At 48.5% G+C, this 57,671-nt stretch carries 44 protein-coding genes (1 of these 44 only partly in view); 20 read left to right on the top strand and 24 right to left on the bottom strand.

Translation table 11 applies throughout. The annotated features are described in order from the left end of the window. From HMPREF9431_RS04050 to folD, 6 genes are all read left to right on the top strand, one after another. Positions 1–841 carry the 3' portion of a M64 family metallopeptidase gene (locus HMPREF9431_RS04050; protein ID WP_004379857.1) on the top strand. It extends 431 nt beyond the left edge of the window, so 841 of the gene's 1,272 nt are visible here — the last part of the coding sequence; the start codon falls outside the window, past its left edge; the stop codon is at positions 839–841. Between the two features lie 167 nt (positions 842–1,008). Further along, positions 1,009–1,356 carry a hypothetical protein gene (locus HMPREF9431_RS04045; RefSeq protein ID WP_040560821.1) on the top strand — a complete coding sequence of 116 codons (348 nt, stop codon included), beginning with the start codon at positions 1,009–1,011 and terminating at the stop codon, positions 1,354–1,356. Between the two features lie 198 nt (positions 1,357–1,554). Beyond that, positions 1,555–2,637 (top strand): bifunctional 3-deoxy-7-phosphoheptulonate synthase/chorismate mutase type II, encoded by a 1,083-nt coding sequence (locus HMPREF9431_RS04040; protein WP_004379855.1) that lies wholly within the window; start codon positions 1,555–1,557, stop codon positions 2,635–2,637. Between the two features lie 11 nt (positions 2,638–2,648). Then, a complete protein-coding gene (locus HMPREF9431_RS04035) occupies positions 2,649–3,605 on the top strand; it encodes an endonuclease/exonuclease/phosphatase family protein (protein ID WP_004379854.1) in 957 nt (318 codons plus the stop codon). Positions 3,606–3,778: 173 nt separating this feature from the next. Next, positions 3,779–5,125 carry a signal recognition particle protein gene (gene ffh / locus HMPREF9431_RS04030; RefSeq protein WP_004379853.1) on the top strand — a complete coding sequence of 449 codons (1,347 nt, stop codon included), beginning with the start codon at positions 3,779–3,781 and terminating at the stop codon, positions 5,123–5,125. 54 nt (positions 5,126–5,179) lie between these two features. Further along, positions 5,180–6,058 (top strand): bifunctional methylenetetrahydrofolate dehydrogenase/methenyltetrahydrofolate cyclohydrolase FolD, encoded by an 879-nt coding sequence (gene folD, locus HMPREF9431_RS04025; protein WP_004379852.1) that lies wholly within the window; start codon positions 5,180–5,182, stop codon positions 6,056–6,058. Positions 6,059–6,312: 254 nt separating this feature from the next. On the opposite strand, the gene gmd is transcribed toward folD, so the two are convergent. The 4 genes from gmd to HMPREF9431_RS04005 form a co-directional block, all read right to left on the bottom strand. Continuing rightward, positions 6,313–7,407: a GDP-mannose 4,6-dehydratase gene (gene gmd / locus HMPREF9431_RS04020; protein ID WP_004379851.1), complete on the bottom strand. Its 1,095-nt coding sequence runs from the start codon at positions 7,405–7,407 to the stop codon at positions 6,313–6,315. A 10-nt stretch (positions 7,408–7,417) separates the two neighbouring features. Further along, positions 7,418–8,485, bottom strand: a complete 1,068-nt coding sequence (locus tag HMPREF9431_RS04015; protein ID WP_004379850.1) for a mannose-1-phosphate guanylyltransferase — start codon at positions 8,483–8,485, stop codon at positions 7,418–7,420. A 114-nt stretch (positions 8,486–8,599) separates the two neighbouring features. After that, positions 8,600–8,893: a hypothetical protein gene (locus HMPREF9431_RS12800; protein WP_004379849.1), complete on the bottom strand. Its 294-nt coding sequence runs from the start codon at positions 8,891–8,893 to the stop codon at positions 8,600–8,602. Between the two features lie 302 nt (positions 8,894–9,195). Further along, on the bottom strand, positions 9,196–9,654 hold the full coding sequence (locus HMPREF9431_RS04005) for a hypothetical protein (protein ID WP_004379848.1): 459 nt from the start codon (positions 9,652–9,654) through the stop codon (positions 9,196–9,198). A 361-nt stretch (positions 9,655–10,015) separates the two neighbouring features. Between HMPREF9431_RS04005 and HMPREF9431_RS04000 the strand changes: the two genes are divergently transcribed. After that, positions 10,016–11,263, top strand: coding sequence for a hypothetical protein (locus HMPREF9431_RS04000; RefSeq protein ID WP_004379847.1), 1,248 nt, complete (start codon positions 10,016–10,018; stop codon positions 11,261–11,263). A gap of 110 nt (positions 11,264–11,373) precedes the next feature. Here the strand turns inward: HMPREF9431_RS04000 and HMPREF9431_RS03995 are convergent, their stop codons facing one another. From HMPREF9431_RS03995 to HMPREF9431_RS03975, 5 genes are all read right to left on the bottom strand, one after another. After that, complete coding sequence (locus HMPREF9431_RS03995) at positions 11,374–12,069, bottom strand: HAD family hydrolase (RefSeq protein ID WP_004379846.1); 696 nt, start codon at positions 12,067–12,069, stop codon at positions 11,374–11,376. A gap of 7 nt (positions 12,070–12,076) precedes the next feature. Next, positions 12,077–13,330: a CobW family GTP-binding protein gene (locus HMPREF9431_RS03990; RefSeq protein WP_004379845.1), complete on the bottom strand. Its 1,254-nt coding sequence runs from the start codon at positions 13,328–13,330 to the stop codon at positions 12,077–12,079. An 87-nt stretch (positions 13,331–13,417) separates the two neighbouring features. Further along, complete coding sequence (locus tag HMPREF9431_RS03985; RefSeq protein ID WP_004379844.1) at positions 13,418–14,944, bottom strand: ComEC/Rec2 family competence protein; 1,527 nt, start codon at positions 14,942–14,944, stop codon at positions 13,418–13,420. Then, complete coding sequence (locus HMPREF9431_RS03980; protein ID WP_004379843.1) at positions 14,944–16,545, bottom strand: RagB/SusD family nutrient uptake outer membrane protein; 1,602 nt, start codon at positions 16,543–16,545, stop codon at positions 14,944–14,946. The genes HMPREF9431_RS03985 and HMPREF9431_RS03980 overlap by 1 nt, the downstream gene beginning before the upstream one ends. Before the next feature lie 5 nt (positions 16,546–16,550). Next, on the bottom strand, positions 16,551–19,286 hold the full coding sequence (locus HMPREF9431_RS03975) for a SusC/RagA family TonB-linked outer membrane protein (protein WP_155812932.1): 2,736 nt from the start codon (positions 19,284–19,286) through the stop codon (positions 16,551–16,553). 181 nt (positions 19,287–19,467) lie between these two features. Between HMPREF9431_RS03975 and HMPREF9431_RS03965 the strand changes: the two genes are divergently transcribed. Then, positions 19,468–19,779 (top strand): hypothetical protein, encoded by a 312-nt coding sequence (locus HMPREF9431_RS03965; protein ID WP_040560819.1) that lies wholly within the window; start codon positions 19,468–19,470, stop codon positions 19,777–19,779. On the opposite strand, the gene HMPREF9431_RS03960 is transcribed toward HMPREF9431_RS03965, so the two are convergent. Continuing rightward, positions 19,753–20,160, bottom strand: coding sequence for an FMN-binding protein (locus HMPREF9431_RS03960; protein ID WP_040561108.1), 408 nt, complete (start codon positions 20,158–20,160; stop codon positions 19,753–19,755). The two genes, HMPREF9431_RS03965 and HMPREF9431_RS03960, sit on opposite strands and share 27 nt — an antisense overlap. Before the next feature lie 207 nt (positions 20,161–20,367). Here HMPREF9431_RS03960 and ruvA point away from each other — a divergent pair, with 207 nt between their 5' ends. The 8 genes from ruvA to HMPREF9431_RS12205 all read left to right on the top strand — a co-directional run bounded on the left by ruvA (position 20,368) and on the right by HMPREF9431_RS12205 (position 30,590). After that, entirely contained in the window at positions 20,368–20,985 is a 618-nt protein-coding gene (ruvA, locus tag HMPREF9431_RS03955; protein WP_004379840.1) for a Holliday junction branch migration protein RuvA, read from the top strand. A 55-nt stretch (positions 20,986–21,040) separates the two neighbouring features. Beyond that, complete coding sequence (sov, locus tag HMPREF9431_RS03950; protein WP_050795614.1) at positions 21,041–28,474, top strand: T9SS outer membrane translocon Sov/SprA; 7,434 nt, start codon at positions 21,041–21,043, stop codon at positions 28,472–28,474. A 12-nt stretch (positions 28,475–28,486) separates the two neighbouring features. Then, complete coding sequence (locus HMPREF9431_RS03945; protein ID WP_004379838.1) at positions 28,487–29,065, top strand: GNAT family N-acetyltransferase; 579 nt, start codon at positions 28,487–28,489, stop codon at positions 29,063–29,065. A 226-nt stretch (positions 29,066–29,291) separates the two neighbouring features. Continuing rightward, positions 29,292–29,447 carry a hypothetical protein gene (locus HMPREF9431_RS12795; RefSeq protein ID WP_155812931.1) on the top strand — a complete coding sequence of 52 codons (156 nt, stop codon included), beginning with the start codon at positions 29,292–29,294 and terminating at the stop codon, positions 29,445–29,447. A 180-nt stretch (positions 29,448–29,627) separates the two neighbouring features. Further along, positions 29,628–29,783, top strand: a complete 156-nt coding sequence (locus tag HMPREF9431_RS12790) for a hypothetical protein (protein ID WP_155812930.1) — start codon at positions 29,628–29,630, stop codon at positions 29,781–29,783. 256 nt (positions 29,784–30,039) lie between these two features. After that, the gene (locus HMPREF9431_RS13175; protein WP_196794554.1) at positions 30,040–30,285 is read left to right on the top strand and encodes a hypothetical protein; all 246 of its coding nucleotides are present in this window, start codon (positions 30,040–30,042) and stop codon (positions 30,283–30,285) included. After that, the gene (locus HMPREF9431_RS13625) at positions 30,282–30,410 is read left to right on the top strand and encodes a hypothetical protein (RefSeq protein ID WP_262502397.1); all 129 of its coding nucleotides are present in this window, start codon (positions 30,282–30,284) and stop codon (positions 30,408–30,410) included. Before HMPREF9431_RS13175 ends, HMPREF9431_RS13625 begins: the two co-directional genes overlap by 4 nt. Positions 30,411–30,428: 18 nt before the next feature. Beyond that, positions 30,429–30,590: a hypothetical protein gene (locus HMPREF9431_RS12205; protein ID WP_196794553.1), complete on the top strand. Its 162-nt coding sequence runs from the start codon at positions 30,429–30,431 to the stop codon at positions 30,588–30,590. Here HMPREF9431_RS12205 and mutY read toward each other — a convergent pair. Then, a complete protein-coding gene (gene mutY, locus HMPREF9431_RS03940) occupies positions 30,587–31,591 on the bottom strand; it encodes an A/G-specific adenine glycosylase (RefSeq protein WP_004379836.1) in 1,005 nt (334 codons plus the stop codon). The two genes, HMPREF9431_RS12205 and mutY, sit on opposite strands and share 4 nt — an antisense overlap. A 92-nt stretch (positions 31,592–31,683) precedes the next feature. Between mutY and HMPREF9431_RS03935 the strand changes: the two genes are divergently transcribed. Both HMPREF9431_RS03935 and HMPREF9431_RS03930 read left to right on the top strand, forming a co-directional pair. Then, on the top strand, positions 31,684–33,879 hold the full coding sequence (locus tag HMPREF9431_RS03935) for a helix-turn-helix domain-containing protein (RefSeq protein WP_004379835.1): 2,196 nt from the start codon (positions 31,684–31,686) through the stop codon (positions 33,877–33,879). Between the two features lie 11 nt (positions 33,880–33,890). After that, complete coding sequence (locus HMPREF9431_RS03930) at positions 33,891–34,292, top strand: hypothetical protein (RefSeq protein ID WP_004379834.1); 402 nt, start codon at positions 33,891–33,893, stop codon at positions 34,290–34,292. Here the strand turns inward: HMPREF9431_RS03930 and dacB are convergent. The 3 genes from dacB to HMPREF9431_RS03915 form a co-directional block, all read right to left on the bottom strand. After that, entirely contained in the window at positions 34,285–35,547 is a 1,263-nt protein-coding gene (gene dacB, locus HMPREF9431_RS03925; RefSeq protein ID WP_004379832.1) for a D-alanyl-D-alanine carboxypeptidase/D-alanyl-D-alanine endopeptidase, read from the bottom strand. The two genes, HMPREF9431_RS03930 and dacB, sit on opposite strands and share 8 nt — an antisense overlap. Continuing rightward, positions 35,544–35,933 (bottom strand): PH domain-containing protein, encoded by a 390-nt coding sequence (locus tag HMPREF9431_RS03920; RefSeq protein WP_004379827.1) that lies wholly within the window; start codon positions 35,931–35,933, stop codon positions 35,544–35,546. Before HMPREF9431_RS03920 ends, dacB begins: the two co-directional genes overlap by 4 nt. Positions 35,934–36,015: 82 nt before the next feature. Next, a complete protein-coding gene (locus HMPREF9431_RS03915; RefSeq protein WP_004379826.1) occupies positions 36,016–37,809 on the bottom strand; it encodes an aminopeptidase P family protein in 1,794 nt (597 codons plus the stop codon). 159 nt (positions 37,810–37,968) lie between these two features. On the opposite strand from HMPREF9431_RS03915, the gene HMPREF9431_RS03910 reads away from it, so the two are divergent. Further along, complete coding sequence (locus HMPREF9431_RS03910; protein ID WP_004379825.1) at positions 37,969–38,961, top strand: malate dehydrogenase; 993 nt, start codon at positions 37,969–37,971, stop codon at positions 38,959–38,961. A 198-nt stretch (positions 38,962–39,159) separates the two neighbouring features. On the opposite strand, the gene HMPREF9431_RS03905 is transcribed toward HMPREF9431_RS03910, so the two are convergent. Beyond that, positions 39,160–40,188 carry a threonine aldolase family protein gene (locus HMPREF9431_RS03905; RefSeq protein ID WP_004379824.1) on the bottom strand — a complete coding sequence of 343 codons (1,029 nt, stop codon included), beginning with the start codon at positions 40,186–40,188 and terminating at the stop codon, positions 39,160–39,162. Between the two features lie 364 nt (positions 40,189–40,552). Here HMPREF9431_RS03905 and HMPREF9431_RS03900 point away from each other — a divergent pair, with 364 nt between their 5' ends. Next, positions 40,553–41,152 (top strand): hypothetical protein, encoded by a 600-nt coding sequence (locus HMPREF9431_RS03900; RefSeq protein WP_155812929.1) that lies wholly within the window; start codon positions 40,553–40,555, stop codon positions 41,150–41,152. Positions 41,153–42,012: 860 nt separating this feature from the next. Here the strand turns inward: HMPREF9431_RS03900 and murQ are convergent. From murQ to HMPREF9431_RS03855, 9 genes are all read right to left on the bottom strand, one after another. Next, positions 42,013–42,837 (bottom strand): N-acetylmuramic acid 6-phosphate etherase, encoded by an 825-nt coding sequence (gene murQ, locus HMPREF9431_RS03895; protein WP_004379822.1) that lies wholly within the window; start codon positions 42,835–42,837, stop codon positions 42,013–42,015. Between the two features lie 5 nt (positions 42,838–42,842). Beyond that, the gene (locus HMPREF9431_RS03890; protein ID WP_004379821.1) at positions 42,843–43,688 is read right to left on the bottom strand and encodes a BadF/BadG/BcrA/BcrD ATPase family protein; all 846 of its coding nucleotides are present in this window, start codon (positions 43,686–43,688) and stop codon (positions 42,843–42,845) included. After that, a complete protein-coding gene (locus HMPREF9431_RS03885; protein WP_004379820.1) occupies positions 43,685–44,836 on the bottom strand; it encodes an acyltransferase family protein in 1,152 nt (383 codons plus the stop codon). The genes HMPREF9431_RS03890 and HMPREF9431_RS03885 overlap by 4 nt, the downstream gene beginning before the upstream one ends. Before the next feature lie 5 nt (positions 44,837–44,841). Next, positions 44,842–46,065, bottom strand: a complete 1,224-nt coding sequence (locus HMPREF9431_RS03880) for an exo-beta-N-acetylmuramidase NamZ family protein (protein ID WP_004379819.1) — start codon at positions 46,063–46,065, stop codon at positions 44,842–44,844. Continuing rightward, positions 46,066–47,406 (bottom strand): MFS transporter, encoded by a 1,341-nt coding sequence (locus HMPREF9431_RS03875; RefSeq protein WP_040560810.1) that lies wholly within the window; start codon positions 47,404–47,406, stop codon positions 46,066–46,068. An 89-nt stretch (positions 47,407–47,495) separates the two neighbouring features. After that, positions 47,496–48,980, bottom strand: a complete 1,485-nt coding sequence (locus HMPREF9431_RS03870) for a glycosyltransferase family 2 protein (protein WP_004379817.1) — start codon at positions 48,978–48,980, stop codon at positions 47,496–47,498. 246 nt (positions 48,981–49,226) lie between these two features. Then, entirely contained in the window at positions 49,227–52,292 is a 3,066-nt protein-coding gene (locus tag HMPREF9431_RS03865) for a golvesin C-terminal-like domain-containing protein (protein WP_040560805.1), read from the bottom strand. A 99-nt stretch (positions 52,293–52,391) separates the two neighbouring features. Continuing rightward, on the bottom strand, positions 52,392–54,113 hold the full coding sequence (locus tag HMPREF9431_RS03860) for a RagB/SusD family nutrient uptake outer membrane protein (protein WP_004379814.1): 1,722 nt from the start codon (positions 54,111–54,113) through the stop codon (positions 52,392–52,394). Positions 54,114–54,137: 24 nt separating this feature from the next. Continuing rightward, a complete protein-coding gene (locus tag HMPREF9431_RS03855) occupies positions 54,138–57,506 on the bottom strand; it encodes a SusC/RagA family TonB-linked outer membrane protein (protein ID WP_004379813.1) in 3,369 nt (1,122 codons plus the stop codon). Between the last annotated feature and the right edge of the window lie 165 nt (positions 57,507–57,671).

Genomic DNA, 57,671 nt, shown 5'->3' with positions numbered 1-57,671 from the left:
GTCGCCCAAGGATATACTGATTCGGCGCATTGGCGAGCAACACCGCACCCCTTTTGTGCAGTTGTTAGCGCCCAAGGACACATCTCGTTGCATTCATATTGCATTTATTGCCGAGGGCTATCAGCCCAGCGAGATGTCTACTTTCATAGCCGATGCGACGCTTTCCATGGATGCTATCTTCGCCCATGAGCCCTTCAAAAGTCTCAAAGACCGGTTCTCAATAGTGGCCGTGCAAGCACCATCCGTTGATAGCGGAACCAGCATACCCTCAAAAGGCATTTGGAAGCGAACGGCTTTGAGCAGCCATTTTGACACATTTTATAGTGAACGTTATCTCACCACACTCAATTTGAAAGATTTACACGATCAACTCGCCGGAATCCCTTATGAACACATCATTGTCTTAGTCAATACACCCCATTATGGCGGTGGCGGCATCCTCAATTCCTATAATTTGTCCATGGCGCATCATCGGCTCACGCGACCGGTGGTGGTGCACGAGTTTGGGCACAGCTTTGCAGGTTTGGCCGATGAATATGGCTATGCCAACGAGCAAATTCCGATGTATCCGCACGATGTTGAACCTTGGGAACCCAATCTCACAACTCTGGTGCATTTCGACGAGAAGTGGAAGGACATGCTCCCCGCTCATACGCCTATTCCTACGCCTCAGGTTACAAAAAATCAACAGAAGGTGGGCGTCTACGAAGGAGGAGGCTATGCTTTGCACGGCGTCTATCGTCCCATGATTGATTGCCGCATGCGCACCAACGAAAATCCTGAGTTTTGTCCGGTTTGCCAACGTGCCATTCGCCGGCTCATTCAATTTTATACCGAATAATAGGAAACTGTGGCTGCACAAATGTGGAGTCATTGAAAAGTTATAAAGTTCCTTGTTTATAAAATTCTGTTTGAAACCATTCTGCGTCGTTCCGAATCTGATACGAACCCCAACCGGACGTAAACTCCCTCTTCGGGGGATGACAATCGCTTGTTTTTGGTAAAAACATGCGAGATGCCGGGGGAGTTTCGACTGTTTTTGGTAAAAACATGCGAGATGCCGGGGGAGTTTCGACTGTTTTTGGTAAAAACATGCGAGATGCCGGGGGAGTTTCGACTGTTTTTGATAAAAACATGCGAGATACCGGGGGAGTTTCAACTGTTTTTGATAAAAACACGCGAGATGCTGGGGGTGTTTCGACTGTTTTTGATAAAAACGCACGAGATACCGGGGGAGTTTCGATTGTTTTTGGTAAAAACGCACGAGATGCCAGGGGAGTTTCGATTGTTTTTGCTCAGCCGAAGTGGGGAAGTGCTGGCATAACCTTATGCCCGTGCGTGGACATGTGGAGTTGATAGGATAAAATAAGGTGTAGAGAAGCGGGTAGGGAAAGCGGTCGCAGGTTTGGTTGAACCCCAGAAAATGTATAATTTTGCAACGACAAAACGCTTGCAATGGCCACAGAAGGTTGCGAAGTGTAGCCGTAATAGGCAGGGCTTCGCCATTCGGTTTTAGTTTCGAGATGCAAAGAGCGTTTTTTAATCAATGAAATGATGACAGAACTACATTTAACTCCCCTTCATTTGCCCAGCGGCGGCCAGCAGTCTGCGTGCGTGATAGCAGGTCCCTGTTCGGCCGAAACCGAGCAGCAAGTGCTCACCACAGCTCGTGATTTGGCAGCATGTGGTTGCCGCATTTTTAGAGCAGGTGTTTGGAAACCACGCACCAAACCCGGGGGCTTTGAAGGCGTGGGTGAGGTGGCGCTGCCGTGGTTGCAGCAGGTGAAAGCGCAGACGGGCATGCTCACGGCCACCGAAGTGGCAACGCCCGAGCATGTGGCACTGTGCCTGGAGCATGGCATCGATGTGTTGTGGGTGGGTGCACGCACCGTGGCCAATCCCTTTGCCATGCAGGCCTTGGCTGACAGTTTGCGTGGCGTGGATGTACCTGTGTTGGTGAAAAATCCTGTTAATCCCGACTTAGAATTGTGGATTGGTGCCTTGCAACGACTCAATCGTGCGGGCATCACGCGCCTGGGTGCCATCCTGCGTGGTTTCTCGAGCTATGGAAAGAAAGCATATCGCAATCTGCCCATGTGGCAAATCGCAATCGAGTTGCGCCGCCGCATTCCCCAGTTGCCCCTCATTTGCGATCCCAGCCACATTGGTGGGCGCCGCGACTTCATTGCGCCGTTGAGCCAGCAGGCTTTGGATTTGGGCTTCGACGGCTTGATTGTTGAGAGCCATTGCCATCCGCAGGAGGCATGGAGCGATGCGCAACAGCAGGTGACGCCCGCCATGCTGCACCAGATTTTGCAAACCTTGGTGGTGCGCAGCACGCGCGCTGTGGATGAGGGTTTGCGACCGCTGCGCGCGCAGATTGACGACATCGACAATCAGCTCATGATGCTCTTGGCACAGCGCATGCAGGTTTGCCGGCAGATTGGGATGTATAAAAAGGAGCAGAATTTGGCAGTGTTGCAAACCAATCGCTACAACGAAATCTTGGAAAAGCGCGGCGAGCAGGCTCGTCTGTGTGGCATGAGCGCGCAATTTGCGGCCGAAGTGTTTGAGCATATTCATGAAGAGAGTGTGCGTCAACAACTGCAAGTTATTAATGGCGAAGTGAAACCTTAGGGCCAACAGCAATGGGTATGCTCAACTTTATTTCCATCCTTTTAAGTCTTTTCACGGTGGTGGAATGGAACTGTGAAAACCTTTTCGACACGCAGCATCAGCCGCCCAAGCGCGATACCGAGTTTTTGCCTGACGGCGCGTACCATTGGACCACTGCACGCTATTGGAAAAAGCTGCGGCATGTGGGGCAAACCCTAATGGCTTGTGGTGGCGAGGAAAAGGCGTGGCAGTTGCCCGATATCATTGCGTTGTGTGAAGTTGAAAACGATTCGGTGATGCGTGATTTAACGAAGCGTTCGCCCTTCCGTCAGGCGCATTACAACTATCTCATCACACAATCGCCCGATGAGCGAGGCATCAATGTGGCACTGCTCTATTCGCCCTATTCGTTTCGTTTGTTGAGGTGGCATGCGGTGCGTGTGAACCCCATTCGGGGCATGCGTCCCACGCGCGATTTGCTTTATGCCGCCGGTGAATTGTTGTCGGGCGACACGCTGCATCTCTTGGTTGTTCATGCCCCGAGTCGCAGTGGAGGCGAACGTATCACGCGTCCCAATCGTCGGGCAGTGGCACAACAAATCGTTGCAGTGGTTGACTCTATCCGTCTTCATTCCGCCACGAATAAAATTCTCGTGTTAGGCGATTTCAACGATTATGCGCAGGATGAAAATCTTCAGTATCTTTTGCGTCACCAGTTGGTTGATGTCTCTGCCGATGCAAAAGGAACGCATGGTGCGAAAGGCACCTATAAGTATAAAGGCGTTTGGGACAGCTTAGACCATATCTTGTGCAGCGAAACCTTGAAACCTTATTTCCGTCAATGCCAAGTGATGGATGCCCCTTTCCTGTTGACTGCCGATGATATTTATGGAGGCGTGCGACCTTTCCGCACCTATTATGGGCGGCGTTATTCGGCAGGGTTTAGCGACCATTTGCCCTTAGTCGCACGCTTTTGGCTTCCCGATTAGAGCCATCTTATTTGGGGTAATTCAAGTAACCTTAATTTTTTTAAATAACAAAATGCACCTTCGCTAATCTCCACCTTATTATGTATTTTTGCAACAACTATAGCCGAATTAGCTTTTTAATGCGTGATAGAGCGAATTCAGTACAAAGAGAATTATAAAAAAGATTAAAAGATATGTTTGAGAATTTAAGCGATAGATTAGAGCGCTCATTCAAAATATTGAAAGGTGAGGGGCAAATTACCGAGATTAATGTTGCCTCTACGTTGAAGGATGTGCGGAGAGCCTTGCTCGATGCCGACGTAAACTTTAAAGTCGCTAAAAACTTCACCGACAAAGTAAAAGAAAAGGCGTTGGGTATGAATGTGCTCACGGCCGTGAAGCCTGGCCAACTGATGGTGAAGATTGTCCATGATGAGCTGGCCGACTTGATGGGAGGTGAGGCTGTTGATATAAACTTAGAAGGCCATCCTGCCATTATTCTCATGAGTGGTTTGCAAGGTTCTGGTAAAACAACCTTCAGCGGAAAGCTGGCAAACTTGCTTAAGTTAAAACGAAATAAGAAACCATTGTTGGTGGCTTGTGACGTTTATCGTCCGGCGGCCATTGAACAGTTGAAGGTGGTTGGTGAACAGATTCAAGTCCCGGTCTACGCCGAACCCGAAAATAAAGATGTTGTGGCCATCGCCCAGCATGCCATTCAAGAGGCAAAAGCAAAAGGAAACGATGTGGTGATTGTCGACACGGCGGGGCGTTTGGCTGTCGATGAAGAGATGATGAACGAGATTGCTTCCTTGAAAGAAGCGTTGCATCCTTCGGAAACGCTATTCGTGGTGGATGCCATGACGGGACAAGATGCTGTCAACACCGCAAAAGAATTTAACGACCGCTTAGATTTCGACGGCGTGATTCTAACGAAATTAGATGGCGACACACGTGGCGGTGCGGCACTTTCTATCCGCACAATCGTTACCAAGCCCATCAAGTTTGTCGGAACAGGTGAGAAGATGGAAGCTTTGGATGTGTTCCACCCTAACCGTATGGCCGACCGCATCTTGGGCATGGGTGACATTGTCTCGCTTGTAGAGCGTGCGCAAGAGCAATTCGACGAGGAGGAAGCTAAACGGCTGCAACGCAAGATACAGAAAAACAAGTTCGATTTTAATGACTTCTTGGGGCAGATAGAACAAATCAAGAAGATGGGTAATTTGAAAGATTTGGCCAGCATGATTCCCGGTGTTGGCAAGGCTATCAAGGATGTGGATATTGACGACAACGCTTTTGTGAGCATTGAAGCCATCATCCGAAGCATGACGCCCAAGGAGCGCACCAATCCCGAAATTCTTAATACCAGTCGTCGCCAGCGCATAGCTAAGGGATCGGGAACCAACATCCAAGAGGTGAATAAGCTTATCAAGCAATTTGATCAGACACGAAAAATGATGAAGATGGTGACGGGAAACCAAATGGCAGGGATGATGAGCCGCATGAAAGGGATGAAGATTCCGGGAATGCCTAAATGATTGTGTCACAAGGTTTCTGGAAGCAGAGTAATAATCAAGTAATAGAGAAAGCGGATGCAGATTATTGATGGAAAGGTAACGGCAGCCGAAATCAAGGCTGAGATAGCAGCTGAAGTCCAAAACATTGTTGCGCAAGGTCGCAAGCGCCCCCATTTGGTTGCCATTCTTGTTGGTCACGATGGCGGCTCCGAAACGTATGTGCGCAACAAAGTCCAGGCTTGCGAGCAATGCGGTTTCCTGTCGACCCTCATTCGCTACGAGGCTGATGTGACCGAAGCCGAGTTGCTTCGTTGTATTGAAAAACTCAATCATGATGTTACTGTCGACGGCTTTATAGTGCAGTTGCCATTGCCGCCGCATATTGATGAGCAAAAGATTATCATGGCCATCGACTACCGTAAAGACGTAGATGGTTTCCACCCCATTAATGTTGGTCGGATGGCGATTGGTCTGCCTTGCTTCGTTTCTGCTACGCCATTGGGCATCATGACGTTGCTGCGTCGTTATCAAATCAAAACAAGCGGAAAGAAATGTGTGGTGCTGGGACGTAGCAACATTGTGGGTAAACCGATGGCACAACTGATGGCTCAGAAGGCTTATGGCGATGCTACGGTCACCATTTGTCACAGCCACACGCAAGACATTGCAGCCGAGTGTCGCCAGGCCGATGTGATTATTGCAGCCATTGGTCAGCCGGGTTTTGTGACGGGCGACATGGTGAAGGAGGGTGCTGTGGTGATTGATGTAGGCACTACGCGTGTAGCTGATGCTACGCGCAAAAGTGGTTTCCGTCTCTCGGGCGATGTCTGTTTCGATGCTGTAGCCCCCAAATGTTCTTACATCACGCCCGTTCCGGGTGGGGTTGGCCCCATGACGATATGTTCTTTAATGAAGAACACATTGGCCGCAAGTAAAAATGAATATTACAAATAACGATATTGCATAAACGAATTTTTTTTATAACTCTCTAATTTTTGAAGGGGACTGGATAGCAGTGATGCAAGCCGTCCCCTGTTTTTTTGTGATGAATGATGGGAGCGGCTAACAATAGTTCTGCATGGTGCGCATAAAGAAAACAAAAACTTTGCAAGCCATAAGAAAAGCCCACCGAAAAGCCTGATTGAAATCTCTCTTCGGTGGATATTTGCACTTGTATAGATGCGGTGGGCAGCCCTCAAACGCAGGTGCTACTTCACGATACCTTTCTCTAAATACTCGGCTAAATTGGTTCTCACCTTTTCGGCCGCCCCTTCGGAAGCCACTTTGGCCATATCGCTGTCGACCATGAGGCGTACTAACTCTTCAAACGACGTTTTGGCAGGATTCCAACCCAATTTTGCCTTCGCCTTTGTAGGGTCGCCCCAAAGGTTGACCACATCGGTGGGGCGATAGAAGTCGGGGCTCACTTCAATGAGCACTTTCCCTGTGGCTTTGTCGATGCCCTTCTCGTCGAGTCCTTCGCCTTGGAATTCGAGTTCAATGCCAACGTGTTTAAATGCTTGATAGCAGAAGTCACGCACACTATGCTGCACGCCGGTGGCAATGACAAAATCCTCGGGCGTGGGGTGTTGCAAAATGAGCCACATACACTCAACATAATCTTTGGCATAGCCCCAATCGCGCAGCGAGCTGAGGTTGCCCAAGAAGAGCTTATCCTGCTTTCCTTGTTTGATGCGTGCTGCTGCCAATGTGATTTTGCGCGTGACGAAAGTTTCGCCGCGGCGCTCACTCTCGTGGTTGAAGAGGATGCCCGAGCAGCAATACATGTTGTAGGCCTCGCGATATTCTTTCACAATCCAAAAGCCATATTGCTTGGCCACGGCATAGGGGCTGTAGGGGTGGAAGGGGGTGTTTTCGTTTTGCGGCACCTCCTCTACTTTTCCATACAGCTCCGAGGTGCTGGCTTGATAGATGCGGCATTGCTCGGTGAGCCCTAATTGGCGCACGGCTTCCAAAATGCGCAATACGCCAACGGCATCGACATCGGCCGTAAATTCGGGCGAATCGAAACTCACTTGCACATGACTTTGGGCAGCTAAATTATAAATTTCTGTGGGACGCGTGCGCCCGATAACCCCTAAGATGCTCATCGAGTCGCCCAAATCGGCATAATGCAGATGAAAATGGGGCAACCCTTCGAGGTGGGCTATGCGCTCGCGAAAGTCTACCGACGAGCGACGGATGGTGCCATGCACCTCATAACCTTTTTCTAATAGGAACTCGGCAAGATAGGAGCCGTCTTGCCCCGTGATGCCCGTGATGAGCGCTATTTTTTCTTTCATATTGCTAAATTTATTGTTGTTCGGAGAATTGTTTGATGCGTTGTTCTTCAGACAGTTTGCAAATGAGCAACTTGCCGGCGTTCTCAGCCACGATATAGCCGTCGAGCCCTTGCACAATGACCTGTTTCTCATGCAGGGTGTGGATGATGCAGTTGTGGGTGTCGAAAACGGCGATGTCCGGTCCTATCAGCGCATTGTTATAGAGGTCCTTTCTGCTTTGTGCCAGCAAACTGCCCCATGTGCCTAAGTCGCTCCAGCCGAAATCGGCGGGGCAAACAAAGATTTCTTCGGCCTTTTCCATGATGGCGTAGTCAACCGAAATGCTCTCGCACTCAGGATAGCGCGCATCAATCATTTCTTGCTCGGCGGGCGTGCCGTAGAGCTTTTCCATGCCTTCGAAAATGCGCGATAATGCCGGCTGATAAACGCGGAATGCGTTGACAATGGTGCTCACATTCCAGATGAAGATGCCTGCATTCCAAAAATAATTGTTTTCGCGGATATATTTCAAGGCCGTTTCGGCATCGGGCTTCTCTCTAAACGAGTCAACGCGATAAATTTCATGGTTGCGTGGCGAGGAAGCCGAAAGGTCGGCCTGAATGTAGCCATAGCCTGTTTCGGGGCGTGTGGGACGCATGCCCAAGGTGACGATAGCATCGGTCTCGCCCGCAAATTTCAAGCACGACGCCACCACGCGCTGAAACTCTATGGTGTTGGTCACTACGTGGTCGCTCGGCGTCACCACCACATTGGCTTTGGGGTTGAGCGTTTTGATGCGCCAACTGACATAGGCAATGCAAGGCGCGGTGTTGCGTCGGCACGGTTCGGTCAGGATGTTTTCTGCGGGGATTTCGGGCAGCTGCTCTTTGCACAAATCATAATAGCTCTTGTTGGTGACCACCCACACATTCTCAGGCGCGCAAATGCCTTGGAAGCGTTCAAAAGTGAGTTGCAGCAGCGATTTGGCAACCCCCAACACGTCAATAAATTGTTTCGGACAATCGGCTGTGCTCATGGGCCAAAACCTGCTGCCCACGCCACCAGCCATGATGACTAAATGATTATTCTTATCCGCCATATTCTTTTTTTAAAATTTACGATTTCGCCCCAAAGGTAATCATTTTTTTCTTAACGGCCTACTAACGGGCAGCCGAACATCGTTTTGCAGCACCATCATCTCGCCGGCAAAGGCCTATCTGCCATCATACCCTGCTGTCATCTCGTCGGACGAACCCCTTTCCTGCGATAAACCACACGGATAGTCGGCGGCGAGCACCTCGCCAGCAACCTTTTCTCGATTTAGTCCGTCGGCGAGCACCTCGCCAGCAACCTTTTCTTGATTTAGTCCGTCGGCGAGCACCTCGCCGGCAATCATTTCTTGTTTTAGTCCGTCGGCGAGCACCTCGCCAGCAATCATTTCTTGTTTTTGTCCGTCGGTGAGCACCTCGCCAGCAACCTTTTCTCGATTTAGTCCGTCGGCGAGCACCTCGCCAGCAACCTTTTTCGATTTTGTCCATCGGCGAGCACCTCGCCAGCAACCTTTTCTTGTTTTAGTCCATCGGCAGAGCCTCTTCCGGCGACCTTTTCTTGTTTTAGTCCATCGGCGGAGCCTCTTCCGGCGACCTTTTCTTGTTTTAGTCCATCGGCAGAGCCTCTTCCGGCAACCTTTTCTCGAATTAGTCCATCGGCGGAGCCTCTTCCGGCAACCTTTTTCGTTTTAGTCCATCGGCGGAGCCTCTTCCGGCGACCTTTTTCGTTTTAGTCCGTCGGCGGAGCCTCTTCCGGCAATCATTTTCGATTTTGTCCATCGGCAGAGCCTCTTCCGGCAACCTTTTCTTGTTTTAGTCCGTCGGCGGAGCCTCTTCCGGCAACCTTTTCTCGTTTTAGTCCATCGGCGGAGCCTCTTCCGGCAACCTTTTCTCGATTTAGTCCGTCGGCGGAGCCTCTTCTGGCAACCATTTCTTGTTTTAGTCCATCGGCAGAGCCTCTTCCGGCAACCTTTTCTTGTTTTAGTCCATCGGCAGAGCCTCTTCCGCCAACCTTTTCTCGTTTTAGTCCGTCGGCAGAGCCTTTTCCGGCAACCTTTTCTTGTTTTAGTCCATCGGCGGAGCCTCTTCTGGCAACCTTTTCTTGTTTTAGTCCGTCGGCGGACTGTTCGCCGGCAACCTTAGGACACGGAGCCACACGAGAAATGGTAGGGGCGGTGCCTGTGTGCCCGCCCGTGTCGCCCCACAGGGGCGCATCCATCGTTCATTCCCCGCGCACAAAGCGTGTATTTTTGTATGGAAACGCCGCTGCGCGAACGTTCGGGCGGGCACACAGGCGCCGCCCCTACGCATTTTGCTTGAGAGAATTGCGCGCGGATGTCCGCCCCTACGGTTTCGTTTGGGCAGATTGCGTGTGGGACGGTTGATTTCGTTTGGGCGGATTGCGCGTGGACGGTTGGCGCCGTTTGGGTGGATTACGCGTGAGTGTAGAATGGCTTTTGATGGATTGTGCATGATGTTAGGGCCTGTTGTTTAGGGGCATAAAAGCAAAGGGAATATTTGGCATGTTACCATATAATGCTTATTTTTGTGCGTATATTAAACATTTTCTTTTATTTCAGATGAAAAATATTCGTGACCTGTTACTCTTGCTGCTGCTCGTTGGCCTAACAAGCGGTTGCAAAAAAGCGCGTGAGAAAGCGCACGCCCCGATAACTTTATCGGCTACACCCGAGCAGCAGAACTTGCTGAAAGTTTATGAGAAGCCAATCAGAGCTTATTACGAGGAGCTCTCTGATGTGGGGATGGACGGCATCGAAGTTATGTCACGCAAAGACCAAGTGGAATATACTGATATTGCCATTGAACTTATTCATGAGACATTGAAAAAACGGGGCTATCAACCGGTGGACGATGAGACTGCCCGAAAGGCTATCTTGAAATATTATGGTGTAGACATCGCCCAAAACAATTCTATCTTGGCGCAACAAGGTTTTCGCAGCTTTATTTTTAAGGATGGTGATCCCGCTGAACGCAAAAGGCAAGAGCTCTCTATGAATCAAAATTGCTGTTCGGAAGCAAGCTATTTCTGGAATAAAACCATCTATGTTTCGCATTACAATTACATCTTCTCCTATCCCACAATAGACGCGGCCGTAGCTATTAAAGGGCTGCCCGACATATTCGAGGAAGATTATGATGCGACGCTATTTAAGCGAGGGAAACTTTATTATAGGCTCCTCAACAAGGAAACATATTATGAAAACGAATTTATATTTCATGATAGTAAGAAAGCTTTTGCATGGCTGAAAAACAATTCTTTTGGGTTTCTTACCAATCTGTTGCAAAAGTATGGATACGACAAGAATGAGGAAATCAATCGTTTGTTGCTTGATTATATGCTGGTGCAATATGAAACGGTTGTAAGATCCTATATTCTCGAGGAAACCTTTGCCATCAAGAAAAAAACGAAACATCCGCATGTGGAAATCAGGGAAGGACTGTTGAAAAGTCTCCTAAAGCTACCTGCAAAAGCAGAATACGCAAAGATAATCTCGCTCATCAATACTTATATCAAATACATGATGGGCGAGGATGAGGAAGGTACACCCGACTGGGCAGAAGAATTTACGTTGGAGGAATGCTATAAGGTTGCAGCCTATTTGTGTTATTACCAATATCTGTTTTGCAAGAAATTTGGTGTTGAGGAGACTGAACTTTTGGGTCAGGCGCTCTATAATCATGAGTCATTCAGAGAGTATATCGCAGCTAAAAACTATTTTAATTTGAAAGGATTTAAGGCGCTTTGCAAGAAAGTGTATGACAAAGTGGAGGCAAGCGAAAAACTCAAAGAGGATGATGATGAATAGAGGGGTAACGTTCCTGTTGTCGTCAAACAGCAGTGCACAACTACAGGTGTAGTTATTGGCGCTGATACTTTATTTTTTACTCGATAAAACGGGGACGCGTTTGATGTCGATTACAGCAATTCGTTGAGGTTTTCAATCGTTGTGAGGCGTTCGTGGTCGAAGGTTTCGGACAGTTCCATCTTCCAAGCCACACTGAAAGGCACGTGCACGGCGTGGGCACCGATGGCCAAAACGGGTGCAATGTCTGATTTAAACGAGTTGCCAATCATCAGGAGTTGCGAGGGTTTGATGCCGCGTTCCACACAAAGATGGCGGTATTCGGCTTCGGTTTTGTCGGCCACCACGCAGCAGTCGTCGAAGTAGTTGGCCAGTCCCGAGCGCTTGAATTTGTTGAGCTGATCTTGCAATTCGCCTTTGGTGAAGACTATCATTTCGAAGTTGTCGCGGTCGGCTCGTGCGTTGAGGGCTATGAGTGTGTCTTCAACACCGGGCAGAGGTGTGGTGGGAAAGGTGAGCAGCGAGCGTCCCATTTGCATCACTTCCTCGATGATGCGCGCGCTCACTCGTCCGTTGGACACAGCGATGGCCGTTTCGATGAGCGACAAAGTGAAGGCTTTTGTGCCATAACCAAGGGTGGGCATGTTGCGTTTCTCGGTTTCAAATAGCGCCGTCGACAGCGTGTGGGCGTCGCCATATTCGGCCAGAAGTTGGCAGAAACTCTGCTCTACGCGGTCGAAATGCGATTGGCAATCCCACAAGGTGTCGTCGGCATCGAAGGCCATGAGTTTGATGTGTTGCAACGTCATGGCGGGATTAGTCAACGAGGATTTCGTCTAAATAGGCTGTGATTTTCTCGCGGTCGAGGTGCTGACCAATGAACACGAGCTTTTGCATGCGGTCGCCATAGGTCTCGTTCCAATCTTTTTGCAATCCTTCGTTGGCGGCCAAAAGCGGTTTGAGTTCTTTCTCGGGCATGGTGGCATACCATTGTCCGGCGTTGCGCAAGCCCATTTGTTTGCCCGCTTGTTCGAAGACGTAGCAGGTTTGTGGCTCGTCCTTAAACCAACAGATGCCTTTGCATCGAATGACCTCGTGGGGCCAATGCTCGGCAATGAAGCGGTCGAAGTTGACCAAGTCGAAAGGCTTGCGGCGATAATAAACAAAGGTGCCGATGCCATATTCCTCCACCTCGCCGCCGTCGTGATGGTGGTGATGATGATGGTGCTCGTGTTCGTGATGATGATGTTCGTGCTCCTCGTCGTCGTGTTCATGGTCATCCTCGTGCTCATGTTCGTGATGATGATGGTGCTCTTCCTCTTCCTCCTCGTCGTCATGGTGGTGCTCAATGGCGTCAATCCATGCGGCCGATGTAGCCACTTCGTCGAAATTGAAGCGGTGGGTGTTGATGAGTTGGTCTAAATCCACCTCGCCATAGTTACATTCTAAGATGTCGGCCTTGGGCTGCAGGGCGCGAATGATGTGCTTGATGCGTTGCAGTTCATGGGGTTCCACTTCAGCAGCTTTGTTGAGCAAAATCATGTTGCAGAACTCAATTTGCTGGATGATGAGGTTGACAATGTCCTCTTCGTCGATGTTTTTCTGCATGAGGTCGTTGCCCATGGCAAACTCATCTTTCATGCGCAGGGCATCCACCACGGTCACAATGTTGTCTAAGCGGGCGATACCGTCTTTGATGTATTTCGGTCCCATCGTGGGAATCGAACAGATGGTTTGTGCGATGGGTGCGGGTTCGCAAACGCCGCTGGCCTCAATGACGATATAATCGAATCGCTTCATGCTCATGATGTCGCAGAGTTGTTCCACCAAGTCCATTTTCAGCGTGCAGCAAATGCAGCCATTTTGCAAGGCCACCAAGCTGTCGTCTTTCTGATCGACAATGCCTCCCTTCTCAATCAAGTCGGCATCAATGTTCACTTCGCCAATATCGTTTACAATCACGGCAAACTTCACACCGCGTTTGTTGGTCAGAATTCTGTTCACTAAGGTTGTTTTTCCACTTCCTAAATAGCCCGTTAACAGCAACACGGGAATTTCTTTTGTGTTCATTTTCTTTATCCTTTCTTTATAAGTTGCACGTGCAAAGGTATAAAAAACCGCCGACAAATGGTTGTTTTAGAATGCGATTATGTGATGTTAAGCCAGCAAGGCGGCATCTTCGCGCTTGGCTTGCAACTTGTACCATGCGCTAACGAGTGCAAAGAGCGCCACATAGAGCAAAATTGTTTGCGACAGCGTGGTGTAGATGGCGGGCAGTTGTGCACCGGGAAGTTGCACGATGCCGCGTACACCGGCCGTCATGCCTTGCGCGATTTGCAGCATCAGGTGATAAACGAGCAGTTGCAGGCCGTGAATAGGGGTGGACACGAGCAACACGATGGCGAGATAAAGCAAACCTGTGGTGGCAGGGATGACTACAAAATTGCTCAAAAGAAAATAGGGAGAGACGCGGCCAAAATAGTAGAGCACTAAAGGAAAGGTGAATAATTGTGCGGCGAGCGACACGCAGGTGAGTTCCCACGCCCAGCGCAAGGGGCGTAGTTGGGGCTTCCAGCAGTTCGATAATGGGCGATAGACAATGGCAATGCCCAACACGGCCATGAATGAAAGCTGAAATCCTGCGTCAAACAAAGCGACAGGATTGGCCACGAGAATGATGCAAGCCGACAGGGCAAGGGCATTAAACGGTTTGTCTTCGCGTTGCAATATGAAAGTGATGCAATACATGCTGAGCATGATGGCGCTGCGAACGGCCGAGATGGGCAGACCAATGAGGAAGGTAAATGCCCACAGTGCGATGATAGAGAGGGTGAGCGCGATGGTGCTCCGGCGAAAAATGCGTGTGAGCAAGCTAAAGATAATACCGAGATGAAGTCCCGAGAGTGCCAGGATGTGGCTGGCTCCTGCCATGTTGAAATCGTCTTTGAGGGCGCGGGGTAGGGCGCGCTTCTCACCCAAAATCAAAGCCGTGATAAGGGCGTTCTCCATCGTGTTGGGTGCAAGGCCGTGCAAATAGCATAGCATTTTCGCTCTAATGCAGTGCAGTTTTAGCTGCAATCTCTGCCAAAAAGGTAAGGAAAGTGGTAGCTTTTGTGTGCGCAGTTGCCAATAGGGGATAAAAGTTTCGCCCACATAGCCTTGCCGTTTCAGCCACAACGCATAGTTGAAATGCACTTGTTGCGGCGTGTTTCTGAGAGGTTCGAGCATGGCATCTGCCACGAGTCCCTGACCAATGGCTAAGTGCATGTCGTGTTGCGGAGAGTTGAGAATGGAAGCCTTCAGCAGCAAAGGGTGTCGCAGCAAATGGTTGTTGAGTCGCATGATGCGAATGTCGCAGCGCCAGGTCTTTCCTTTTTGAATGGGAATGTCGGTTATCACCGCTTCGAAATGGCTCTCGCCTTGTGGCAATGTGGGCAGGTTTTGCGCCCTGCTCGTTCGCGCCAAAAAGCCTCCTAAAGCTATGGTTGCCCATAAAAGGCAACCGCTTTTTGCAAGCTCGTGTCGCAGTAGGCGTGCCAATAGCATGCTCACAACCATAAACCCTATCCACACCCAAGGGGTAACTTGGGATAGAAGCTGCGTCTCAATCGCAATACCTAAGCCCAAGGCAAGTGTGATGCGCAGCAGCGGATAGCGTTGGATGCTTCCGTTGACGTGAATCATTAGTGATAACCTGGATTTTGTTGCAGGGGTGTTGGGCTCAGTTTGATGGCATTCTTCGGAATGGGAAACAGGCAGGTGAAGCCTGTGTTCTCGCCCGCAATGGGCAAACGGAAGTCATAGGCCTGTTGGAATTTTCCAAAGCGAACGAGGTCGTTGCGGCGCCATCCTTCCCACATCAATTCTAAAAGTCGTTCTTGCAGCAGGTTGTCTAAGGTGGCTTGACGCGGCGGCATGCCCACACGTTGGCGCACCAAATTCATCTCTGCATCGCCATTCTGTCCGTTTCTCACCAAGGCTTCGGCCTGCATCAGCAGCACATCGGCATAGCGAAACAGCACGATGTCGTTGTCGATGAGTCTGCCATCGCTATAGGCCGTGCGGTCGACTTCATATTTTGCCATGCGTGCGCCGGCTGTTTTCTCGTATGGACTTCCCGTGAGTGAGATGCGGGCAGCCAAAGGTTCGTAAATCAAAGGTTGGCCGTTGCTGAGGCGAACGACCTGACCATCCACGCGCACTGTGCCGCTATAGAAATTCATGGCAAAGCGTTTGTCCTCGTTCGGGGTGCCATAACCATAAGCATTGACTGTAGCGACGGTGGCGCAGGTGCCATTTTCGGAAGCCATGCCCAATGCGTCGCCGTGGCGATAGTGGCGGCTGCGGAAGAAATATTGATATTCGTTGGCGTAGAGATGCTTGTCCATCGGGATGGTGAAGATATTTTCATTCGAGGTTTCATTGTGCACCGCAAAGTTTTGTTTGTAGTCAGCCGAGAGCGTATAGCCTGCCGCTGTAATCTTTTGGCAATAGGCAATGCAAGCCTCAAAAGCATTCATTTGTACGCCGTCGACCGTGAAAAGATGTGTGCCCGGCCCCATGTACACCTGATTGTTGAGCAGGATTTTGCAGAGCAAGAAATAGGCTACGGGCTGCGTGAAACGCCCATAATTGCGGCCTTGCAAGTTGCTATGGGCAGGCGAAAGATAGGGTGCAGCGGCTTGTAGCTCGTGAATCAGCGTCTCGGCCACTTCCTTTCGCGGTGTTTGTAGGGTGTTGTTGGCCTCGGTTCCGTCGGTCATGCTGAGCGGAATGTTGCCCCACATGTCCATGATGTAGAAATAGAACAGGGCCCTCAGTCCGCGCGCCTCGGCCATATATTCGTCATATTGCGCTGGTGTGAGCAAGTCTTTGTGGCGCGTGATGGTAGCTAAAGCATGATTAGACAGCCCCACGGCCTTATAAAGATATTTCCAAGTGTTGTACAATGCTTCGTCGGCTGGCGTCCAGGTGTGCAGATAAAGTCGTTGCCAAAAGCCGCCATCATACCAGTCGCCACCACGAATGGGAATCATAGCCTCGTCGGTGGTGAAGGTGTTGAAGTCGTAAACGCCGCGATAAGTGCCTTGCAAACCTTGGCTTTCTTGGTTGCCTCCGATTTGCAAATACAGATTACCGATGGTGTTTAGATAGAGATCGGTGGCGTTGGTATAGGCCTCGGTCTCTGCTATTTGGTCGTGTGGCGTTTCGCTTAAGCATGCGGTCAGGCATAAAAGCAAGCCCGGCATGCTGTGACGGAGCAGCGTAAGGATGATTTTTCTCATAGTCTTTAAAATTGAATGCTGATGCCTAATGAATAGGAACGATAGGGCGGATAGGAACGTTTGTCGTCAATGCCTAAAGTTCCGTCTACAACATAGTTATTGATCATGGGCGTTAAGCCATGGTAGGCGGTGAGCGTGGCCAAATTGTTGATGGCACATGCCACGCGCAAGGCACTGATAATCTTTGAACGTATCGGAATGTTCCAGCCCACAGTGATATAATCGAAATTGAGATAGTCGCCACGTTCCAACCAATAATCGGTTGCAATTTGGTCGTGAATGTTTTGTGCCGGAGCCTTGGCCATGACGTTATAATCAGGGAAACTGGTCATATTCATGTAGGTGAGTGCCGTTCCGTTATAAATTTTATGGCCGAAGGCACCATTGATTTGTAGGGAGACATCGAGATTCTTAAAACGCAGACTGATGTTCGAACCCATGGTGCATTTGGGCATAGCCTGACCGGCAATGTAACGGTCGCCGCCATCTTCAAGATTGATGGTGCCGTTGTGGTCGAGGTCTTCGATGTTATAACGATAGCTTCCGTCGGCATTTTGCACTAAACCTTTGCAATGGGGCAGATAGAAAACGCCTAAGGGTTGCCCCACGATTTGGTAGACAATGTTGTTGTCGCCGCCATGAAAACCGGCACCATTGAGCTTCCCAATGGGCGTGATGTCGGCGGCCGAGAGCATTCGCCCTTTGTAATTGCCCGACAAAGCCAGCAGGCGATTGTGCTGAAAGGCGATGTTCATGTTGATGTTAAGTTCTAAGTCTTTTTTCTGAAGGGGTGTGATGCCAAGCCCAAACTCAAAGCCGCTATTCCTGATTTTGCCCAAGTTGGCCAAGAATTTATCGAAGGTAAAAGGCGGCACGGGCACGTCATAAAGGTAGAGCATGTTGCGCGTGGTGCTGTAATAGAATTCGGCTTTCACGATGAGCCGATTCATCCAAAAGCCCATGTCCATGCCCATGTTGAAGGTGCTGCGCGTCTCCCATTTCAAATCGGGATTGGTGTTGCGGTAGAGGCCCAACACCGTTTTGGGCAAACCTTGATAGCTGATGATGCCTGTTGGGCGCACCAGGTTGAGCGAATAATAGGACTCGATGCTCGCCTGATTGCCGCTTGTGCCATAGCCCATGCGCATTTTCCAAAGGCTGAGGGTGGGGAAGAGCGTGGCGAAGAAAGGTTCTTTGTCGACATTCCACGTGGTTGAGACCGACGGAAACAGCCCCCATTTGTTGTGCTGGCCAAACAGACTGCTGCCATCGGCGCGCAGATTGGCTTCCAATGTGTAGCGTTGCAACAGGCTGTAAACCGCACTTCCCAACACAGATACCTGTGTGGGGTCGTTGAAGTCGGAACCTGTCCCGCCGTAAGGGCGTAGCGAACCGGCGGCCAAATTATAATAACCAAAATGGTTGTTGGTAAACCCTTTCACCATCGTCCAAAAGCGTTCGTGACGCTCTTTCAGATATTCGGCCATGGCGGTCAGCTTTAAATCGTGGGCTTGCCATTGGCGGCGGTAGGTCAGAGTGGCATTTCCCACCCATTCCTCGGATTTATGTTCCAACCGATTGGCTTGCCCTTGTGCCCAAATGAAAGTGGGGTGAAATATGGCATCTTCCATCGAACTGAAGCTGTAGCTGCCGAAAGCTTTCATTTGCAGTGTGGGCGTGAGGTTGAAGTCGAGCCCCATGTGGGTGTTGAAGTTGAGCGCTTTGTTGTCGTATTGTTCTAACAGCACGGCCAACGGCGAGGTGAGTTGGCTGGCTGTTGCGTTGCGGTCCCATCCGCCTTGCGCATTTTGGTGGTCGGGGAAGGTGGGGTTTTGCGCTGCCGCACTATAAAAAAGTTTCTGTGGGTCTAAGATGAAATGATTCTTTTGCGATGAGCCAAACACGCCAAATTCGATGTTTAACAGATTGTTGAAAGCCTTTTGAAAAAGGTCGAATTTGGCCGTGAAATTTTTCGTAGCATTCACTTTTACCACCATTTTGTGTTCCATCACGCCAATGGAAGCACGATAGTTGCTTTGCTCGTTGCCGCCACTAAACGCCACATGATGATTTTGCACGAAGCCCGTTCGCAACAGCGCTTTCTGGAAGTTGGTGTCATAGCCCCCGTTGACCACGGGCAGATGGAGGGCGTTGGCCGTTGCCACATAATCGCCGGCCGAAAGCATCGGGATGGTTTTGTGGCTCGTTTCAAATCCGATGGTGCCATCGTAGCTCAGACGGAAAGGGCTGTTGCTGCCCTTCTTGGTGGTTACTTCGATGACGCCCGAAGCCCCACGCGAACCGTATTTCGACGTCTCGGTGGCATTTTTCAAGATGGCAAAACGCTCGATGTCGGCCGGATAGATGGTGGCGAGCGTAGCCAAATCGCTGTACATGCCGTCGATGATGACCAGCGGATTGTTGCCGCCTGTGAGCGAAGTGGTGCCGCGCACACGCACACTGTTGAGCTGTGCCATGCGGTCTTCGCCGGTTGCAATGTTCACGCCCGCTGCCTGTCCGCTCAGTGCATTGAGCGAATTGGTGACCAACCCCTTGTTCATTTGCTGTTGCGTCACAATGTCTGTGGCACCCCATTGCATGGTGGGCGTGAGTCGTTTGACGGCTATGCTGTCGATGGTCTTCGTAACGTTTGGCTTCTTTTTGCGCACGGTTTTGTGTTGCGCCAGCAGGGGTGTTGCGGGGAAAAAACAAGCCATTAAAAGAACTTTCCAATGTTGCATATCATGTAATCGTGGATGTTGCGTGCCACAAAGATATAAAAAAGAGGGGCTTTTTGGCTCCTCTTGGCTTGTTTTTTATGGAAGATGGACCTTTAAAACCTCATTTTGGCTCAAAAGGCGGCCTGCATTCCGTTATTTTGGGTTGGGCGTTGCTGCGTGAAGCGGCTTTGCTCACCATCTCATGAACGATGATGAAACACCCCCGGTATCTCGCTTGTTTTTATCAAAAATAGGTGAGAACCCCCTGGTGTTTCGCTTGTTTTTATCAAAAATGAATGAGAACGCCCTGTGGTTTCGCTTGTTTTTATCAAAAATAGCTGAGAACGCCCTGTGGTTTCGCTTGTTTTTGTTGAAAACGAATGAGAACGCCCTGCGGTTTCGCTTGTTTTTATTGAAAACGAATGAGTACGCCCTGCGGTTTCGCCTGTTTTTATTGAAAACGAATGAGAACGCCCTGCGGTTTCGCCTATTTGTGCTTTTGGTAGTATGCTAAACCTAATTGCACATTCTTTTTCAAGGCTTTCGACGAGAATGTGGCTCCGGTAACGCCGTCGACATCGGCCTTTGCGGCTTTGGTAATACGCATGCCGGCAAATTTTTCGAGCAGGGTTTTCGCCTTGTTAAAGTATTTTGGCGTTTCTTGATTGGGCAATGTCTCAATCTTTAGAATCTTATTTTTTTCGATATAAATTTTCACGGGTGTGGCACCTTTGAATCCTTTTACCGCTTGACTCAACGAGGTGGTGTTGACGATGGTCACGCCGTTTTCTCTACTCATCACCTCTTCGGCGGGCATGGCGCTCATCATGACAGCCACCATGGCCAGCGTTGTGCAGGCCGTGAACAGGCCTTTTGCGAATGTTTTTTTCTGCATCATTTCCTCAATACAATTTGAATGTTGGGCGCAAAGATAGTGTTTTAGCCCATAAGCGTGGCGCATGCGCGGCGGGAATTATTGTTATTTAACCTTGTTTTGCCGCCGCATATTCGATAGAAACCTATAAATTTGCACTACAAGAGCGCTGGCAATAAATCGGTTGGGCGCCCGTTTTAAAAGTGTAGAAACGAAAAAGAAGAAACAATGATTGAATACATCAAAGGAGAATTGGCCGAGCTCACCCCCGCTTTGGCTGTGGTTGAGGCGGCCGGCGTGGGCTATGCACTCAACATTTCGCTCACCACTTACACGGCTTTGCAGGGCAAGCGCCAAGTAAAGCTCTATGTGCACGAAGTGCTTTCGGCAGGTGGTCGTGATGACAGCTTCACGCTCTATGGCTTTGTGGCCAAGCAAGAACGTGCACTCTATCGGCTGCTCATCACCGTTTCGGGAGTTGGTGCCAACACGGCACGCATGATGCTCTCGTCGATGAGCCCTGCAGAACTCTGCAATGCCATAGCCAATGGCGATGAACGTCTGATTAAATCGGTGAAAGGCATCGGTCTGAAGACGGCGCAACGCATCATTGTCGATTTGAAAGATAAAATCATGGCCAGCGGCATTGCCGACGAATTGCATGTGGCGAGCGGCAGTTCGGCCTCTTCGGTTAATAGTGAAGTGCGCGACGAGGCCGTCTCTGCGCTCACCATGTTGGGCTTCTCGCCTGCACCAACGGCCAAAGTTGTGGTGGCCATTTTAGAAAAACAACCCGATATGCCTGTTGAACAGGTGGTGAAAGCGGCGTTGAAACAATTAAAATAGTGCACGGTAAACGGATTTGAAACAACAAAGGACATTTCTGCTTTTGGGGCTGCTAATGCTGGTTGTCATTAGCGATGCTTTCGGCATTTCCTTTCCGTCGCAAATCCGTGATGCACAAAAACAGGCTGTCCCGCGGCACGATACGCTTGTTGTTCCCCAAAAGGTGAAGCCGCGTTGGCGCATTCAACGCACGCAACCCATCGGCTGGATCGATTTAGATAGCAGCAGTTTGGATTTGCAGACGCCCATTGATTTGCGTCCACAAGTGACGTTTAACGACACGCTCCAACGCTATATCTTCGGACAAAAATTAGGCGGAACCTATTTAGGGGCACCCCTGATGATGACGCAAGACGAATATCTGCGGTGGCGCGATCATCAGCAATGGAGTGCCTTTTTTCGGAAAAAGAATGCTGAGATCTTTGTGCGCAAGGGGAAAGATAAGTTTGATTTCAGCGACATGCACTTTGATTTAGGACCGGCCGAGAAGATTTTTGGTCCTGGCGGTGTGCGGATTCGCACGCAAGGCACGGCCGAATTGCGCATGGGGTTCACGCATCAGAATTTGGAAAATCCGGCACTTACGCTCAATCGCCGTCGCACAACCACGATGAATTTCGATGAGAAAATCAACCTCAACGTGAATGGGAAGGTGGGCGACAAGGTGAACATGAACCTGAATTATAATACCGATGCGACGTTTGATTTCGATGCACAAAACCTGAAACTCAAATACGAGGGCAAAGACGATGAAATCATTAAGCTGGTTGAGGCGGGCAATGTGTCGTTTCCCAGCAACTCTTCGCTCGTCAGTGGCGCCATGTCTTTGTTTGGTCTGCGCACCGATTTACAGTTCGGGAAATTAAAGATGCAACTCGTGGCCTCGCAGAAAAAGAGTTCCACCAAAAGCGTTTCAACGCGGGGACGTGTGCAATTAACGCCCTTCGATATTGACGTTTCTGATTACGAAGAGAACCGCCATTTCTTTCTTTCTCATTATTTCCGCAGCCATTATGCTGAAGGCATGTCGAAGTTGCCTAATCTGATGACCGGCATGCAAATCAATCGTGTGGAGATTTGGGTGACCAACAACACGGGAACCACGACCAACACGCGCAACATTGTTGCCTTAACCGATTTGGGAGAGCCGGTGACTTTGTTACGCCCTTCGCTCTGGTCGGTATCGGGCGTGCCTGTTCCGGCCAATCAAGCCAACACCGAATATGCGGCCATGAGCACTACCTATGCTGCGGCGCGCAATGTAAATCAAACTTCTTCGGTGCTCGATGGTGCGGGTTTGGTGGGCGGTGTTGATTACGAAAAGTTGGAGAATGCGCGCTTGCTCAGTAGTGCTGAATACAGCGTTAATCAGGCTTTGGGCTACGTGAGCCTCAATGTGGGCATCAATACCGATCAGGTTGTGGCCGTGGCCTATTCCTATACCTATGGTGGTGTGACCTATCAGGTGGGCGAGTTTGCCGGTGACAGAACCAATGTCAACGAGGCGTTGTTTGTGAAAGCGTTGAAGAATACGGATAACAACCCCTCGCAAGGCAACTGGAACTTGATGATGAAAAACGTCTATCGCTTGGGCGATCGGGTGGAACGCGAGCGTTTCCGTTTGGATGTGAAGTATCAAAGCAACACCGATGGCGTAGACTTAAACTATATTCCCGAACCACAAGTGCGCACAAAACCGTTGATAAAGCTCTTGGGAGCCGATCGATTAGACAATAACAATCGGCCCAATAGCAATGGCTATTTCGACTATGTTGAAGGCTATACCGTGAGCAATGGACGAGTTTATTTCCCCTCACCCGAACCTTTTGGAGCCGATCTTTTAGCTGCACTTACATCGCGTAGTGTGAGTGTTGCTGTGGCACAAGGTTATGCTTTTACCGAGCTTTATCATCGCACAAAGACGGCGGCCAAGCAGATGGCCGAGAAGAATAAATATCATTTGGTGGGGCAATTCCGCGGTTCTTCGGACAATGTTATTGCTTTAGGCGCTTATAACATTCCGCAAGGTTCGGTACTGGTTACGGCGGGAGGCGTGCAATTGACAGAAGGCGTAGATTATAGTGTAGACTATAATGCAGGCGAAGTGACCATCCTAAACCAAAGCATTTTGAATGCCGGAACGCCGGTGAATGTGTCGCTTGAAAGCAACAATAATTATGGCATGCAGCGTAAAACCATGTTTGGTTTGAATTGGGAATATAACTTTTCGCATGACCTTCAGCTCAGCGGAACCTTTCAACATCTCTCCGAGCAGCCCTTGATGAATAAAGTTGTGATGGGAGAAGAACCGCTGAACAACACGCTTTGGGGCTTAAATCTGAATTGGAAGAAAGAGAGTCAGTGGCTTACCGATATGCTCAATAAATTGCCTTTCTTACATGTTACGCAGCCCTCTTATCTTCGATTTACGGGTGAGTTCGCGCAACTTCTTGCGGGCAGCAACCACGATACGCAAGACAATGCATCCTATCTTGACGACTTTGAAAGTGCAGCCAGCAAGATAGATGTCTCCACACCCACCTCATGGATGTTATCGAGTGTGCCGGCAATGTTTCCCGAGAGCACGGACAAAACGACGTTGAGTAGCGGATTTAACCGCTCGCAAATGGCATGGTACACCATTGATCCGCTATTTACGCGGCGTAGCAGCTCGCTCACGCCGGCACATATTCGCGGTGACCTCGAGCAGCTCTCCAATCATTATGTGCGCGAGATATCCACGCGCGAGCTCTATCCCAAACGCGATGTGAGTAATTACAACGGCACACTCTCAACACTAAACGTGCTCAACGTGGCCTATTATCCTGAAGAGCGCGGTCCTTATAACTTCAATCCCGGGCTGAATGCCGATGGTACACTGCCCAATCCGCAGCAACATTGGGGAGGTATGATGCGGAAACTCGACACCAATGATTTCGAACGTGCCAATATAGCCTATTTGGAGTTTTGGCTGTTAGACCCTTTCATTTATTCGCGCACGCAAAGCAATGCCAACACCTATGGCGGCGATTTGTATTTCAATTTGGGTGAAGTTTCAGAAGATGTGCTCCACGATGGGCGGAAATTCTATGAGAGTGGCTTGCCCGTTGATGGCTCGCAGCAGTTTACCACCTCGCAATGGGGCAAGATTCCCACGTCTACAACTATCAACTATGCCTTTGCTACGTCGCCCGGCGCGCGTGCGTTGCAGGATGTAGGGCTCAATGGTTTGAACGATGATGAGGAGCGTCGTTTCCCTTCTTACCAAAACTTTTTAACGACAGCGCAAAGCATTGTGCGTGCCGATGTGTGGAATGCCATTCAGCACGACCCCGCTAACGACAACTATCATTATTTCCGCGGGGATGATTATGACCAAATGCGTGCCGATATTTTGCACCGCTATAAGTATATTAACAATCCACAAGGCAATTCGCCCGACAACGAATCGGCTAACACGCGCTATGATAACGCCTATAAGGCCACGCCCGATGTGGAGGACATCAACCAAGACTATACGCTGAATGAATACGAACGCTATTATCAATACCATGTTTCGTTGCGCCCCAACGATATGGTGGTGGGCAGCAATCATATTGTGGATAAGCGCGAGGCTAATGTGCGGTTGCGCAACGGGCAGACCGAGACGGTGAATTGGTATCAGTTTCGTATTCCGCTAAGCGATTATGAGCGTCGCGTGGGAGGCATCTCCGATTTCACCAGCATTCGTTTCATGCGTTTGTTCCTCACGCGCTTTCAGCATCCCATTGTCTTGCGTTTTGGCAGCTTAGACCTTGTACGGGGTGATTGGCGAGTCTATGAACACAACCTTGATGCCAGTGCAGGAACGGGGACAATGGCGGTGAGCACTGTCAGTGTTGAGGAGAATGCCGAGAAAACGCCCGTGAATTATGTCATTCCGCCGGGCATCAATCGTGAGCAGGATCCTACGCAAGCGCAACTGATTGAAAGCAATGAAGCCGCATTGAATATGGTTGTCGACCATTTGAGCCATGGCGAATCGAAGGCCGTTTACAAAAACACCACGCTCGATTTGCGTCGTTACAAGCGCTTGGAGATGTTTGTGCATGCCAACGCCTTTGCACAAAATGCCACCGCGCTGACTGATAACGAGCTGGCTGTTTTCATACGGTTGGGTTCCGACTATCGTAATAACTATTACGAATATCAAATACCCTTGCGTCTGACGCCTGCGGGGCGTTACCATTTAAATGTGCCCACTGATCGGCAAGCGGTGTGGCCGATAGAAAATATGCTCGACATCCCCTTGTCGGTATTCACCGATTTGAAGCGCCAACGCAACATCGCCAAGGCGCAGGGCTTAGCTTCATTCACCAGCGCCTATTCGGATTATGATGCTGAGCATCCCGCCAATTTAAGAACCATCATGGGCAATCCGTCGTTGGGCGAGGTGCGAACGATCATGATCGGTGTGCGCAATCTGTCGACAGGTAGCAAGAGCGGCGAGGTGTGGGTGAACGAGTTGCGCTTGAAAGACTATAATCAAAAAGGTGGCTGGGCGGCCAATGGCAATCTGAACATGCAGCTTTCCGACCTCGGCTCCGTCAATCTGCAAGGACGCTATGTGAGCGATGGCTTCGGCGGATTGGAGAGCACGGTGAGCGAACGCACAGAGAATGCCGTTTCGGCCTATAGTCTCACCACCAGTTTGGAGTTGGGGAAGTTCTTCCCTCGCAAAGCCCATGTCACCATTCCGCTTTATTATTCACGCACGAATGAATCGAGCAAGCCGCGCTATAATCCCCTTGACACCGATGTGTTGCTACGCGATGCTTTGCAAACGGGCACATCCCAGGAACGCCAAATGCTTGAGGACATTGCGGTGACGAAGCATGTGCAGACCCATTTCTCGGTGGCCAATGCGCGGGTTGGCATTCAGAGTTCACGCGCACCGATGCCCTATGATCCGGCCAATTTCTCGTTCTCTTATAGTCATGCCCATCGCCATACGCGCGGAGAAACCACCGTTTATGAGAACGAGGACAGCTGGCGAGGGGCCATGAGCTATGCCTGGTCGCCCGTCTATCAGCCGTGGGAGCCTTTTAAGCACTTGCGCAATGCTTCGCGTTGGCTGGATATTGTTCGCCGCTTTGGCTTGAATTGGTTACCCCAAAATCTTGCATTCAACACCGAACTCACGCGCAATTATTATGAGTATCAAGAGCGAAATATCGATGCGCCCACAGCGTCGCCATTGCCTGTGACCTTTAATGAACAGTTCTTGTGGAATCGTGACTTTGCGCTTCGCTGGGATTTGACACGCAACTTGCATTTGAATTTCCAAAGTGCCACGCGCGCGCAGATTGAAGAGCCCTACACACCCATTAATAAGTCGCTCTACGCCGACCGCTACAAGGCGTGGAAAGATTCGGTGTGGACGAGTATTAGGCATCTCGGGACACCCTTGGATTATCAGCAAGCCTTCACACTCTCCTATCAAGTGCCGCTCCATCTCATCCCCATTTTCGATTGGACCAGCCTGCAGGGGCAATATCATGCCACTTATTCGTGGGTGCGCGGCACGGAGACTGCGGCGCATCAGAGCTTGGGCAACATCATCACCAACAACCGCAGCCTGACGTTCAACGGTTTATTTAATCTCGAACGGCTCTACAACCACATTCCGTTTTTGCGCAAAGCCAACGAACGTTTCAACCAGCTGCGCGAGGACAATCGGCGTTCGTCGCAGCAAAACACTGTGCAAAACGCATCCTATCCTGCTGGCAGCGACGGCCGACAGCAACGAGAGTTTGCGCAAGAAATAGTGCTCAAGCCCGACACCTTGCCCGTCGTCACGCATCATTTGCGCAGCAAGCGTTTACGCATTGTGGCGCGCACCGAAGATGGACGCCTCTATCCGTTGAAATATAAGTTGCTCGATGAAAATCGACTCCGAGTGACAAACAAGGTGGATTCGGTGCAGAAACTCATGCTGATTGTGCACGAAACTGCGCCATTTGAGCCCACAAAAGGCTATCAATCGTCTTTGGCTTTGGCGCGTGTGCTGATGATGGTGCGCAGCATCAATGTCAGCTATCGGGAACAATACGCGATGACCTTGCCCGGCTTCATGCCCACCATCGGCGATGCTTTTGGTCAACGGCGCGACAATGGATTGTTGGCGCCGGGCTTAGATTTTGCCTTGGGACTGACCGGCAACGGCTACATCGATAAAGCGTTAGATAGGCAATGGCTGCTCCTCAACCCGGCGATTGCCACGCCCGCTACCACACAACGCACCGAAGACCTGCAAGTGCGCGCTGTGATAGAGCCTTTCCGCGATATGAAAATCGATCTCAATGCCGCCCGCAACACCACACGCGCGCAAAGCATTCAATATATGTATGCCGACAAGCCCACCCTCGAGAGCGGCACGTTTTCCATGACAACCCTCTCGCTGCGAGGCGCTTTCGAAGGCATCGGCAACGCCCGCAGCGGTTATCAGAGCGCATCCTTTGCAAGATTCTGCAATTTGTTGGATGCCTATCGCAGCCGCATCGAAGAACGCTATCAAGGTCTGCACTATCCGGCCGGTTCGCCCATGGCAGGCCTGCTTTTCAACCCAGCCAACGGAACCGTCAATCGTTACAGCGCCGATGTCATGGTGCCGGCATTCCTCTCGGCCTACACCCACATGGGCAACGCACATCTGAACCTCTTTCCCACCTTGGCACATCTCTTGCCCAACTGGACTCTGCGCTATGCAGGTTTGGCACGACTGCCGTGGTTCAACGAGCGATTTAAACGCTTCGACATCAATCATGCTTATCGCAGCATCTACTCCGTTGGCTCCTACTCCTCGTTCAGCAACTATTGGGCGGCAGAGCGTGGCATGGGCTTCGTGACCGATGTCGCCACAGGAAACCTCATTCCGAGTGGCCGCTTCAATGTGGCGATGGTGAGTCTCAACGAATCCTTTTCGCCACTCATCGGCATCGACATGATGTTTGAAAGTGGGCTGACGGCCAAGCTCGAATATCGCACCGTGCGCAGCATTAACCTTAGCCTCACGAGCATTCAGCTCAACGAGGCGCAGAGCAAGGACTGGGTGGTGGGCGTTGGCTATCGCATCAACGATTTCAACCTGCTGGGCATGGGCAAACGCCGCCCGGCGAAAAGCCGTCGCACTGCGAGAACGAAAGCCGCTTCATCGGCTCCGTCGAATGAACCATCGCGCGAGGTCAACCGCGACCTCACCCTCAACCTAGACATGAGCTATCGACGACAAGCCTCGCTGTTGCGCGACATTGCCACACAAATCACCAACGCCAGCAGCGGAACTACGGCCTTGCGATTCAATTTCATGGCCAGCTACACCCTCTCGCGCATGCTCACCATGACATTTTTCTATGATTTTCAAAACAACACACCCTTGCTCAGTGGCAGCAGCTATCCCATGTCGACCCACGACTTTGGACTGAGCATCAAATTCTCGCTCACTCGTTAACATCTTTCTCCTATGCAACAAAATCAAATTACGATTGCCAGTGCACAGCCCTCGCAGGCAGCCGTCATTGCACAACTCATCATGCAAGCCATGACCGACGAATGCTGTCTGTCGTTCGTTGGCTCGGGCCAGACGCTCGACGATTTCCGCCAGCTCATGCACACATTGGTCGCCCTTCCCGACACGCAATATTCGTTTCGCAACACCTGGGTGGCGCTGCATCGGCAAACGGTCGTGGGGTGCTGCGTGGCCTACGAGGGCAGTCGGCTCCACAGCCTGCGCCAAGCCTTTATCGATGGCGCCCGGCGAGCTTTTGGGCGCGACCATTCCTGCATGCCCGACGAGACGCAGGCAGGCGAATTCTATGTGGATAGCTTGGCCGTGCTGCCCGCCTATCAAGGTCGCGGCATCGCCACACAGCTGCTGCAGACCGTGCAACGCAAAGCGTGCGCGTTGCAATTACCCGTGGGCTTGTTGGTCGACACGGGCAACCCTGCGGCCGAGCGGCTCTATCGTCGCCTCGGTTTCCGCCACGTTGGCGAGGCAGCCTGGGGCGGTCACGCCATGAAACACATGCAATGGCGCGGCTGAAAAGCATCACACCATGGCAAACACAGCATTGCCGCATGATGCCGCATGATGGACAATGCGCGCGTGCATGATTTATATATATAATAAGGTGGAGGGGGATGTAGACGCCACGTCGACCTATTATATAAGGTGGTGATGGCAGATGGAAACGCCTCTTTTGCGGATAGGGACGCGCCATTTGCAGATGGAAACGCCTCTTTTGCGGGTGAGGATGTGCCCTTTGCGGATGGAAACGCCGCTGCGCGGACGTTCGGGCGGGCACACAGGCGCCGCCCCTACCATTTCTCGTATGGTTCGTGTCATAAGATTGTCGGAAGAACCTATGCCGGTGGGCAAAAACAAGGAAGATTGCGTGGTAGAAGGGTTTGATGGAGGTTGGTAGGGGCGGTGCCTGTGTGCCCGCCCGTGTCGCCCCATGAGGGCGCATTCATTGGCAAATGCACAAACATGTTTTGGTGTGAGCATGCATCGTTTATGAATGGAAACGCTGTTTTTGCGGATGTGGATGTGTCTTTTGCGGATAGAAATGCCTTCTTTGCGGATAGGGACGCGCCATTTGCGGATGGAAACGCCGCTGCGCGGACGTTCGGGCGGGCACACAGGCGCCGCCCCTACCATTTCTCATGTGGTTCGTATCATAAGATTGCCAGAGAATAGTTTGCCGACGGCCAAAAACGAGGAAGGTTGCGTGGCAGAGGGGTTTGATGGAGGTTGGTAGGGGCGGTGCCTGTGTGCCCGACCGCGTCGCCCTGCAAGGGCGCATCCATCGATAGCAGGTGTGCATCATGCGCAATGCACAAATATTTTTACGCATGGAAACGGCTCCTTTGCAGGTGGGGACGTGCCCTTTGCGGATGGAAACGCCGCTGCGCGGACGTTCGGGCGGGCACACAGGCACCGCCCCTACCATTTCTCCTATGGCTCCGTGCCCCAAGGTTGCCGGCGAATAGTTCGCCGATGGACAAACATAAGAAATGTATGCCGGCGAGGTGCTCGCCGATGGACAAAACGAGAAAAGGTTGCCGGCGAGGTGCTCGCCGATGGACAAAACGAGAGAAGGTTGCCGGCGAGGTGCTCGCCGACGGACTAAAATGAGAGAAGGTTGCCGGCGAGGTGCTCGCCGACGGACTAAAACGAGAAAAGGTTGCCGGCGAGGTGCTCGCCGATGGACAAAACGAGAAAAGGTTGCCGGCGAGGTGCTCGCCGATGGACTAAAATGAAAAAAGGTTGCCGGCGAGGTGCTCGCCGATGGACTAAAACGAGAGAAGGTTGCCGGCGAGGTGCTCGCCGATGGACAAAACGAGAAAAGGTTGCCGGCGAGGTGCTCGCCGACGGACTAAAATGAAAAAAGGTTGCCGGCGAGGTGCTCGCCGATGGACTAAAACGAGAGAAGGTTGCCGGCGAGGTGCTCGCCGACGGACTAAAACGAGAGAAGGTTGCCGGCGAGGTGCTCGCCGACGGACAAAACGAGAAATGTATGCCGGCGAGGTGCTCGCCGATGATGTTTCTGTTTGTTAGGGACTAAGCCAAGCAGTCGAGGAGCATTTCCATGAGGCGGGGAATGGCGTAGTGGTCGATGTCGGCTTCGTCAATCCAAATGAAATCAGTGGGGAGGGAGGGGCGCTCATGGCATTCAAGCTGATAGAAGTTGGCGTGGATGACGCGATGTGTGAGCACGTGTTTTACATTCGATTTCAGCAGCGTGGCTTGTTGGCGAAGTGAGGCGGAGAGGTGGTCGGCCTCGGGAACTGTCCACAGACCTTGCCAAATGTCGCCGGCAGCGCGCTTGTGGAGTGCTATCCGACCATGATAATGCACATAAAAGCAATCCATTTGGCGCTGTTTCACTTTGAGCGTGCGCAATTTCACGGGCAACCGGTCGATGCGGTCTTCGCGAAAGGCCGCGCAGGTCTCTTGCAGTGGGCAGGCGGAGCAGGAGGGTGCTTTGGGTGTGCACACCGTGGCTCCGAAATCCATGATGGCTTGGTTATAGGCCGAAGCCTGACGGGGCGGCAGATAGTGCTGTGCCATCGTGGCAAACAGTTGCTTGCCTTGAGGGGTGTTGATGGGCTGGCTGAGGCCGAAATAGCGGGCGAAAACACGATAGAAGTTGCCGTCGACGGCAGCATGGGGTTGATGAAAGGCCATGCTGGCGATGGCCGCCGCCGTATAGTCGCCCACGCCTTTCAGCCTGCGCAGGTCGGCATAGTTATTGGGGAATGTGCCTTGTTGAACGATTTGTTGGGCGGCATGATGCAAGTTCCGCGCACGCGAATAATAGCCTAAGCCCTGCCACGCGCGCAGCACCTCGTCTTCGCTGGCGTGGGCGAGGTCGTTCACTGTGGGCCAACGCTGCATGAAGCGCTGCCAATAGGCTGTCCCTTGTGCGATGCGTGTTTGTTGCAAGATGATTTCGCTCAGCCAAATGGCGTAGGGGTCTTGGGTGTGTCGCCAAGGCAAATCGCGGGCATTCTGTGCAAACCATGTTAATAAAGTGGGGGTGAAAATGTTGTTACTCTGCTCCATACCGCTGCAAAGTTAACGATTTCTGAAATAAAACCTTTAACTTTGTAGAGCTTTATCAAGGCATTTTGTTTCATCTTTAAAGCAGCACAAGCGTGGAAAAGGAAAATAAGGAATTGAACTATGCGTGGGATTTTGTGGAACACACGGGCACGAGTGTCTTTCTCACGGGCAAGGCCGGTACGGGCAAAACCACCTTCTTGCGGCAGTTTGTAGCTGAGACACAGAAGCGTTTTGTCATTGTGGCGCCAACGGGCGTAGCGGCTGTCAACGCGCGCGGAGTGACCATCCATTCGTTCTTTCAGTTGCCGTTCTCGCCTTATGTGCCCCACATGACCTACAAGGAGAAATTTGCATTTTCGGCCATCAAACGCAACATCCTCAAGACGCTCGACCTGCTTATCATTGATGAAATCAGTATGGTGCGCAGCGATTTGTTAGATGCCATTGATGCCGTGCTGCGAAGGTTTCGAAATCCGTTGCAACCTTTTGGTGGCGTGCAGTTGCTGATGATAGGCGACTTGCAGCAGCTCACGCCCGTGGTGACCGACGAAGACGCCATGCTGCTGAATCGGCATTACGCCACGCCCTACTTCTTCGATAGCCATGCTTTGGCTAAGGTTTCTTATGTGACGATTGAGTTGAAGAAGGTTTATCGGCAGCAAAACGAAATCTTCCTGCGAATTTTGAATCATGTGCGTAATGGCGAGACCACAGCTGATGATCTTGCGGCATTGAACGCACGCTATCAGCCCGACTTTGTTCCGCCGAAGGAAGCGGGCTATATTCGGTTGACGACGCACAATGTCATGGCCGACCATTATAATGAGCAACAGTTGGCGGCCATAGAAGAACCCGCATTTTGCTTTGCAGCCGAGATAAGGGGCACGTTCCCGGAGTATAGTTATCCCACGAGCGAGCACTTGGTGTTGAAGAAAGGTGCGCAAGTGATGTTTGTGCGCAACGACGCTTCTCCGGCTCATCAATATTATAATGGGCGCATTGGTCGGGTGAAGGCGATTGATGATGATTGCATCATGGTGCATTGCGAGGGCGACGAATTCGATATTTCGGTGGAACGGCAAGTGTGGGAGAACACGCGGTATGTGATTAATGAGAAAACCAAGGAGATTGAACCCGAGGTGCAAGGTGCTTTTACGCAATATCCGCTGCGCTTGGCTTGGGCCATCACCATTCATAAGAGTCAGGGACTCACTTTCGAACATGCCATTATTGATGTGGGCGCTTCGTTTGCTTCGGGACAGGTTTATGTGGCGCTCAGTCGCTGCAAGACGCTCGAAGGGCTGGTATTGGCTTCGCCCTTGCACGCCCATGCCATCATGAATGACCATCGGGTGGATGCTTATATCGAACAGCAAGAGCATGCGGCCGAAGAAAGCATTGTGAAGTTGCCTTATCTGAAGCAAGATTATTATCGGCAGCAGCTGTTGGAGCTATTTAATTTCCGTGATATCATGCAGGCCGAGGAAGCGCTCAATCGGGCGGCTATCGAATGGTTGCATGCCTATCCAAAACTGCAAATGCTGCACAAAGCCACGTTGCAAAGCATGCAAACGCAGGTGGCTGATGTGGCTGCGAAGTGGCTGAAATTTATCGCGCAACAGTCTTTCGAAGCCTTGCAAGACGAGGCGTTTATAGAGCGCATGCAGAAAAGTGTCGGCTACTTCGTCGCGCAGCTCAATACTTATTTGCGTCCGCTTTTGGCACAGACGAAAGAGGCAAAAGTGGGAAATAAGCAGGGGGTGGAGCGTTTGCAGACGACTTATGCCGAACTGCGTGTGGCTTACCTAAGCAAATATTATTTGTTGACGGCTATTCTCAAAGCCGGATTCCAGGTGGAAAGCTATTTAAAGTTGCGTCAAAAGTGTTTCTTGGAGGCGATTGACGAGGTGGAATCCTCTCCCGAGCCAACCAAGAGGCGGCGGCAACGCACGACTGAAAAGCCGAAAGCGGAGAAGCCCGCAAAAGTGAATACGCGCGAAATAACGCGACAGTTGTTTGAGGAAGGAAAGACCATTGGCGATATTGCCGTGGAGCGCAGCCTTACGGTTTCGACCATTGAGGGCCATCTAGCTCGTTATGTGGCGCAGGGTGAGTTGTCGGCAGTTGCAATCATCGGGCAGGAACGTTACGATTGTGTCAATCCTGTTATTGAACGTTTGGGCACATCGACGGAGCGCAAGGTGCTCAAAGAGCATTGTCCCGAGCACATCACCTATGGCGATATTCTTATTGTGCTGGCCGAGAAAGAGTTTCGCGCAAAGAAATGAATTGAACAGATATGAAAAGATTATTAATAGGTTTTACCGGATTTCTCTTGCTGATGTGCTCAGCAGTGTCGTGTCGCTTTGTAAAAGAGGAACCGTTGGGCGATACGGTTGCGGCACAAGTGTTTGAACCGGTTGTTGCCGCGAAAAAGAAAGTCGTTCCATGCGATTCTGGGGTCGCCGTCGCACATGATAGTGCCGATATTTTCTATGTGGGCGATGGCAGCACAAAGCATCTTTTGCAATTAGTGTCCTATCCGTCTCGGCGCGACACGCTGTTGTTGGGGAAAGCTGTGCATCTGCGTGTGCGTGGCAATGCCGACTTTGGGCATGTCATTCGCGTGGGCTTCTTCCATCTGACTACGGGCGATTCCATCGTGAAAACCATTGATGAAATTCCCCAGAACATCAATTAGGGGCGCAGAGAATGGTGCACACGCGGTTCTGGAAGTTTTTGGCGTTGCGTGCATGCATCACACCTTGATTAATGATGGCGAAAGAGAGCCAATGTCCATTGGCCGCCTTGCAATAGCCTGCCAAACTGCTAATGCCCGTTAGTGTGCCGGTCTTTGCCCTTACGTTGTTGCGCGTAAAGGTGCTGCGCATGCGTTTCTTCAGTGTGCCGTCGACACCAGCAATGGGTAAGGCTTGATAGAGGTGGTGGAAAATGTTCTCGTTTTGATAGGCGTAGCGCAGCAGCTTCACTTCGGCTTCGGCCGACAGATAGTTATAGAGCGAGAGTCCCGAGCCATCGGCCAATCTATAGTTCGCCGGGTTAAGCCCCACCTTGCGCAAGAGCACTCTTTCTGCTTCGCGTGCATGCTTGGCTGTGGCGGGGCGACTTCCTGTAGCTGCCGCTAATTGATAGTACATGGACTCGGCGTAGAGATTGTTGCTATCTTTGAGCATGCGCATGAGAATTTGGTCCATCGTGTGGAAACGATTCACAATACAATAGGAATCGTTTGGTTTTGTTTTCTCGTCAATAGGTGCATCGACAACAATGTTAGCTGCCATGAGTGCATTGAGAAAACGACTCATAAACGTGTCTTTACCACTAATTAGTAAAGGCGAGAGCACTGGATTTTTATCGTCCCAGCACCAGCCCTCACCAAAGTCTTTCGCTTCTTTCATGCTTTTGTCTGCGTAGAGGTGCCCCTCAATGGTGTCGATGCCCATTTTCTGAATGGCCTCGACAAAAGCATGCAAATCGTCGGTGTTGAACCGTGGGTCGAACCCTCCCACACAATAAATGTCGCCCGTTAACTTTCGATTCTCAATCTTCCCAGTGTAGCACAACTCTGTTTTAAACTGGTAGTCACCTCCCAAATGGTCGATGGCTGTAATGGCTGTAAGTAGTTTCATGGTGCTGGCAGGGCGCATGAGTTGGCGCTCATTGTAAGCAAAGAGTGCACTGTCGGCCGTGAGGTCGTAAACCATCAGTCCCACCTGCGAGGTTTGTAACATGTCACTTTGCATGAGCTGTTGCAACTGATGCTGCACACTTTCGGGCCAAGGGCGCACGATAGAGTCGGGGACGAGCATGTTGAGCAGTGCCGAGTCGGCGTGCTGAATGATGTCGTCTTCTTCAATCGAATCGTTGTCTACCTGAGCAAAGGTAGGGATGTGGGCAAAAAGAAAGAGTAGAAGGAGATAGGTTATGCGTTTCATTGTCGCTTCTTTAATTCTTGGATAAACCCTTCCACATCATCGGGCTGCACGCTTTGCAGATGGTGGGTGCCATAATGTAGCAGCAGATAACGGCTAAGACCGAAGGCTGTGCGCATAGGTGTTATTCTCACGATGTCCGAAACACGGATGATGCGGCTGCGTGAAAGGCGACCATGGGTTATGATAAGTTCCTCTACACCTGAGCTGTTTTGCGCAAAGACGTAAGTTGTATGGAGCGCACGGTCTGTGGCGAGCACCGCAACGAGTGTCGCTATGAGTCCAAAGAGAGGCTGCCGTGTCCAGAAATAATAGACTGCCAGCAACACAAACAGCACCAATGCAGCTTTAGCTACAGGTGTAATATGAGGGTGGAATATACGTTTCACTTGAACGCTTCTTTTTATTGCGCCTGCAAAATTACGGAAAATTCATCAGGCAAGACCGATGTGCAGTACTATTTTTAAAAATTTAGCAAACCGAAATGGGCGCTGTTGCTTTGGCTAACCATTCTTGTTCATCATCGTTGAGAGTAGGAGAGAGGGCTTTGTAAACGTGTTGATGATAATCATTGATCCATTGCAGTTCCTCGTTGGTGAGTAATTGTGTGCAAATGGGGCGCGGGTCAATGGGGCATAATGTGAGGGGTTTGAGGCAAAGGAATGTGCCGAAAGGCGTTTGGCTGTGTTGTTCGATGAGCATCGTGTTCTCAATGCGCACACCAAAGGCATTTTCTACATAGATACCTGGCTCGTTCGTGATGGTCATACCTGCTTCTAAAGGTGTGGCATTATATTCCATTCGCACTTGCTGTGGTCCTTCATGTACGGAGAGGTAGGCCCCTACGCCGTGCCCTGTGCCGTGAAGGAAATTGTAGCCTGCACGCCAAAGTGGTTCGCGTGCTAAAGCATCAATTTGCGTACCGCAGGCGTATTGAGGGAATACAGCAAGTGCAAGTTGAATATGGGCCTTTAATACGAGGGTGTAAATACGTGTCTGCTCGTCGGAGATAGGGCCAAGGGCGATGGTGCGAGTGATGTCGGTCGTCCCATCTTGATATTGCGCACCGCTGTCAATCAGCACAAATCCATGGGGCATTATGCGCGCGTTGCTTGTGGCTGTAGGCGTGTAGTGCACGATGGCTCCATGCGCTTCGTAGGCTACGACCGAGTCAAATGAGATATCTTTAAACAGCGGTTGTGCTGCACGTAGCTCGTGAAGCTTTTGGCTGAGTGAAAGTTCTGTGAGTGCTTCTCGGGCAACATTTTCGTCGACCCATTTCAAAAACTTCACCATCGCCACACCATCTTTGCGCATCGCTTCGTGAAAGCCGGCTATTTCGGCCGCATTTTTAATCGCTTTCATTCGTGGAATAGGGGAGGAACGAAAAACAATTTGTGCCACATTCGGCTTGGCGCAAGCAACAAGATAACTATTGGTTTCGTGTGGGTCGAGTAGCAGGTTATAGGCGAAATAATCTTTCTTGAGATAGCTTGCAATAGCATCATAAGGTTTCACAGCGATATGTTCGCTCTCAAGGTAGGCACGTACTTCAGGACTTAGTTTCGAATCCGCCACAAAGAGTGTGGTCTTTTCATTTTCGAGTAGCAAGTAAGCTACAAAAACAGGGGTACAGTGCACATCTGTTCCGCGGAGATTCAACGTCCAAGCAATGTCGTCTAAGGTCGAGATGAGCATGCCGTCGCAATGCAGCTCTGCTAACTTCTCTCGTATTCGTTGCAGTTTTGAGGCCGTAGTCTCACCCGCATATTGTAGAGGTTGACACACGATGGGAGCATTAGGCAGTGCAGGACGGTCTTTCCAAATGCGCTGCAGTGGGTCGAAATTCACGCGCAGGGTCATGCCGCCAGCCGCACGTAAATCGGCTATGAGCTGCTCGGTGTCAGCATAACTCCACACCGTTCCGTCAATACCAATTTCACTTCCCGGCTGACATTGTGTGGCTATCCATGCCGTCATCGTTGGCGTTTCGGGCTGACGTAGACGCATAAGCTGAATGCCTGTGCCTGCTAATTGTTTTTCCGCAGCAATGAAATAACGCGAATCTGTCCAAAGTGCTGCAGCATTTTGCGTCACTACAATGGTGCCTGCAGAGCCCGTGAAACCTGAGATCCATTGCCGCCCTTTCCAAAAATCGGCCACATATTCACTTTGGTGCGCATCGGTGCTGGGAAAGATAAATGCACCGAGATGTTCTTGTTGCATCACTTCGCGCAATGCCTGTAATCGTTCTGCTATTGTCATAACCCTATTCTATTTTGCTAATTCTACTTTGCAAAGGTATGGCTTTTAAGAATTAACAACAAATAAACCCATAAGAAACAACATCAATCATCATTTTTTTATTAACTTTGCGACAAGCAAAAGGATAAAATTTTATCTCAATAAATATCAAATTAAATTATGAATTATTTATCAAACGACAAACTTGTCATCGTAGGAGCTGGTGGAATGATTGGCTCAAACATGGTACAGAGTGCTTTAATGCTCGGTCTTACACCTAACATTTGTCTTTATGACATCTTCGAACCAGGTGTGCATGGCGTGTATGATGAAATGGCACAATGCGCATTCCCAGGTGCTAAGCTCAGTTATACAACTGACCCTGAGAAAGCTTTCACGGGTGCTAAGTACATTATTTCTTCAGGTGGTGCGCCTCGTAAGGAGGGTATGACACGTGAAGACCTGCTGAAGGGCAACTGCAAGATTGCGGCTGAGTTTGGCGATAATATTAAAAAATATTGTCCTAATGTAGAGCATGTAGTCGTAATCTTCAATCCTGCTGATGTAACAGCCTTAACAACTTTGATTCATTCAGGTTTGAAACCCAACCAACTCACCTCGTTAGCTGCTTTGGATTCAACCCGTTTGCAGCAGGCTTTAGCCGAAGAGTTTGGTGTACAGCAAGACAAAGTAACTGGTGCACACACCTATGGTGGGCATGGCGAGCAGATGGCTGTGTTCGCTTCTCAAGTGAAAGTCGATGGCAAGCCGTTGAGTGATATGAATCTTTCTGCTGAGCGTTGGGAAGAAATCAAGCACCACACAGTGCAAGGAGGTTCGAACATTATCAAACTTCGTGGTCGCAGCTCATTCCAGAGTCCTGCTTACAACGCAGTAAAAATGATTGAAGCAGCAATGGGCGGTAAGGAATTCACATTGCCAGCAGGTTGCTATGTAAATAACGATAAGTTAGGCTTCAAGAATGTTATGATGGCTATGCCAACTACAATTGATAAGACTGGCGTTCATTTTGTTGCACCAACAGGTACAGAAGAAGAGATGGCAGGCTTGCAAAAGTCTTATGAGCATCTTTGCAAAATGCGCGATGAAATCGTAGAATTGGGCATCGTTCCTGCTGTTGATCAGTGGAAAGCAATGAATCCTAACCTCTAATTGCTGCGCGAATATACGCAAAGTGTGCAATTAGATGGCACATATAATGAGAAGAGAACTGCGACATAAAGCTGCAGTTCTCTTCTCTTTTGTCTTCGATGATGATACGACCTTGGGATAACTCTACTATGAAAATCGTTATAGCGCTTTGATTCTTTAACACAGGCCCATGTAAAGATAATCCCACGAAGTTGATGTTTAACCTAATAATCTATCCAATTCTGCCAGCTCTTCTTCTGTCGTTGCCCACGAAGTAACAAACCGACAGATTGTGTGATGCTCATCATATTTTCCCCAATGGGTGAAAATCACTTCTTTTGCAAGGCGATTTACCTCATCATTCGGCAGGATAATGAACTGCTGATTGGTTGGGGAATCAATATAAAACTCATATCCTTTACGCTTAAAAAGCTGTTTCATGCGCTCTGCCATCTTGTTGGCATGACGCGAAACAGTGAAGTAAAGGTCGTCAGTAAAGAGTGCTTCAAACTGACAACCAATCAGTCTACTTTTCGCCATGAGCGCTCCGTGCTGCTTAACAATATTGAAAAAGTGCTCGTGAGCATTGTTATGTGTGAAGACAACTGCCTCTCCACAGAGCGCTCCCTCCTTTGTTCCACCAATATAAAAGACGTCACAATGGCGTGAAAGGTAAGGAAGCGTGATGTCACTCGTAGGAGCTGTCAGCCCGTAACCAAGTCGGGCACCATCAACATAGAGTACTATATGATATTTTTGACAGACCTGATAGATATCATTCAAGTCCTTCGCGCTGTAAAGCGTGCCATACTCTGTTGGCATAGTGATGTAAACCATACCTGGATAGACGGAGTGTGCAGCATTATCATCATGCAGAAAATCATCCATGAACTCGTCTAATGTCTTTGCTTCCATCTTCCCTTCCTTACCAGGAAGCGTGATAACCTTATGCCCCGTGAACTCTATTGCACCAGCCTCATGCGTTGCAATGTGACCACTATCCACTGCTATCACTCCTTCATAAGTATGCAGAATAGAGTCAATGACTGTAGCATTGGTCTGCGTACCACCTACAAGGAACCATATTTGTGCATCAGGATTCTCACAAGCAACCTTGATTTTCTCTTTGGCAGCATCGCTATATTCATCATACCCATACGAAAGAGTCTTTGTCTTGTTTGTATCTATGAGCCGTTTCAGCACTAATGGATGGGCACCATTGTTGTAGTCGCTTTCAAATGATATCATATTTTTTCTCATCTTAGGTTGCGAAATTAGAGAAAATCTCCTAAACCTCAAAACGAAACAGCAAATATTTTCTTTCTCCTATACCTTATTCCCAACTTTCTAAAGAGTAAAGATTATATTGTCCTTTTGTATAAAGAAAGTGGTTATGTGATAATATCACTCAAATAATACTGGTATTCTCACTCCAAACAATACTATTCATATCACAGCGATGATATATGAATCAGAATCTTGAGGTCTTTACTTTGTTGTGTTAATATCGTTTAATTACAACGAAAATTATAATAGTGTTAACTTTAAATAGGTATCTTTGTAAATAGAAACGTCGGGACATCACCCTGATAGTTATATAATGGATGTATGTGTGGCAACAATTATAAAAAGTTTTTTTAAGTCGGTGCTTATAGCACTGTTAGCAGTTCCGGCGGTATCACAAGCTCAGTCATCCTATACTCCCGGTAACGGATGTCTGAATGTTGTCAGCCTGACAAGCGGTTTTGGACTTTGCGATTACGAAATCCAGTGTAGCTCCCTCAACTATATGCACGAGAAGTTCCTGAATGAGAACCTAACAATAGGTGCTGGTGTTGGATATAGCTATCACAAGCAATATCGCCTATCAACGATACCCGTTTATGTGAGTACACATTTTTTTCTATTTGACAAGAGGTGTTCACCTTTTATTAATCTGCGTTTAGGTAGCTTCGGGATGATTCGTAAGAAAAGCACAGACACAAACTTGAAATATTCGTTAGCTGACGAGCAATCGGATTTCAATTTGTTCTTTTCTATCGGTGCAGGCTTTAAGTATCATATCACTCCAAGGATAGCCCTCATGGCTTCGGTAAGTGATGATTTCTATCTACTGAAAGCATACGATACACGCAAAAATGACTATAGAAATAAGCTGTTGGGTAATCTTTGCCTTGGTATAGCAATATGCTTCCAGATTGACAATTGGTAATAAACCAATCGGAAGTAGAATGCTATAGGTGGGTTGCCATTAAAGAAATCCGTACCGAGTTACAGAATCCTAACAATCAACTAACGGGGTGGTTTGAAATCGTTATAAAATCGAATATTTAGATAATTACATGGTATGAAAAGAAGTTTGTTAATGACATTTCTACAGAGCCATTATTTGTGTATCCCCACTAAATTCCTACTGAGACCTTACACATCCAATATTTTTCTTTCTCCTATACCTTATTCCCAACAAATATCATTCGTAATATTTCACTTGCCGGTTGGCGCTTTCATTAATAATGCTCGCAGTAGGACTGCAAGCGTCAAACCATAAAAAAATAACGCTCGCAGCGTTACTGCAAGCGCCAAAACATAAAAAATAATGCTCGCAGCGTTACTGCAAGCGTCAAAACATAAAAAATAATGCTCGCAACGTTACTGCAAGCGTCAAAACATAAAAAATAATGCTCGCAGCGTTACTGCAAGCGTCAAACCATAAAAAATAATGCTCGCAGCGTTACTGCAAGCATTAAACCTTAAGAAATGTTACTTGCAGCGTTACTGCAAGCACTAAATCTTAAGGAGTGTTGCTTGCAGCATTACTGCAAGCGTTAAATCTTAAGGGATGTTACTTGCAGCGTTACTGCAAGCACTAAATCTTAAGGAATGTTACTTGCAGCGTTACTGCAAGCAATAAAACCTTTTTAATAGAACAAAAAGAGCTGGGCGAAAGGCTGAGGGCTGAGCGAATAGGTGTTTTGTAAATCATTGATTCCAACTATAGCATTGCAAAATAATAGCGGGATGACCAACTTTTTAGAAAACGTTCTTGTCTCAAGCTCGTTTAAGAATAAAACGCTATGCCTGATTTTCGTGGCGCACTTGCTCCATCGCTTTTTTCACTGAGCCATACATGAGAAGCAATCGTTTTGCATGGTCGTAGTCAAGGCCTAATTCATCAACGAGCATACGTGTGCCTCTGTCGATGAGTTTTTTGTTGGTCAGTTGCATGTTCACCATTCGATTGCCTTTCACACGTCCCAACTTAATCATGATACTGGTGGAAATCATGTTGAGAATGAGTTTTTGTCCGGTTCCCGATTTCATGCGCGAACTACCCGTAACAAACTCGGGACCGACAATCATTTCGATAGGAATATCACACGCTTCGGCCATGGGCGAGTCGGGGTTGCTGGTGATACAGCCCGTGAGCATACCATGTTGACGAGCCTGTTTCAATGCTCCTACGACATAGGGCGTGGTGCCCGACGCTGCGATACCTACCACTGTGTCGAGCTTTCCAATGTGGAAGGCCTCTAATTCCTCCCATCCACGATATTCATCGTCTTCTGCATTTTCAACTGCATTGCGCAAAGCGGTGTCTCCACCTGCAATCAAACCAATAATATGGGTGGGCGGAACACCAAAAGTTGGAGGTATTTCTGAAGCATCAAGCACACCTAAACGGCCGCTTGTTCCTGCACCCATATAAAAGAGTCGTCCACCTTTTTGCATTCTCGGAACCACGGCTTCTACTAATTTTTCTATCTGGGGAATGGCCTTTTCCACCGCCAACGCAACCTTTTGATCCTCTTGGTTGATGTCAACCAACAACTCATGAATGCTCTTTTCCTCTAAATGGTCGTAGAGAGAGGGTTGTTCTGATATTTTAACGAATGCCATATCGATTACTCATTTGTTGTGTGGTATGCAATAAGTCCTTCCATCGGCGCTTGGATAATCTTGCCCATCGTCATCTGCTCCGCTTGCAAAGCCTTTGTCAATGGTGCTTGGAAATAGTGTGCAATAGAGCCAACAAAACCAATAGGCAGTTGTTCCCAGCCCGCATATTGTTTGACATTCCGCACTAAGAAACGACGGAAATTGCTTTCTACTAAATCGAAGACAGCTTGGTTGTCGAGGTGTTTTGACAAGAAAGGCACGAAACTTGCTAAGAAGCGGTTGGGAAATTTCTGACGATATACGCGGTCAATAAATTCGGCATTGGTCAGCGAGTATTCGGTATGGAATGCATCGATGATGTCTTGTGGCAATTGGTTTTTAAGCACATCACCTACTAATGTTCTGCCCAAGACGGCACCGCTCCCTTCATCTCCTAAAATAAAGCCGAGCGGAGAAACGTTGGCTACAATGTCTTTTCCGTCGTATGCACACGAGTTACTGCCTGTACCTAAGATGCAGGCAATGCCTGGATGATGGCCACATAAGCCACGTGCAGCAGCCAACATGTCTGTCGACACTTCGCAAACACCAGTAATGTTGAGTTGTTGGTGTAGTGCATCAGCCACGATGGGACTCTTTTCTTTGGTGCAACCCGCTCCATAAAAGTACATTTCTTCAAGATTCTTCGTGGGCAGATATGGCAGTAAATTCGTTGCCAATTCATTTGCAATCTCCTCCGTTGTTTGGAAGAAAGGGTTTGTTCCGGCTGTTTTTACGGTAGCCACTACCTTACCATGATCCACCAAGCACCAATCGGTTTTGGTCGATCCACTATCAGCTAATAATATCATAGTTTAATAAATATATGTTTCTTATAAAGATAATAACCGCAAATCCAAGTGAAAGCCACAAACAGCAATGCCCATACCAAAGCGGCATTCTGTGTGCCTATGCAGGGTTGCATCACGTCCGTAAAGAGCCATCCCTGCAGGGTTACACCACGAATGGAGGCGATGGAAAGAGGAATGAGCAACAAGTCGGCCCACACATAGAGTGCCAAAGGATTGACACCAAACACTCTAAAGAAGCTAATAGCGTGGCTCTTGACACCTTGTTTGTCAATCACCCAGCTCAACAGGGCTAAAGTTGTTGAGGCCAATCCACAAGTGACAAGTGCAAAAGTGGGTGTCCAAAGTTTTTTACTGATGGGGCAACCATAACTCAATAAAAAGCCCAAGATGGTGAGCACTGCACCATAGATGAAGAGCTTTTCAATCTTATCATTGAGCGAAGTTGCTGACATCACAACGCGTCCCACGCAAAATCCAATCAGCACATGGCCTAAAGCGGGCAATGAACTCAATAGTCCTTCGGGGTCAGGAATATCCCATTTGTAGAGATGTTGACGACCTAAGATGGCCTCGTCTATCACATTACAGATGTTGGATGCATCGTGTGCAAAACCATTTCCTAAACATAACACCGCAAAATAACCGATAAAAACAGCTGCAATCAGCCATGGAATGAATCGGTGCTTGACACTGAGTGCCACGACGGAGGCAAACACATAGCAGAATGCTAAACGCGGGAATACACCCACCAAGCGGATATGGTCAAAGACATTGGCTGCTGCAAATACATGGGAGAAGAATGGAAGTGCAGCGTAATCTTCATTAAACAGGCCACGACAAAACATCATCAGCCAGCTAATGGCAATACCAATGACATAGAGAAGCATGCCGCGTTTGATGATTTTCTTTGCGCAAGGCCATGACCATTCGAAATCATATTTGCGTAAGGAGAGATAGGTTGTGATGCCCATGATAAACATAAAGAATGGAAAAACCAAATCGGTTGGTGTCAATCCAAACCATTCAGCATGTTCCAAAGGCGTGTAGACAGGCTGTCCACCCGGATTATTTACTAAAATCATCCCTGCGATAGTGATACCTCTTAGAATATCAACCGCCTCAATTCGACTTGTTTTTTGTGTAGCCATTTGTTTTATTTATAAAGGTAATATTTCTTAGAAAGTTTCTTGAATGCCTCCACATCTTTTGTCCAATAAGGCTGAACATCGCTCCATTGATGATGCTTTAAGAATAATTCTCTAATCTTTTTGGAGCCGCAAACCTTGTTAAACATATCGGTTCGATTGCCCGATTCGTTCAAAATATCATGAGAAGGATTCAACTTATAAAGTTCTTGCAGCACATAAAACTGCACGTCGCAGAGCTGCGCACGCGTGTAATCTGTGATGTAAACCTGTACGCCCTGCACTTGTTGACCTTTGAATTTGCTGTAAAACGGCGCATAGTATATCGGTCGGAAACAATAGCCCGGCAGATGGAGTGCATTCATTCGCGTGGTTAATGCATCGGCATCCATCCATGGTGCGCCAAATACTTGGAACGGAAGCGTATAACCGACACCAATATTTAAGCTGTCTAACTCGCCCACGATGCCTGATATCGCATAGAAAGGAGCAATCTCTGCTTGTGGAATGTGTGGTGAGGCTGCGACCCATTTTAATTTTGTAGCAGCATAGTTCATTTTCCTTTTCCAGCCTTTCATTTTCACAACTTCAAGCGAACAGGGATTTCCTAACATGTGCTCGCCATTCAAGAGTAGTGCCAACTCACCCACAGTGAGCCCATAGATGTAAGGAATTTTAAATGCACTTACAAATGAAATACAGTCATCATCCGTAACATTTCCTTCAACCTTCAATCCTCCTAAGGGATTGGGACGATCTAAAACAACTACTTGTATATTGTGCTTCGCTGCAGCTTTCATGATGTTTCCTAAGGTGCTGATATAGGTAAACGAGCGGCAACCAATATCTTGAATGTCGTAAACCAGCACGTCAATATCTTTCAGCATCTCATCAGATGGTTCGCGATTTGCACCATATAGTGAATAGATGGGCAAGCCCGTTTGTGCATCTTTGCCATTCCCTACATGGTCTCCTGCGTGTGCATTGCCGCGAACGCCATGTTCGGGACCAAATAATGCCACTAATTTGACGTTCTTAGCAGCATGCAGAATGTCTACGGTTGAGCGCAGTGCGTCGTCTACACCTGTGGGGTTGGTGACTAACCCCACACGTTTTCCGTCTAAAATCTTGAAGTTTTGTTGTTTTAAAACTTCTAAGCCTGTTTTCACTTTCGCGTTTAAGAAACCGGTCAAGCAAAGGCCTATTGTAAGGAAGAAGATAAATTTTTTCATCTAAACTTTCTCCACTGTTTTCCGACCATAGTTTGCATTGATTTCTTTTCTCACTACAATGGTCACAGCAACTGTGGCAACACAGCAAACCATTACCATCCAAAAGAAACCTTCATAGCCCAACCATTCTTGCAGATAGCCAGCAAACATGCCTGGAATCATCATGCTTAAAGCCATGAAGGCCGTGCAGATGGCGTAATGAGCCGTTGTAAATTCGCCTTCAGAAAAATACATCATGTAGAGCATGTAAGCCGTAAAGCCAAAGCCATAGCCAAATTGTTCGATGGCGACACAGGTACTGATTATCACTACATTTGTGGGATGAAACATGCTCATATAAACGAAGGTGGCACAAGGAAGGGTCATAAAAAGCGCCATGGGCCATAATGCTTTCTTCAACCCCCAGCGTGAAGATGCCACACCACCAATGATGCCTCCCAATGTAAGGAAGAACACACCGATGGTTCCATAGATAACACCTACTTCGTCAGTTGCTAAAGCCAAACCACCTTTGGGCTGCGAATCAAGTAAAAAAGGATTAACCATTTTGAGCAAAAAGGCCTCAGGAAGGCGATAAAGCAGCATGAAAACGATGGCCAAAAGCACGCCGGGTTTGCGTATGAACGTCACAAAGGTACGTGCAAACTCTTTCCAAATAGCTTGTGCTTGCTGCTGTTGACGCTCCTCTATATGACGTATCCCGTCGGCTTTTGGCTTTGGAAGAACAAACGTGTGGTAAAGGCTTACAAGGGTGAAAATCACGGATGTAATAGCCATAGTGAGTGTCCACGAGAACGGGATATTATGGGAAGTACGCTCAATGTAGCCAGCAATATAGACCAAAACACCTTGCCCGAAGATAGAGGAAAGGCGATAGAAGGTACTTCTGATGCCCACAAAGAAACTTTGTTGTTGCTGATCGAGTGCCAGCATGTAAAAGCCATCGGCTGCAATATCGTGCGTAGCCGAAGCAAAGGCCGTTACAATGAACAAGATTAATGTGAACGTGAAGAGCGAGATGGGTGTTGTCTGTGATGCAATGGTTGCAGCATCAGGGTGTGGAATGCTCAGCGTGGTGAGGATAAAGGTCACACTCATGAGGATTTGCATGGATAGAATCCACCAGCGTTTTGTTTTTAAAATGTCTACAAAGGGGCTCCATAGCGGTTTGATTGCCCATGGAAGATAGAGCAAACTGGTGAAAAGTGCCATTGCGCCATTGGGTACTCCCATCTTTGTAAACATAGTTACCGAAATGTTATTAACGATAAAATAGGGTATTCCTTCTGCAAAATAAAGCGTAGGAATCCACATCCAAGGTGAGGGTTGGTTCGTTTTCATGCGACTTTGTTCATGAGAAGGTGGATGGGGTGTAGCAAAAGAAAGCATTGCTGTGCGACGCTTCCTTTCGCCATGTCCACTCGTCTCTTTTATGCTTCTTTATTCATTTTCAAGCGAGCCAATAGCTCCCAAGTGCGAATGCGATCTTTATAAGTGTTGTTCCGATTTTCTTTTTCAATGCTCAGTGCGGCATCAGAGTTGTCATCCCAACGTCTGCAACAATACAAAACGTCATAAATTCGACCTATCTGATAGTAACGAGAGATGGCCAAACCTAATGCATAGTCTTCTCCATAGTTGACATTGGGGAGTTTCACTTCGCGCAGAATGGGGGTGAAGAAAGCCCGTGGCGCACCTAAACCATTGATGCGGAGCGCATTGTTTCGACCATTTTCAGGAGTCCATTCTCTATGATCTATCTTGCCGGGAGGAAGCATGTTCTTGTGAATATCGGTCAACATGTAGCTGCCTATCACCATAGCGCATTGTTGCTCATAGAAAGCATCGACAAACTTTTGCAAAGTGTGTTCGTCGCTATACACGTCGTCGCTGTCTAATTGCACAATAAACCGGCCACATTGAGGATGGTGTGCAGCCATATTCCAGCTGTTACCAACACCAATATCGCGTCGGTTGGGGATGATATGAATCACTCTTTCGTCATTCTTGTATTCATCAATAAGTTCTGTAGTTCCATCGGTTGAATGATAATCGGGGCCATTTTCAACGATAAAAACATTAAACTTGAAGTTCGTTTTTTGACTTAAAGCACTTTCGATAGCATCACGGATGGTGCGAATTCTGTTGCGCACAGGAATCATGATAGAAGCTTCGACATCGAATGGTTCGGCTTTTAAATCAACCGATTTGAAAGTGGGTTTAAGATAGGCTCCAATCGCTTTGAGGTGCTCTGTAGCTGCAGCTTCCATCTCAATCTGCGATGCCCGGTTACGCGGATCAACATAATCGAAGAGCTTCTCGCCTGTTTTTCGGTTGTCGAGCTCCACCTCGCTGTAGAGGAATTCATTGATATGTTCGAATCTTTCGTTGATGGATAATTTTAATCTTAGGTCATAAAAACCTGCAGCTTGGTAGGATTGTGTCATGTGGGCAGCCGCCTTTTTCAGTGCGTCAGTGCGGAAAAGGAGCACAGAACCAAAATCAAAATCATCGCGCAAGCTGCCTTGTTGGTAATCAATCACAGGCGCTTCACTGCGTACACCCTCAGCAGAAATGTTATAATGGTCGGCGTAAACCATACCAGCTCCTGTGCATTCGGCAATGCGTAGCATACGTTCCAAGGCATAAAGACCCATTTCCATGTATTGCTCTTTCAGGTAGACGAGCGTGTAAGGGGCTGTTGCTGTGGCAGCAATCTGACGCATTGTTTCACTGCTTTTCAGTGTGTCGATGGTCAACGTATCATCAACTCCAGCTACATTCTCAGCTTTTGTTTGTAAAACGACGATTCGATTTACATGGTCATCACTTTGTAAACTGGCCAATGTTTTATTCAGCGCATCGGTAGATGCCATAGGAATAAAACAATCTACAATTTGTTTTTTGTTCTGCATATCAATTTTTTATTTTTGTTTTTTATTTCGTTTTTATTTAAATTTTCTATTGTTTTCAACGCCATAGGTAAAGGAGTTGTAACGTTTTTGCAGTCTATTCTGTAGGAAAAAGCATAGAGATTGCGGCGTAATGTGGTGCAAATCGCAATGCAATGTGGTACAGATTGTTGCATCATTTGGTATTGATTTCAACTGCATGATTGATAGACGCTTTACGTTTCTGCATACAAATGTAACACAAAGATTTTAAAAAGTAGCTGGTTGAAGCAGATAATTTAAAATCATTTGCATCAATTTTGTTCGGTGAGGTGTCTCCATAATCGTTTCAAAGGGAATGGCTAAGACTATCGAACGCCAATGGTCGGTTGCATTTCCACCAAAGACTATCCCTGCACTTTTATTGTTTTCGGGGTAGCGAAAGGCGGTATAAGCGCATGGATCGGCAGGTTCTATGGCATCAGGAGACTCAACTGCATACACTGAAGAGTTGGGTGTTGCAGCATAAGTCAATGTCAAAGTGTCGGCCGATAGGGGGGATGTTACAGTTGCAAACTTACCTGTTACGGCAGCTTTATCGTTGCGCCATTGATATTTTAAGATATTCTTTGCGAAAGCAAGGTCCTCCTTTTGAGCTGTGGAGAGTGGGTTACACCAAAGGTCTGTGCCGAGATAAGCACCTGAAACAAATAGGTTTCCACCAGCTTTGCAATAGCTTGCAATGGCTTGTTGCAGTGCGTATGGGAAAGTTTTGAAATGGAGATCTCGTTGCGGTTGCATGCGTCCTAACTTGCTTTGTTTATTTTTTCCAACGATGATGTCAATCGCAGCATATTGCTGTGTGTCGAGCATTCCTCGTTGAACTGCCGCATCTCGTCCTGCTGAGACGAAGCTGTAGCCCGCTCTTAAGATGGCATCACCATGCAAACGTGGGTAATCAAAGGTGTTACCAGCAATGGCTATGCGCTCGAAATTGGCTTGACTGTCGCCAAAACCAGAGGCATCATCGTCTGTCCATGGGATGGAACGACGGAACTCTTTTTGCTTGCCTACGAATGAAATCTGTTGTAGATAAGGCACACCATTATCGCTTTCGGCTAAGAAACCAGCCCATTCGTCGTCACTACTGCAAAAGTCATCGGGTGCACTAATGCGGTCAAAGGCATTTACAATCAGAATGGGTTTCGTGTTTGAATGTGAAGCAATACCCACACTTAATATTTCGGAGGGGAAGCTGATACCACCATCATTCAAGGCACAAACTTTAAAACTGACGATGCTGTCTGTTGGAATTTCGGTTACGAAACTGTTTTTGTGTACCACCGTTCCATTGTCAAAACCACCCTCGCCCATTCGCTTATACACCACATAGCGTTGTGCTGTGGCAGTAGGTTCTAAAGTGTCGGGGGTTGCTTCCCATTGTAACAATACACGATGATTTTTCAAAAGTTGCGCAGAGAAATGCTGTATGGGTAGCGGTTGTACCACATAGTTATAGCCATAGGAATCGCTTAAAAAGCGCAAGATGCCTTTATAGATGGCGCGACTGACTGCAAACTGAAAGCGAGGATCGTGTCCATAACGCATGTCTGCGAAGTTCTCATGCGATAAAAGTTCAAGCAACATTGCGGGAACGCGTGGAGTCCAAGCCTCGAAATAGCGTTGATCCCACATCCCACGTCGACTCCATTTGGGTTCGAAACAGGTGCGGATGTCGTGGACAATAGAAGACTGTACGAGGTCGCAAAGGTCTCTATTAGCCTGTCGACTGCTGCCATCGGCAAAGTGTCCGTTATAGGTCTGGGTATCATAGATGCCTAAAGTGCCGATGATGGAGTCGCCATAAACGGTTCCTGCATCGCTATGGAAAGCAAAAGAAAGGTCAATGGGAATGTTTAGCCCTTTGCCTTCGGGCCATGCTTTTGTGCCTGCAGCAAGATAATTCACCCACTGCCCGCGTGATTTATAGTCGTCTCTATAGTCATCTAAACCATGGGAAGGAGAGTAAATGCTATCGGGAACACCTGCCCATTGCATGGAATAGCGTGCTGCTTCTAAATATCTTGGGTAGCCACTTACTTGGTAGGGATAGACCATTGCGGGTTGATAGGCATTTCGAGGCTTACGTCCAATCTGTCGATCAATCTTTCCATCATAGGCGATGCTGTCGCCATTGGTTGTGCGTGCGATGTTGCCTTGCCCACCACCTAAGCGGAGTGCATCGGCCGTGATGACGCTATTGTTTTGTTTAGAATAGTTGGTGAGCACAACTTTCGCCGTCTTTCCTTGTTGGAAAGGGAAGGTACCGAGATAAATCCATGTACCACCTCCCATGCTTTGGTTTACTGATAAGGTGGTTGTACCGCCACTATGATGGATGGTATAATGGGCATCTGTGGCACTGTTGGGTAATGACTGGTAGGCCACATAAACGGCATAATCGCGCGATTGCGGAATGTTTGGACGCCAGCAGATGCTACTTACCTCCTTTTTATTGCGTGTTGTGGTGGCAACACGATAGGTTCCTTCATGAAAAGGGTTTTCGAAATCGTGGTATTGTGGACGCAGATAGGCAAAGCCTGGTGCTTTTCCTGTGGTCCAAGGCTGTGCACCTGTTGTCTCAGTGTAATCTTTCTGTGCTACGCCTCCGTCATTATCAACGATAACTTCGAAAGGGTTTACATCACGTTCGCGTGGGGTGAGGACGTAGGCTCCGGCATTTTCGAGCATCGGAATGAGATAAGGCAGCACGTATTGTTGGGTATATTTGTCTTCAACGGTTTGCAACATACGTGCCCGTTGCCATTGCCATCGGTTGCGCCCAGCTTCGAAATAAAGTCCATGGCTTTGCCACATTGCGATGTTTTTGCCTTCAAGTCCGTGTGCAATAGCGTATGGACGATTTTGATTTTTCACCAATGGAACCGTAGGATTGTAGGTGAAAACCGTGGGCTTATCAGCTTTCTTGCGATAAATTCGGGGTATTAAATCATAGATATTTTGTTGTCCGGCCATCACAGATACTGCACGGTGCTGAAGAGAATCGGGCAAGATGGCTTTGACTTTCTGCAGGATTTCGTCACATTTTGCAGGGGTAAACGAAACATAGGAGAAGTCACTTGTGACATAAATATGCAGCGATTGAGCATCGTTGTGGATGGAATCAATGTGTAAGGGACGCATACTGATGCCTGAAATGTACTGATTGAGTATTTTTTCGAGGGCAGTTTGCTGATTATTTGAAAGCGATTGAGCCGAACTCTCCGCTGAAAAAAGGAATGCGAAAAGCAAGGAAAGTGTTGCTATTTTTGTCATTACACGAATAAAAAAACTATCGCAGCCTGCAGCAAACAGGCTGCGATAGTAAATAAACGAAATTAAATAGGAGTTCAATTGAATAGAAATCGGAGGGGATTACCAACCTATATTTTGCTTCATACCTGGATTCTGATTCAGTGTTAAATCATTCGATGGAATGGGGTATGAGTAATATTTAGGCAGGAAAGTGCGTGTGGCAGTTGTCCCAACCAGGTAATTGCCATCGACGGTCAAGCCAGTTTGGTCAGCAACACCACTCACATTGGCACCTCGATTGATATTGGGATGGACATTGCTATCTAATTTATCGAGTTGATGCCAGCGCAATAAGTCCCAATAACGATAGTCTAAGTCGCACATCAGTTCGCATCTTCGTGTGCGACGAATCTCCCAAATGAGGTTGCTTACACCCATATTGTTGGCTGGGTCGGCAGCAGGTGTCAGCGTCAATGCCGGTAATTCCGCTCTCGTTTGTAAGAGGTTCACAGTGTTATCGAGATCGGTTTGGGTGATGGTACCCAATTCTGCCTTTGCCTCAGCCTCGTTTAACAGAACAACAGCATACCAAAACAGTGGTATATCAGTGTAATTGGTATTGGTGTTTGTGCGATAATACAACTCCAACTGTGGGTTATCGTATTTATATATAGTATATCCCGTTGATGAAGTCATCTCTGCTGGGAGCGGACCATCAGGTGAAGGTTCGTTACGAATCCAACCATGATTTTTGAAACAGATGATGGGATCAATGAGTAAACTCAAACGCTTATCTTTATTTTGCAGCAGATGGGCGATGGAGTAATGACCTTGTGCATCACGCTGTGCTTTATCGTTTGTGTTTAAAGTTGTTGTTGCAAGTGGACGACCATCTTTGAAAAGGAAGGCATCGATAGCATCTTTCGTGATGCCACGCTGCGTGGTCGAGCTGCTGGTGAAGTCGCAAAGACCGTGCATTTTGACATCCTTTTCATAGTTGTTGTAGAAAATAACTTCGTCATTTGAAGACAGATCCAAAGAATTGTAAATGGTGTAGATTTTACCTTTTGCATCGGGTGTCCATACGTTAAGTGTGAATTTTCCGGATGTTCTCAAGCTTTCGGATGCATCAACACAAGCTTGGAGATAGCGATTGGCACGCGTCAAGTCGGGTGCTTTGCCATTCTCTGCCAAGGTTCTGTACTTGCAAAAAGTTCCTTCATACAGGCAAACATCACTCTTCATAGCCTCGGCAAATTCTTTGCCCCATTCCGTTTTGTCGGATGTGTTGCTTGGAAGGTTGGCAATAGCAAAGTTCAAATCTTCCAGAACCTTATCCATTACAAGGTCACGATCGGTGCGTGGCCCATAGACTTCTTCGCTTTCCAATTTGTCAATAACGTGGTCTTCCCACTGTACATCGCCATACATCTGCACCAATTGGTAGTATTCCCAAGCGCGATTCAAGCGTCCGATAGCTTCGTATCGGGCTTTTGTTGCATTGGGAAGTGTTGAAATTTTCAAGCCATCAAGCATGTAATTGATTTGGCGTATATTCGTAAACATACCCGACCAAACGCCTGATTTGTTGGGAACAGTGGTGTACGTCCAGTTGTCAAATGACGGATTAACCTGGTCATCATTTAAGCTATTGAAGTAGAAACTGCTGGCAGAACCATAGAAGCCATAGAATGCGTTGCTATAGCCTTCTACCTGATTTTCATTACTCCAAAACGCTTTGTTATTTAAGAACGTATCGCGTGGATCCTTATCTAATAAGTCGTCACAGCCAGCTAACAATAATGATGCAGCTGCAAGGACACAGAATATTTTTGTTTTCATATTCGTTTCGTATTAAAGTTGTTATTAAAGCGTTACTTGCAGACCTATTGCCCAAGAGCGAGTGATAGGCAAAGTGCGTCCCCAACCGCCATATTTCACTCCGTCGCCGGTATTGATTTCTGGGTCGAGTGGTAAATTACCATTGCCTTTGTGCAGTAGGAACAAGTTGTTGGCACTCACGTAAAGGCGGAGGCTTTCAACGTAAGCTTTTCGTGTGATCTGCTTAGGAAGTGTGTAGCCCAAGGTTACATTCTTCAAACGAAGATAAGACATGTTGACCAAATATTTGCTTTGTGGATAGTAGTTGTGACTGCCTCCGCCATCAGCAAGCGCCGGAACATTACCTTTGTCTTCATTGCCTGGCCACAGACAGGGATAGTCATTGCTTTCGCTGATATTGACGATTCCATGGTCAGGATCATAGACATTGTACTTGGTTTGGTTGGCATAGAGTGCTAAATCGGGATTTCTCATCAATGGGAAGTTGAATGCCGATATATTCCAAACAGACCGTTTGCCTACGCCTTGGAAGAACAAATCAAGGTCAAAGCCTTTGTAATTACCACCGATGTGGAAGCTATATTCATATCTTGGCAAGCAGTTGCCAATGACTTTCAAATCGCCATGGTCTTCCAATGTGCCCTTTCCACCATCGATTTTACCATCACCATTGAGATCTTTAAACTTAATATCGCCAGGACCATATACGAAGTTACCTGTTTGGATGCCTTTTTGATCGGCAATACCTGGCTTGTAATTCCAACTTCCGTCGGGGTTTTTGCTGGTGAAATCATCGGGGGTGAAATAACGATCGGTCTCAAACCCCCAAATGTCGCCCCATGTTTCGCCTTCGTAAGCATAGGAAACGTCGTTGGTGTGTCCGATAATCCTCTTGGAATTGTTCCATTTCTTCACTTTTACTTTCGAATCGCCGATGCTGAAGTTGGCATACAATCCGAAGTCTTTCTTGAATTGTTTGCGCCATGATAAGGTTAATTCCCAACCACGAGAACGTAGTTCGCCCGCATTCGTGTAAGGTGCGTTGGCACCCACTGCCGAAGGAATGGCATTGCCGGGAGCTAACATATCTTTAGTTAATCGTTCGAAGATTTCTGCGGTCAGCGTGAATTGGTTATCTAAGAAACCGAGGTCGAGACCAAGGTTCTTGGTTTGAATGCGTTCCCAAGTGAGCGATGGATTTACCCATGTTGGCCTGGTGAACATATTGCGCTTTCCACCTTTTTTGTCGAGCCACATGAAGCCTGAAGATGATACGTTATAGGCCGCTGTTGTGGAGAGGAACATATTGCTGCCCACAGCCTCATTGCCAATTTCACCATAAGAGAAGCGCAGTTTACCGTTTGAAACCATATTTTTCAGATTCTTCCAATAGGGCTCTTCTGTGAAGCGATACCCCAAAGAGAAGCTGGGGAAGAAAGCCCAACGATCGCCGGCGCGGAACTTACTCGAGCCATCGTAACGTCCGTTGAGTTCCAACAGATAAATGCCTTTATAATCATAGTTGATACGTCCGAAATAACCTGCCGACGAGTGGTCGTCCGTATAGCTATCAATGACGGCATCTTTCATCTCGCCATAAGCTAAATTCAGTTCGGGGAAAGCCTCGTCATAGAGCTTCTTGCGCATTGCCGAGAAGTAGTCGCTGGTGAAGTTCTCGCCGTTTACACCCACCATTACATTCAGGTTGTGGGTGTCGTTAAAGCTGTGGGCATAGTTCATATAGGCATTTGCCACCCAGCTGTTCGATTTGCTGTTCGAGCGTGTAGCGTTGGCGTTGGACGGAGTTACGATGTATCCGGGCGCAGTTCCAGCCCAGTTCATGCCATAAACACTATGGTCGGATGTCTTGTTGTTGAAATTATCAATCTGATAAGTATAATCAACATTCAAGGTTAAATCCTTCGTGATGTTCGCTTTCAAGAAGGCATTCATGCGCAGCGCATCGTGTGTTCCTATTCTGCGTGAGGCCTGCTTTTGCAAGGCAATCATGCGGTTATCATATTGGGTTCCGTCGGCTGCCTGGAAGATGCCAGAAGGAACGAAATACGATCCCCAACGCCAGATATACTGATAGATGTTGGTCCAAGGATCAGCGGCGCTGAAGTGGCGACGCGTATAGTTGAAGCGGATTCCCGCTTTGAGCCAGTCGGTGAGGTCGGTTTGCAGATTGAGCACGGCATTATAGCGGGTGCGTTCGCCGGGGTTGAACTTCATGATGTCTCTCTTCGCGTCGTAACCCAGCGAAGTGTAGAACGTCGTGCGACCCGATGATCCCGAGATGCTCACATCGTGCGTCTGTGCCGGAGCCGCATTGTCATACCATATTTTGCGAATGTCATAGTTGGCATAGTAGAGCGGAGTTCCATGGTCGAAATAATAGTCGCCCACATTGTCCATGCTTTGATAGGGCTGCATCAGCGAGTAACCCTTCTTGCCGCCGTGCTGTCTCTCCCAGGCTTCGGCATAAGGCAGCAGCTTATCGAAATACATACCAAACAGTTCGGGCGTTGTTTCGCCAGCACGTTTCTTACCGATGAGACCTGCACGCAGTTGTTCGGGAACGCTAGGATAGTCGGGTAGCACGGTAGCTTGGTCCCATGAAAACTGTCCATTGTATTTCACAGAGATGCGGTCGCCTTTCTTGGCTTGCTTCGTATTGATGAGGATAACACCGAAGGCGGCGCGTGCACCGTAGATGGCTGATGACGATGCATCTTTCAATACAGAGATTGATTCGATGTCGTTGCCGCTAATCATCGACAAATCGTCGGTGGGCATACCGTCGACCACAATCAGCGGAGCCGATTTCTGGCCGTTGGAGAGGGTGCCTAAACCGCGGATAGAAATAGATGGATTACCTTCCAAACTACCGTTGTTGCTCAAGATGGTGAGGCCAGGGATGGCTCCCTGCAATGCTTTGGCCACATCCTGTTCGGGACGACTGCCGAGCGTCTTATCCACATCGACACTTGCTACGGCACCGGTGAGGTTTACCTTTTTCTGCTGACCGTAGCCCACAACCACTACCTCATCTAACAAGGCGTTATCGGGCACGAGCTTCACATTCATGCTACTTTTTGCATGCAGCTCGACCGTTTGATAGCCGAGGAACGAGATTTTGAGTTTGGCAGAGCCATCCACTTTGAGTTGGAAGGCGCCCTTACTGTCGGAGATTGTTCCGCGCGTCGTTCCAAGCTCAATGATACTTGCGCCCACGATGGGGGCACCATTTTCATCAACAACAGTTCCTTTCACCAAGATGCTGGCAGGATGTTCGGCAACCATTAGCGGGCGTTGCGCTGCAAAGGAAAGGTTGGTTCCTGCGCAACACGACAGCCAAATAGCTCCGAAGAGTACAATGCGTTGTTTCATAAGTGTTGTTTTTTGTTATTATAAGATAATGTTTTCGGCATCGCTGAGAAGTTGTGGTAGGCAACGTCATCGTTGATACCTTTGTTAATAGGATTCTAATCTCGGAAGTTTAATGGACAACAAATTTCTAAAAAAAAGAGGAGATATGCAAACAAATACTACCTC

Origin of the sequence: Segatella oulorum F0390 (assembly GCF_000224615.1) — a bacterium.
GTDB lineage: Bacteria > Bacteroidota > Bacteroidia > Bacteroidales > Bacteroidaceae > Prevotella > Prevotella oulorum.
Note: the sequence above shows the minus strand (reverse complement) of the source record. Positions and strands in the feature narration are given on the sequence as shown.

Coding starts and splice junctions, on each gene's coding strand:
- HMPREF9431_RS04045 (WP_040560821.1), top strand. CDS start 1,009: ATGCGAGATGCCGGGGGAGTTTCGACTGTTTTTGGTAAAAACATGCGA.
- HMPREF9431_RS04040 (WP_004379855.1), top strand. CDS start 1,555: ATGACAGAACTACATTTAACTCCCCTTCATTTGCCCAGCGGCGGCCAG.
- HMPREF9431_RS04035 (WP_004379854.1), top strand. CDS start 2,649: ATGGGTATGCTCAACTTTATTTCCATCCTTTTAAGTCTTTTCACGGTG.
- ffh (WP_004379853.1), top strand. CDS start 3,779: ATGTTTGAGAATTTAAGCGATAGATTAGAGCGCTCATTCAAAATATTG.
- folD (WP_004379852.1), top strand. CDS start 5,180: ATGCAGATTATTGATGGAAAGGTAACGGCAGCCGAAATCAAGGCTGAG.
- gmd (WP_004379851.1), bottom strand. CDS start 7,407: ATGAAAGAAAAAATAGCGCTCATCACGGGCATCACGGGGCAAGACGGC.
- HMPREF9431_RS04015 (WP_004379850.1), bottom strand. CDS start 8,485: ATGGCGGATAAGAATAATCATTTAGTCATCATGGCTGGTGGCGTGGGC.
- HMPREF9431_RS04005 (WP_004379848.1), bottom strand. CDS start 9,654: ATGGATGCGCCCCTGTGGGGCGACACGGGCGGGCACACAGGCACCGCC.
- HMPREF9431_RS04000 (WP_004379847.1), top strand. CDS start 10,016: ATGAAAAATATTCGTGACCTGTTACTCTTGCTGCTGCTCGTTGGCCTA.
- HMPREF9431_RS03995 (WP_004379846.1), bottom strand. CDS start 12,069: ATGACGTTGCAACACATCAAACTCATGGCCTTCGATGCCGACGACACC.
- HMPREF9431_RS03990 (WP_004379845.1), bottom strand. CDS start 13,330: ATGAACACAAAAGAAATTCCCGTGTTGCTGTTAACGGGCTATTTAGGA.
- HMPREF9431_RS03985 (WP_004379844.1), bottom strand. CDS start 14,944: ATGATTCACGTCAACGGAAGCATCCAACGCTATCCGCTGCTGCGCATC.
- HMPREF9431_RS03980 (WP_004379843.1), bottom strand. CDS start 16,545: ATGAGAAAAATCATCCTTACGCTGCTCCGTCACAGCATGCCGGGCTTG.
- HMPREF9431_RS03975 (WP_155812932.1), bottom strand. CDS start 19,286: ATGCAACATTGGAAAGTTCTTTTAATGGCTTGTTTTTTCCCCGCAACA.
- HMPREF9431_RS03965 (WP_040560819.1), top strand. CDS start 19,468: ATGAACGATGATGAAACACCCCCGGTATCTCGCTTGTTTTTATCAAAA.
- HMPREF9431_RS03960 (WP_040561108.1), bottom strand. CDS start 20,160: ATGCAGAAAAAAACATTCGCAAAAGGCCTGTTCACGGCCTGCACAACG.
- ruvA (WP_004379840.1), top strand. CDS start 20,368: ATGATTGAATACATCAAAGGAGAATTGGCCGAGCTCACCCCCGCTTTG.
- sov (WP_050795614.1), top strand. CDS start 21,041: ATGCTGGTTGTCATTAGCGATGCTTTCGGCATTTCCTTTCCGTCGCAA.
- HMPREF9431_RS03945 (WP_004379838.1), top strand. CDS start 28,487: ATGCAACAAAATCAAATTACGATTGCCAGTGCACAGCCCTCGCAGGCA.
- HMPREF9431_RS12795 (WP_155812931.1), top strand. CDS start 29,292: ATGGAAACGCCGCTGCGCGGACGTTCGGGCGGGCACACAGGCGCCGCC.
- HMPREF9431_RS12790 (WP_155812930.1), top strand. CDS start 29,628: ATGGAAACGCCGCTGCGCGGACGTTCGGGCGGGCACACAGGCGCCGCC.
- HMPREF9431_RS13175 (WP_196794554.1), top strand. CDS start 30,040: ATGTATGCCGGCGAGGTGCTCGCCGATGGACAAAACGAGAAAAGGTTG.
- HMPREF9431_RS13625 (WP_262502397.1), top strand. CDS start 30,282: ATGAAAAAAGGTTGCCGGCGAGGTGCTCGCCGATGGACTAAAACGAGA.
- mutY (WP_004379836.1), bottom strand. CDS start 31,591: ATGGAGCAGAGTAACAACATTTTCACCCCCACTTTATTAACATGGTTT.
- HMPREF9431_RS03930 (WP_004379834.1), top strand. CDS start 33,891: ATGAAAAGATTATTAATAGGTTTTACCGGATTTCTCTTGCTGATGTGC.
- dacB (WP_004379832.1), bottom strand. CDS start 35,547: ATGAAACGCATAACCTATCTCCTTCTACTCTTTCTTTTTGCCCACATC.
- HMPREF9431_RS03915 (WP_004379826.1), bottom strand. CDS start 37,809: ATGACAATAGCAGAACGATTACAGGCATTGCGCGAAGTGATGCAACAA.
- HMPREF9431_RS03910 (WP_004379825.1), top strand. CDS start 37,969: ATGAATTATTTATCAAACGACAAACTTGTCATCGTAGGAGCTGGTGGA.
- HMPREF9431_RS03905 (WP_004379824.1), bottom strand. CDS start 40,188: ATGATATCATTTGAAAGCGACTACAACAATGGTGCCCATCCATTAGTG.
- murQ (WP_004379822.1), bottom strand. CDS start 42,837: ATGGCATTCGTTAAAATATCAGAACAACCCTCTCTCTACGACCATTTA.
- HMPREF9431_RS03890 (WP_004379821.1), bottom strand. CDS start 43,688: ATGATATTATTAGCTGATAGTGGATCGACCAAAACCGATTGGTGCTTG.
- HMPREF9431_RS03885 (WP_004379820.1), bottom strand. CDS start 44,836: ATGGCTACACAAAAAACAAGTCGAATTGAGGCGGTTGATATTCTAAGA.
- HMPREF9431_RS03880 (WP_004379819.1), bottom strand. CDS start 46,065: ATGAAAAAATTTATCTTCTTCCTTACAATAGGCCTTTGCTTGACCGGT.
- HMPREF9431_RS03875 (WP_040560810.1), bottom strand. CDS start 47,406: ATGAAAACGAACCAACCCTCACCTTGGATGTGGATTCCTACGCTTTAT.
- HMPREF9431_RS03870 (WP_004379817.1), bottom strand. CDS start 48,980: ATGCAGAACAAAAAACAAATTGTAGATTGTTTTATTCCTATGGCATCT.
- HMPREF9431_RS03865 (WP_040560805.1), bottom strand. CDS start 52,292: ATGACAAAAATAGCAACACTTTCCTTGCTTTTCGCATTCCTTTTTTCA.
- HMPREF9431_RS03860 (WP_004379814.1), bottom strand. CDS start 54,113: ATGAAAACAAAAATATTCTGTGTCCTTGCAGCTGCATCATTATTGTTA.
- HMPREF9431_RS03855 (WP_004379813.1), bottom strand. CDS start 57,506: ATGAAACAACGCATTGTACTCTTCGGAGCTATTTGGCTGTCGTGTTGC.